Origin of the sequence: Litorihabitans aurantiacus, from assembly GCF_030161595.1 — a bacterium.
GTDB classification, from domain to species: Bacteria; Actinomycetota; Actinomycetes; order Actinomycetales; family Beutenbergiaceae; genus Litorihabitans; species Litorihabitans aurantiacus.
This window is the reverse complement of the sequence record NZ_BSUM01000001.1, coordinates 1721377-1778671: the sequence shown is the minus strand read 5'-3', so window position 1 is coordinate 1778671 and position 57295 is coordinate 1721377. Positions and strand designations below refer to the sequence as shown.

Annotated in this window: 50 protein-coding genes and 11 pseudogenes (2 of these 61 running past the window's edge); 47 read left to right on the top strand and 14 right to left on the bottom strand. The window is 74.2% G+C overall.

The window, feature by feature from the left end; translation table 11 throughout:
• Nucleotides 1-767, top strand: a pseudogene (gene dapF, locus QQK22_RS08390) (diaminopimelate epimerase) (its annotated part extends 166 nt beyond the left edge of the window); the annotation flags it as partial.
• 192 nt (nt 768-959) lie between these two features.
• Here the strand turns inward: dapF and QQK22_RS08385 are convergent.
• On the bottom strand, nt 960-1568 hold the full coding sequence (locus tag QQK22_RS08385; RefSeq protein WP_284250516.1) for a class I SAM-dependent methyltransferase: 609 nt from the start codon (nt 1566-1568) through the stop codon (nt 960-962).
• A 127-nt stretch (nt 1569-1695) separates the two neighbouring features.
• Between QQK22_RS08385 and hflX the strand changes: the two genes are divergently transcribed.
• From hflX to QQK22_RS08370, 4 genes are read left to right on the top strand one after another with little or no spacing between them, the layout of a single operon-like run.
• Nucleotides 1696-3201, top strand: coding sequence for a GTPase HflX (gene hflX / locus QQK22_RS08380; RefSeq protein ID WP_284250515.1), 1506 nt, complete (start codon nt 1696-1698; stop codon nt 3199-3201).
• A 3-nt stretch (nt 3202-3204) separates the two neighbouring features.
• On the top strand, nt 3205-4278 hold the full coding sequence (locus tag QQK22_RS18725) for an ATP-dependent DNA helicase (RefSeq protein ID WP_348525545.1): 1074 nt from the start codon (nt 3205-3207) through the stop codon (nt 4276-4278).
• Nucleotides 4260-5267: an ATP-dependent DNA helicase gene (locus QQK22_RS18720; protein WP_348525544.1), complete on the top strand. Its 1008-nt coding sequence runs from the start codon at nt 4260-4262 to the stop codon at nt 5265-5267. The genes QQK22_RS18725 and QQK22_RS18720 overlap by 19 nt, the downstream gene beginning before the upstream one ends.
• 10 nt (nt 5268-5277) lie before the next feature.
• Nucleotides 5278-6291 (top strand): L-lactate dehydrogenase, encoded by a 1014-nt coding sequence (locus tag QQK22_RS08370; protein WP_284250514.1) that lies wholly within the window; start codon nt 5278-5280, stop codon nt 6289-6291.
• Nucleotides 6292-6348: 57 nt separating this feature from the next.
• Here QQK22_RS08370 and lexA read toward each other — a convergent pair.
• Nucleotides 6349-7085: pseudogene (gene lexA / locus QQK22_RS08365) on the bottom strand (transcriptional repressor LexA); the annotation flags it as partial.
• Between the two features lie 315 nt (nt 7086-7400).
• Here lexA and QQK22_RS08360 point away from each other — a divergent pair.
• Both QQK22_RS08360 and nrdR read left to right on the top strand, forming a co-directional pair.
• The gene (locus tag QQK22_RS08360) at nt 7401-7769 is read left to right on the top strand and encodes a LysM peptidoglycan-binding domain-containing protein (RefSeq protein WP_284250513.1); all 369 of its coding nucleotides are present in this window, start codon (nt 7401-7403) and stop codon (nt 7767-7769) included.
• A 141-nt stretch (nt 7770-7910) separates the two neighbouring features.
• Nucleotides 7911-8432 (top strand): transcriptional regulator NrdR, encoded by a 522-nt coding sequence (gene nrdR / locus QQK22_RS08355; protein WP_284252629.1) that lies wholly within the window; start codon nt 7911-7913, stop codon nt 8430-8432.
• Between the two features lie 75 nt (nt 8433-8507).
• Here nrdR and serA read toward each other — a convergent pair whose 3' ends face one another.
• Complete coding sequence (gene serA / locus QQK22_RS08350; protein ID WP_284250512.1) at nt 8508-9707, bottom strand: phosphoglycerate dehydrogenase; 1200 nt, start codon at nt 9705-9707, stop codon at nt 8508-8510.
• 37 nt (nt 9708-9744) lie between these two features.
• Nucleotides 9745-11961, bottom strand: a complete 2217-nt coding sequence (locus tag QQK22_RS08345; RefSeq protein WP_284250511.1) for a HelD family protein — start codon at nt 11959-11961, stop codon at nt 9745-9747.
• Nucleotides 11962-12131: 170 nt separating this feature from the next.
• Between QQK22_RS08345 and QQK22_RS08340 the strand changes: the two genes are divergently transcribed.
• On the top strand, nt 12132-13289 hold the full coding sequence (locus QQK22_RS08340; RefSeq protein ID WP_284250510.1) for a proteasome assembly chaperone family protein: 1158 nt from the start codon (nt 12132-12134) through the stop codon (nt 13287-13289).
• Between the two features lie 169 nt (nt 13290-13458).
• Nucleotides 13459-13662 (top strand): cold-shock protein, encoded by a 204-nt coding sequence (locus QQK22_RS08335; RefSeq protein ID WP_284250509.1) that lies wholly within the window; start codon nt 13459-13461, stop codon nt 13660-13662.
• 16 nt (nt 13663-13678) lie between these two features.
• Here the strand turns inward: QQK22_RS08335 and QQK22_RS08330 are convergent, their stop codons facing one another.
• Complete coding sequence (locus tag QQK22_RS08330) at nt 13679-14536, bottom strand: spermidine synthase (protein ID WP_284250508.1); 858 nt, start codon at nt 14534-14536, stop codon at nt 13679-13681.
• Between the two features lie 119 nt (nt 14537-14655).
• On the opposite strand from QQK22_RS08330, the gene dinB reads away from it, so the two are divergent.
• The 26 genes and pseudogenes from dinB (at nt 14656) to QQK22_RS08200 (ending at nt 37076) form a co-directional block, all read left to right on the top strand.
• Nucleotides 14656-16011, top strand: a complete 1356-nt coding sequence (dinB, locus tag QQK22_RS08325; protein ID WP_284250507.1) for a DNA polymerase IV — start codon at nt 14656-14658, stop codon at nt 16009-16011.
• A 28-nt stretch (nt 16012-16039) separates the two neighbouring features.
• A pseudogene (locus QQK22_RS08320) lies at nt 16040-16413 on the top strand (DUF3040 domain-containing protein).
• A 356-nt stretch (nt 16414-16769) separates the two neighbouring features.
• A complete protein-coding gene (mraZ, locus tag QQK22_RS08315) occupies nt 16770-17198 on the top strand; it encodes a division/cell wall cluster transcriptional repressor MraZ (RefSeq protein ID WP_284250505.1) in 429 nt (142 codons plus the stop codon).
• Between the two features lie 177 nt (nt 17199-17375).
• Nucleotides 17376-18370, top strand: a pseudogene (gene rsmH / locus QQK22_RS08310) (16S rRNA (cytosine(1402)-N(4))-methyltransferase RsmH).
• Entirely contained in the window at nt 18367-18780 is a 414-nt protein-coding gene (gene ftsL / locus QQK22_RS08305; RefSeq protein WP_284250504.1) for a cell division protein FtsL, read from the top strand. Before rsmH ends, ftsL begins: the two are co-directional and overlap by 4 nt.
• 187 nt (nt 18781-18967) lie before the next feature.
• The gene (locus tag QQK22_RS08300) at nt 18968-20713 is read left to right on the top strand and encodes a peptidoglycan D,D-transpeptidase FtsI family protein (RefSeq protein ID WP_284250503.1); all 1746 of its coding nucleotides are present in this window, start codon (nt 18968-18970) and stop codon (nt 20711-20713) included.
• 11 nt (nt 20714-20724) lie between these two features.
• Nucleotides 20725-21498: pseudogene (locus tag QQK22_RS18715) on the top strand (Mur ligase family protein); the annotation flags it as partial.
• A 335-nt stretch (nt 21499-21833) separates the two neighbouring features.
• On the top strand, nt 21834-22328 hold the full coding sequence (locus QQK22_RS18710) for a glutamate ligase domain-containing protein (RefSeq protein WP_348525543.1): 495 nt from the start codon (nt 21834-21836) through the stop codon (nt 22326-22328).
• Nucleotides 22325-23230, top strand: a complete 906-nt coding sequence (locus QQK22_RS18705) for a UDP-N-acetylmuramoyl-tripeptide--D-alanyl-D-alanine ligase (protein WP_348525542.1) — start codon at nt 22325-22327, stop codon at nt 23228-23230. The genes QQK22_RS18710 and QQK22_RS18705 overlap by 4 nt, the downstream gene beginning before the upstream one ends.
• Nucleotides 23164-23778, top strand: a complete 615-nt coding sequence (locus QQK22_RS18700) for a glutamate ligase domain-containing protein (RefSeq protein ID WP_348525541.1) — start codon at nt 23164-23166, stop codon at nt 23776-23778. Before QQK22_RS18705 ends, QQK22_RS18700 begins: the two co-directional genes overlap by 67 nt.
• Nucleotides 23775-24869 (top strand): phospho-N-acetylmuramoyl-pentapeptide-transferase, encoded by a 1095-nt coding sequence (gene mraY, locus QQK22_RS08285; RefSeq protein ID WP_284250502.1) that lies wholly within the window; start codon nt 23775-23777, stop codon nt 24867-24869. Before QQK22_RS18700 ends, mraY begins: the two co-directional genes overlap by 4 nt.
• Nucleotides 24866-25138, top strand: a pseudogene (locus QQK22_RS19255) (NAD-binding protein); the annotation flags it as partial. The gene mraY and the pseudogene QQK22_RS19255, both read left to right, overlap by 4 nt.
• A 77-nt stretch (nt 25139-25215) precedes the next feature.
• Nucleotides 25216-26181 carry a Mur ligase family protein gene (locus QQK22_RS19250; RefSeq protein WP_431310187.1) on the top strand — a complete coding sequence of 322 codons (966 nt, stop codon included), beginning with the start codon at nt 25216-25218 and terminating at the stop codon, nt 26179-26181.
• Between the two features lie 29 nt (nt 26182-26210).
• A complete protein-coding gene (locus QQK22_RS08265; RefSeq protein WP_284250500.1) occupies nt 26211-26396 on the top strand; it encodes a hypothetical protein in 186 nt (61 codons plus the stop codon).
• Nucleotides 26393-27585 (top strand): annotated as a pseudogene (locus QQK22_RS08260) (FtsW/RodA/SpoVE family cell cycle protein); the annotation flags it as partial. The gene QQK22_RS08265 and the pseudogene QQK22_RS08260, both read left to right, overlap by 4 nt.
• A 148-nt stretch (nt 27586-27733) precedes the next feature.
• Nucleotides 27734-28957, top strand: coding sequence for a UDP-N-acetylglucosamine--N-acetylmuramyl-(pentapeptide) pyrophosphoryl-undecaprenol N-acetylglucosamine transferase (locus tag QQK22_RS08250; RefSeq protein ID WP_284250498.1), 1224 nt, complete (start codon nt 27734-27736; stop codon nt 28955-28957).
• 8 nt (nt 28958-28965) lie between these two features.
• On the top strand, nt 28966-29226 hold the full coding sequence (locus QQK22_RS08245; RefSeq protein WP_284250497.1) for a Mur ligase domain-containing protein: 261 nt from the start codon (nt 28966-28968) through the stop codon (nt 29224-29226).
• Entirely contained in the window at nt 29223-30464 is a 1242-nt protein-coding gene (locus QQK22_RS08240) for a glutamate ligase domain-containing protein (RefSeq protein WP_284250496.1), read from the top strand. Before QQK22_RS08245 ends, QQK22_RS08240 begins: the two co-directional genes overlap by 4 nt.
• Nucleotides 30461-31432, top strand: a complete 972-nt coding sequence (locus QQK22_RS08235; RefSeq protein ID WP_284250495.1) for a cell division protein FtsQ/DivIB — start codon at nt 30461-30463, stop codon at nt 31430-31432. The genes QQK22_RS08240 and QQK22_RS08235 overlap by 4 nt, the downstream gene beginning before the upstream one ends.
• 158 nt (nt 31433-31590) lie before the next feature.
• A pseudogene (gene ftsZ, locus QQK22_RS08230) lies at nt 31591-32822 on the top strand (cell division protein FtsZ).
• Nucleotides 32819-33673, top strand: coding sequence for a purine nucleoside phosphorylase YfiH/LACC1 family protein (locus tag QQK22_RS08225; protein ID WP_284250494.1), 855 nt, complete (start codon nt 32819-32821; stop codon nt 33671-33673). The pseudogene ftsZ and the gene QQK22_RS08225 overlap by 4 nt, the downstream one beginning before the upstream one ends.
• Nucleotides 33674-33726: 53 nt before the next feature.
• Nucleotides 33727-34188 carry a cell division protein SepF gene (locus QQK22_RS08220; RefSeq protein ID WP_284250493.1) on the top strand — a complete coding sequence of 154 codons (462 nt, stop codon included), beginning with the start codon at nt 33727-33729 and terminating at the stop codon, nt 34186-34188.
• 89 nt (nt 34189-34277) lie between these two features.
• Entirely contained in the window at nt 34278-34568 is a 291-nt protein-coding gene (locus tag QQK22_RS08215; RefSeq protein ID WP_284250492.1) for a YggT family protein, read from the top strand.
• A gap of 96 nt (nt 34569-34664) precedes the next feature.
• The gene (locus QQK22_RS08210) at nt 34665-35375 is read left to right on the top strand and encodes a DivIVA domain-containing protein (protein WP_284250491.1); all 711 of its coding nucleotides are present in this window, start codon (nt 34665-34667) and stop codon (nt 35373-35375) included.
• Nucleotides 35376-35505: 130 nt separating this feature from the next.
• Entirely contained in the window at nt 35506-36156 is a 651-nt protein-coding gene (locus QQK22_RS08205; RefSeq protein ID WP_284250490.1) for a signal peptidase II, read from the top strand.
• Nucleotides 36153-37076: an RluA family pseudouridine synthase gene (locus QQK22_RS08200; RefSeq protein WP_284250489.1), complete on the top strand. Its 924-nt coding sequence runs from the start codon at nt 36153-36155 to the stop codon at nt 37074-37076. The genes QQK22_RS08205 and QQK22_RS08200 overlap by 4 nt, the downstream gene beginning before the upstream one ends.
• 72 nt (nt 37077-37148) lie before the next feature.
• Here the strand turns inward: QQK22_RS08200 and QQK22_RS08195 are convergent, their stop codons facing one another.
• Nucleotides 37149-37976: a cryptochrome/photolyase family protein gene (locus tag QQK22_RS08195; protein WP_284250488.1), complete on the bottom strand. Its 828-nt coding sequence runs from the start codon at nt 37974-37976 to the stop codon at nt 37149-37151.
• On the bottom strand, nt 37973-38530 hold the full coding sequence (locus QQK22_RS08190) for a deoxyribodipyrimidine photo-lyase (RefSeq protein ID WP_284250487.1): 558 nt from the start codon (nt 38528-38530) through the stop codon (nt 37973-37975). Before QQK22_RS08190 ends, QQK22_RS08195 begins: the two co-directional genes overlap by 4 nt.
• A gap of 55 nt (nt 38531-38585) precedes the next feature.
• On the opposite strand from QQK22_RS08190, the gene dnaE reads away from it, so the two are divergent.
• Nucleotides 38586-42143 carry a DNA polymerase III subunit alpha gene (gene dnaE, locus QQK22_RS08185; protein WP_284250486.1) on the top strand — a complete coding sequence of 1186 codons (3558 nt, stop codon included), beginning with the start codon at nt 38586-38588 and terminating at the stop codon, nt 42141-42143.
• 98 nt (nt 42144-42241) lie between these two features.
• On the opposite strand, the gene QQK22_RS08180 is transcribed toward dnaE, so the two are convergent.
• The 4 genes and pseudogenes from QQK22_RS08180 to QQK22_RS08165 all read right to left on the bottom strand — a co-directional run bounded on the left by QQK22_RS08180 (nt 42242) and on the right by QQK22_RS08165 (nt 44050).
• Nucleotides 42242-42595, bottom strand: coding sequence for a DUF4166 domain-containing protein (locus QQK22_RS08180; RefSeq protein ID WP_284250485.1), 354 nt, complete (start codon nt 42593-42595; stop codon nt 42242-42244).
• Nucleotides 42596-42693: 98 nt separating this feature from the next.
• Nucleotides 42694-42918, bottom strand: a pseudogene (locus tag QQK22_RS08175) (DUF4166 domain-containing protein); the annotation flags it as partial.
• Complete coding sequence (locus QQK22_RS08170) at nt 42915-43799, bottom strand: hypothetical protein (protein ID WP_284250484.1); 885 nt, start codon at nt 43797-43799, stop codon at nt 42915-42917. The pseudogene QQK22_RS08175 and the gene QQK22_RS08170, both read right to left, overlap by 4 nt.
• A gap of 23 nt (nt 43800-43822) precedes the next feature.
• A complete protein-coding gene (locus QQK22_RS08165) occupies nt 43823-44050 on the bottom strand; it encodes an RNA-binding S4 domain-containing protein (RefSeq protein WP_284250483.1) in 228 nt (75 codons plus the stop codon).
• A gap of 89 nt (nt 44051-44139) precedes the next feature.
• Between QQK22_RS08165 and QQK22_RS08160 the strand changes: the two genes are divergently transcribed.
• From QQK22_RS08160 to QQK22_RS08150, 3 genes are all read left to right on the top strand, one after another.
• Nucleotides 44140-44748: a P-loop NTPase family protein gene (locus QQK22_RS08160; protein ID WP_284250482.1), complete on the top strand. Its 609-nt coding sequence runs from the start codon at nt 44140-44142 to the stop codon at nt 44746-44748.
• A gap of 9 nt (nt 44749-44757) precedes the next feature.
• Nucleotides 44758-46095, top strand: a complete 1338-nt coding sequence (gene hisD / locus QQK22_RS08155; RefSeq protein ID WP_284250481.1) for a histidinol dehydrogenase — start codon at nt 44758-44760, stop codon at nt 46093-46095.
• A 132-nt stretch (nt 46096-46227) separates the two neighbouring features.
• A complete protein-coding gene (locus tag QQK22_RS08150) occupies nt 46228-46518 on the top strand; it encodes a PspC domain-containing protein (RefSeq protein ID WP_284250479.1) in 291 nt (96 codons plus the stop codon).
• Nucleotides 46519-46610: 92 nt separating this feature from the next.
• Here the strand turns inward: QQK22_RS08150 and QQK22_RS08145 are convergent.
• Nucleotides 46611-48873: pseudogene (locus QQK22_RS08145) on the bottom strand (DEAD/DEAH box helicase).
• Between the two features lie 386 nt (nt 48874-49259).
• Between QQK22_RS08145 and QQK22_RS08140 the strand changes: the two are divergent.
• The 7 genes and pseudogenes from QQK22_RS08140 (at nt 49260) to QQK22_RS08110 (ending at nt 54793) form a co-directional block, all read left to right on the top strand.
• Nucleotides 49260-50465 carry a histidinol-phosphate transaminase gene (locus tag QQK22_RS08140; protein WP_284250478.1) on the top strand — a complete coding sequence of 402 codons (1206 nt, stop codon included), beginning with the start codon at nt 49260-49262 and terminating at the stop codon, nt 50463-50465.
• Nucleotides 50462-51103, top strand: a complete 642-nt coding sequence (gene hisB, locus QQK22_RS08135) for an imidazoleglycerol-phosphate dehydratase HisB (RefSeq protein WP_284250477.1) — start codon at nt 50462-50464, stop codon at nt 51101-51103. Before QQK22_RS08140 ends, hisB begins: the two co-directional genes overlap by 4 nt.
• Nucleotides 51100-51894, top strand: coding sequence for a hypothetical protein (locus QQK22_RS08130; protein ID WP_284250476.1), 795 nt, complete (start codon nt 51100-51102; stop codon nt 51892-51894). The genes hisB and QQK22_RS08130 overlap by 4 nt, the downstream gene beginning before the upstream one ends.
• Nucleotides 51891-52550: an imidazole glycerol phosphate synthase subunit HisH gene (hisH, locus tag QQK22_RS08125; protein ID WP_284250475.1), complete on the top strand. Its 660-nt coding sequence runs from the start codon at nt 51891-51893 to the stop codon at nt 52548-52550. The genes QQK22_RS08130 and hisH overlap by 4 nt, the downstream gene beginning before the upstream one ends.
• Before the next feature lie 42 nt (nt 52551-52592).
• Nucleotides 52593-53341: pseudogene (gene priA, locus QQK22_RS08120) on the top strand (bifunctional 1-(5-phosphoribosyl)-5-((5-phosphoribosylamino)methylideneamino)imidazole-4-carboxamide isomerase/phosphoribosylanthranilate isomerase PriA); the annotation flags it as partial.
• A gap of 76 nt (nt 53342-53417) precedes the next feature.
• The gene (locus tag QQK22_RS08115) at nt 53418-54344 is read left to right on the top strand and encodes an SseB family protein (RefSeq protein WP_284250474.1); all 927 of its coding nucleotides are present in this window, start codon (nt 53418-53420) and stop codon (nt 54342-54344) included.
• A 32-nt stretch (nt 54345-54376) separates the two neighbouring features.
• Nucleotides 54377-54793 (top strand): VOC family protein, encoded by a 417-nt coding sequence (locus QQK22_RS08110; protein WP_284250473.1) that lies wholly within the window; start codon nt 54377-54379, stop codon nt 54791-54793.
• A gap of 164 nt (nt 54794-54957) precedes the next feature.
• Here the strand turns inward: QQK22_RS08110 and QQK22_RS08105 are convergent, their stop codons facing one another.
• Nucleotides 54958-55374: an HNH endonuclease signature motif containing protein gene (locus QQK22_RS08105; protein WP_284250472.1), complete on the bottom strand. Its 417-nt coding sequence runs from the start codon at nt 55372-55374 to the stop codon at nt 54958-54960.
• Entirely contained in the window at nt 55371-56840 is a 1470-nt protein-coding gene (locus tag QQK22_RS08100) for a DUF222 domain-containing protein (RefSeq protein ID WP_284250471.1), read from the bottom strand. The genes QQK22_RS08105 and QQK22_RS08100 overlap by 4 nt, the downstream gene beginning before the upstream one ends.
• Nucleotides 56841-57045: 205 nt before the next feature.
• Here QQK22_RS08100 and QQK22_RS08095 point away from each other — a divergent pair, with 205 nt between their 5' ends.
• Nucleotides 57046-57295 carry the 5' portion of an alpha/beta hydrolase gene (locus tag QQK22_RS08095; protein ID WP_284250470.1) on the top strand. It continues 518 nt past the right edge of the window, so 250 of the gene's 768 nt are visible here — the first part of the coding sequence; it begins with the start codon at nt 57046-57048; its stop codon lies off the right edge, out of view.

Below are 57295 nucleotides of genomic sequence, written 5' to 3'. Positions count from 1 at the left end.
GCCACCACGGCGTCGGCGCCGACGGGCTGATCCGCGCGGTGCGCACGACCGTCGCGGCGCGCGACGAGGCCCTGCCGCACGGCTCGGACGCGGCGGAGTGGTTCATGGACTACCGCAACGCCGACGGTTCGGTGGCCGAGATGTGCGGCAACGGCATCCGGGTGTTCGTGGCGTTCCTCGCCGACGAGGGGCTAGTGGACCTGCCCGACGGCGGCCACGTCGACGTCGCCACGCGGGCCGGTGTGCTGCGCGTGCACCGCGTCGGTGCGGAGCTCGAGGCCGACATGGGCCGGTGGACCGTGCCCGGTGGCGAGGCGGCGCTCGCGGCGGGGAGCGACGTGCTCGTGACCGTGGCGGGCGTCGACGGGCAGCGCCCGGGGTTGAGCGTGGCGATGCCGAACCCTCACGTCGTGATCGCCGTGTCCGACGCCGCCGAGCTGGCGGCCGCCGACCTGACGCGGGCGCCGCTCGTGGACCCGGTGCCCGGCGCTGGCACCAACGTCGAGATCGTGTGGGCGCAGGGGGAGATCGAGCGCGACGGGACGCGCTGGGGCGTGATCAGCATGCGCGTGCACGAGCGCGGTGTCGGCGAGACCCTCTCGTGCGGCACCGGGGCCTGCGCCGCGGCGCTCGCGGCCAGCGTCTGGGCCGGTGCCGGTGCGCCGGCGGACTGGGTCGTGCACGTGCCGGGCGGCACGCTCGCGGTGCACCTCGACCCCGACGGCGGTGTGGCCCTGCGCGGCCCGGCGCAGCTCGTCGCGGACGTCACCCCCGCTGACCGCGAGAGTTCTTCCGACGCACCCCGAGAACTTTCCCGACCCTCCCCGAGAACTTTCCCGACCCTCCCCGAGAGCTTTTCTGACGTACCCCGAGAGCCTTCCCGACCCTCTGCGAGAGCATTTCTGACGCTCCGCGAGAGGATTTCTGGCGCACCCCGAGAGGATTCGCGTCGCCCCGGCTCAGCCGGCGTGCGCGACGCGAAGGACGCGGAAACCGCCCGCGCTGGTCACGCGGGAGGTCGGCAGCCCGAGGTCCTGCTCGATCCAGCGCGCGAGCGAGTCCGCGCCGAGGTTCTTGCCCACCACGAGGTGCGCCTCGCCGTCGGGCGTCAGGCGCGGCAGCCACCGGCTCAGCATCGCGTGCACCGCAGGCTTGCCGATGCGGATGGGCGGGTTCGACCAGATCGCCGCGAAGCGCACGTCGCCCGGCACCTCGTCCGGCAGGACGGCGCGCACGCCCGTCGCGCCGTCGGCCTCCGCGTTGCGGCGGGTGAGGTCCAGCGCGCGCTCGTTGACGTCGACCGCCCACACCCGTGCGTCGGGCGAGGCGTGCGCGAGCGTGAGCGTGACCGGCCCCCAGCCGCACCCCAGGTCGAGCAGGTCACCGGCGCTCGGGGGTGGCGGCACCTCCTCCAGCAGCAGGCGGGTGGCGTGGTCGAGGTGGTCGGCGGAGAAGACGCCCGGCGCCGTCGTCACCCTCACCTCGCGCCCTGCGAGGCGGACGTCGATCGTGCGCAGCAGCGCGGGGGTGGCGGGGGAGGCGGTGAAGTAGTGCTCGCCGTGACTCACGGGTCCAGCCTATCCAGGGCCGCCCGACTGTCCCCGGCCCGACCCGGTGCGACGGCGCCCACCACCGGTGCGCCCACAGCGCAAAAGCCTTCGCCGCTGCGCGCCCGCGTGGGACGATGACTCACCTATGACGACGCACGAGAACCCCACCCCGACTGACCGCACGGACCGGGCGGCGCGCGACGAGGCGAGCCGCATCGTGGAGCGCATCCTGGCCCGCGCCGGCACCGCCGTGATGTCCGGCGGCGACGGTCACACGGAGCACGACGGCGACCAGCTCGACCTCGTCGAGCGCTCGGCGCTGCGCCGCGTCGCCGGCCTGTCCACCGAGCTCCAGGACGTCACCGAGGTCGAGTACCGCCAGCTCCGCCTCGAGCGCGTCGTGCTGGTCGGACTCTTCGCGGGGGACGCCGAGCAGGCCGAGATCTCGCTGCGCGAGCTCGCCGCCCTCGCCGAGACCGCCGGCTCGCAGGTGCTGGACGGGCTGCTGCAGAAGCGGCGCACGCCCGACCCCGGTACCTACCTCGGATCGGGCAAGGCGGCCGAGCTCGCCGACATCGTCGCCGCGAGCGGCGCCGACACGGTCGTGGTCGACGGCGACCTCGCCCCCTCGCAGCGCCGTGCGCTCGAGGACGTCATCAAGGTCAAGGTGGTCGACCGGACCGCGTTGATCCTCGACATCTTCGCGCAGCACGCCAAGTCGCGGGAGGGCAAGGCGCAGGTCGAGCTCGCCCAGCTCGAGTACCTCCTCCCGCGCCTGCGCGGCTGGGGCGAGTCGATGTCCCGCCAGGCCGGCGGCCAGGTGGGCGGCGCGGGCGCCGGGATGGGGTCGCGCGGACCCGGTGAGACGAAGATCGAGCTGGACCGGCGTCGCATCCGGAACCGGATGGCCAAGCTGCGCCGCGAGATCGCCGCGATGGCGCCGTCGCGCGCCACGAAGCGGGCCGTGCGGAACGCCTCGAGCGTGCCCGCCGTCGCGATCGCGGGCTACACCAACGCCGGCAAGTCCTCGCTGCTCAACCGCCTCACCGGCGCCGGGGTGCTGGTGGAGAACGCGCTGTTCGCGACGCTCGACCCCACCGTGCGCCGCGCCGAGACCCCGGACGGCCGCGCCTACACGCTCGCCGACACGGTCGGGTTCGTCCGCGCGCTGCCGCACCAGCTGGTGGAGGCCTTCCGCTCCACGCTCGAGGAGGTGGGCGACGCCGACCTGCTCCTGCACGTCGTCGACGCCTCCCACCCGGACCCGGAGAGCCAGATCGCCGCGGTGCGCGAGGTCCTGGCGGACATCGACGGCGTGGACGAGCTGACCGAGGTCCTCGTCCTGAACAAGGCCGACATCGCCGAACCCGAGACGCTCGCGCGGCTGCGCGTGTCCGCCGAGCACACCGCGGCCGTCTCGGCGCGGACGGGTGCGGGGGTGGAGGAGCTGCGCGAGCTGATCGCGACGCTGCTGCCGCGCCCGGCGGAGGCGATCGACGTCGTCGTCCCCTACACGCGGGGCGACCTCGTCCACCAGGCCCACACGACGGGCGAGGTCCTGGACGAGGAGCACCTGGAAGACGGCACGCGCCTGCGTGCCCGGGTGGACTCGGCGCTCGCCGCCGCGCTGCGCGCCAGCGCGTCCGACTGACCCGTGGCGGACTCGGGGGTCGCGCTGGATCTCGACGACGCGCTCGACCTGGTCGTCGCCGCGCGCGGCGGTCAGCGGCGCAAGGGGCAGCACGCGATGGCGAACGCCGTCGAGGAGGCGCTGGCCGGGCGGACGCCGCTCCTGGTCGAGGCCGGAACTGGTACGGGCAAGTCCTACGCCTACCTCGTCCCGGCGGTGCTGCGGGCCGTGACGCACGGCGAGCGCGTCATCGTCTCGACGGCGACGCTCGCCCTCCAGCGGCAGATCCTCAGCACCGACCTGCCGGCCGTGGCCGACGCGCTCGCTCCGCGTCTGCCGCGCGAGCCCGACGTCGCGCTCCTCAAGGGGTGGCACAACTACGCCTGCCGCCACAAGGTCTCCGGCGGCTACCCCGAGGAGGCGGGGGCGCTCTTCGACCTGGAGCCGCCGGCGGAGCACCCCGCGACCGACGCCGACGAGGGTCTGGGGGCCCAGGTCCTGCGCGTGCGGGAGTGGGTGGCGGACACGGAGTCCGGTGACCGCGACGAGCTCGTCCCCGGCGTGAGCGACCGCGCGTGGCGCCAGGTCTCGGTCACGAAGATGGACTGCCTGGGCACGCGGTGCCCACTGCTGTCGGAGTGCTTCCCCGAACGGGCCCGGACGGCGGCGAAGGAGGCCGACGTCGTCGTCACCAACCACGCGATGCTGGGCATCGCCGCGACGGGCTCGCCCGGCGTCCTGCCGGAGCACCACGCGCTGGTCGTGGACGAGGCGCACGAGCTGACGTCGCGCTCGCGCTCGGCGGCGACGGCGGAGCTGTCCGGTCCGAGCATCGACCGGATCGCGCGGATGGTGCGGCGCAACGCCGGGGTGGTCGTCGAATCGCTCGAGCAGTGCGCCTCGCAGCTCGCCGCCGCGATCATCGCCGTCCCGCCCGGTCGGCTCCCGCACGGCCCGACCGAGCAGCTCACCCAGGTCGTCACGATGCTCGCGGCGGCCTGCCGGGAGGCGCTGACGGCCACCAAGCCGTCGGGTGGCAGCGGCGGGCCGGCGAGCTCCCGGGCGACGGCGGTGTCCAGATGGTGCGCTCGGCGCTGACGGTCGCGCTCGAGATCGCGGACCGGCTGCTGTCGGACAACGTGGCCCAGCGGCGCGACGTGCTCTGGTGCGAGGAGCGCGGCGACGGTTCCAAGCGGCTGCTCGTAGCGCCTCTCGAGGTGGCGAACCTCGTCGCGGACCACCTCCTGGCCGACCACGCCGCCGTGCTGACCTCGGCGACGCTCCGCATCGGCGGCGAGTTCGCCCCGGCCGCGCACGAGGTGGGGCTGCACGACGCGAAGGACTACCGCGCGCTCGAGGTCCCCGCGCCCTTCGACTACGGCCGGCAGGCCATCCGCTACGTCGCCCGCGCGCTCCCGCCGCCCGCGGCTGGGGGAGGGGGACCGGAGGCGCTCGCCGAGATCACCGGACTCCTCCAGGCGTCCGACGGCGGCGCCCTGGGGCTGTTCTCGTCCCGCCGAGCCGCGGAGCGCGCGGCCGAGCACGTGCGCGGCGCGACCGACCTGCCGGTGCTGTGCCAGGGCGAGGACACCCTGCCCGAGCTCGTGCGGCAGTTCCGGGCCGATCCGCGTACCAGCCTGTTCGGCACGCTCTCGCTCTGGCAGGGCGTCGACGTCGCCGGCCTCACCAACCGCCTGGTGATCATCGACCGCATCCCGTTCCCGCGCCCGGACGACCCGGTCGTGCAGGCCCGGTCGGAGGTGGCCGCGAGCCGGGGCGCGAACGCGTTCCTGTCCGTCTCGGCCGCGCACGCCGCGCTGCTGCTGGCCCAGGGGGCCGGCCGGCTGATCCGCTCGACGACGGACCGCGGCGTCGTCGCCGTCCTGGACTCCCGCATCGCGACCGCACGGTACGGCGGCTTCCTGCTGCGCTCGCTGCCGCCGATGTGGCCCACGACCGACCCCGAGGTCGCGCGCGCGGCGCTGCGGCGGCTCGCGCAGGAGGCGCTCGCAACGGGGGCGGGTGATCGCGACGGCGGCGGCGCGGTGGGGAGAAGGTCCCGGGCGGACGCGACGGCCCCCGCCTAGAGTTGACGGCATGAGCGCCGCCCCCGCCACCCAGCCCAGCAGCCCGTCCGCCGGCCAGCCCGTGAGCCTGCCCCGCCCGGTCTCGACCGTCGCGATCGTCGGCGCGGGATCGGTCGGTGCCACGCTCGCCTACGCGACCCTCGTGCGCGGCGCCGCCCGCCGCGTGGTGCTGTACGACATCAACCGGGCGAAGGTCACCGCGGAGGCCGCCGACATCGGCCACGGGATCGAGTTCATCTCGCAGGCCACGATCGAGGGCAGCGACGACATCGAGATCTGCCGCGACGCCGACCTCGTGGTCTTCACGGCAGGCGCCAAGCAGCACCCGGGCCAGAGCCGGATGGACCTGGCCGCCACGACGGTCGGTCTCGTGAAGAAGGTGCTCCCCACCCTGGTGGACATCGCGCCGCACGCGATCCACATGATGGTGACCAACCCGGTCGACGTCGTGACCTACGCGGCCCAGAAGATCACCGGGCTGCCCCCGAACCAGGTGTTCGGCTCGGGCACCGTCCTGGACTCCTCACGCCTGCGCTTCCTCATCTCGCGCGAGTGCGGCGTGGCCGTGCAGAACGTCCACGCCTACGTGCTGGGCGAGCACGGCGACTCCGAGGTGCCGATGTGGAGCTCGGCCAGCATCGGCGGCGTACCGCTGCTGGAGTGGCTCGGGCGCGACGGCTCCCCGATGTTCACCGACGCGGTGCGCGAGCGGCTGGGGCACGACGTCGTGCACGCCGCGTACTCGATCATCGAGGGCAAGGGCGCCACGAACTACGCCGTCGGGCTGGCTGTCACGCGCATCATCGAGGCGGTCCTGCGCAACGAGCACCGGGTGCTGCCGGTCTCCACGCGGATCGACGACGAGTTCCTCGGCATCTCCGACGTCTGCCTGTCCATGCCGACGATCGTGGACGCGCACGGCGCACGCGAGCGGCTCGGGCTGCCGATGAGCACGCGGGAGATGGAGCAGCTGCGCGGCAGCGCCGACCACATCCGCGCCGCGGCGCGCTCGCTGGGGTTCTAGCCCTGATCTGCCGACCGACCGGCGCGCCCGCGCGGGCTCCGGTCGGTCGGTACCGGCTCAGACCCGACGCAGCACGGCGACGACGCGCCCCAGGATCTGCGCGTCGGAACCGTCGATCGGGGTGAAGGCAGGGTTGGCGGGCATGAGCCAGACGGCGTCCGGCGTCCGGCGGAACGTCTTGACGGTGGCCTCCCCGTCCAGCATCGCGGCGACGATCTCGCCGTTCTCCGCGACGTTCTGGGAGCGGACGACGACCCAGTCGCCGTCGCAGATCGCGGCGTCGATCATCGACTCGCCGACGACCTGGAGCAGGAACAGCTCGCCGTCGCCCACGAGGCGGCGCGGCAGCGGGAAGACGTCCTCGACCGACTGCTCGGCGAGGATCGGACCGCCGGCGGCGATGCGCCCGACCAGCGGGACGAACGACGTGTCGGCGTCGGCCGGCTCGGGCAGCACGACGACGGGCGGGACGGTCGGGGGAGCACCGGTCGGTCCGCCGGCCTGCCGACCGATCTCGCCGTCGGCCTCCCCCGCCCGACGGCGGTCCGGGCGGCGAGCGCGGCGGCGTCGGCCCGCGGGGTGAGCCCGGGAGCGGCGGAGACGACGGGAGGCTCGCCGACGACCTCCATGGCGCGCGGCCGGTTCGGGTCGCGCCGCAGGTAGCCCTTCTCCTCGAGCTGCTGCAGCTGGTGCTTCACGCTCGAGGGGGAGTTCAGGCCGACCGACTCGCCGATCTCGCGCATGCTCGGCGGGTAGCCGCGCTCCGCCACCGACGTGCGGATCACCTCCAGCACCGCCCGCTGTCGAACCGTGAGGACCCTCGGGTCTCGCGTGGCCATCGTCGTCTCCCTCGTCGCGCGTCGTCGTCCTGCCCCTGCCAGCCCCGTGCGGACCGACGTGGACCGCCACCTCCGTGTCGTTCCCGGGGCTCCGGACGCTGCCCGGAATCCCGATGTCGGTGGTCGGTGGTGTGCTCCTCGTAGGACAAGCGTACGACCGAACCGCCGAGTTCGTGCGACACGTGTTCGAACGGAGTGTCGACAACTCGCGTTCGATGTCCTACGGTATCGAACAGGCGTACGACGAACACAGGTTCGAAGGAGCAGATCATGACGACGACCACCGCGACCACGACGATCGTGACCGACCGGGCACGGTGCACCTCGCAGGCGCGCCGCCCTGCGCCGATGCGCCTGACGCGTCGCGGCCGGGCCGTCCTCGTGGGCCTCGGGCTCGCAGTGGCGGCCGGGGTCGGCTCGGTCGCGGGGCAGGCGGTGGCGGGACAGGAGGTCGCCACCCCGACGGCAGCGACCACCACCGTCGTGGTCGCGCCGGGGGAGAGCCTCTGGACCATCGCCGACACCATCGCCGCCCCGGACCAGGACGTGCGTGACGTCGTCTCAGCCATCGCCGACCTCAACGACCTGGACGGCCTCGGTGTGCAGGCCGGCGCGGAGCTCCTGCTCCCGGCGTCCTGACGACGTCGACGGCGTCGCGACCGGGGGCGCGGCGTCGGACGCCGTGTCCCCGGGGTGTGGAGCGTCGCGCAGCACGAGCGTGGAACAATGGGCGGCCCGAGTCACCCCGAGGGTGACGCGCCACCACGGTTCGGAGACGACGTGCACTGCCCGTACTGCCGCCACACGGATTCACGCGTGGTCGACTCGCGCACGAGCGACGACGGCGCGTCGATCCGGCGTCGCCGGCTCTGCCCCGCCTGCGGTCGACGGTTCTCGACGGTCGAGACCACGAGCCTCTCGGTCGTGAAGCGCTCCGGCGTGGTGGAACCCTTCAGCCGGGACAAGGTGGTCTCGGGTGTCCGCAAGGCGTGCCAGGGTCGCCCCGTCACCGACGACAGCCTCGCGCTCCTCGCCCAGGCGGTGGAGGAGGCCGTCCGAGCGAGCGGCGCGGCCGAGATCGAGGCGCACGACGTCGGCCTCGCGATCCTCGGCCCGCTGCGCGAGCTCGACGAGGTGGCCTACCTCCGGTTCGCCTCCGTCTACCAGGACTTCGCGTCGCTGGTCGACTTCGAGGACGCCATCGCCGCGCTGCGCATCGATCACGCCGACCGACCCGAGCGCGCGAGCGACGCCCGCGCCGGCGAGGCCGCGGACACCGCGACTGACCAGCCCCGCGACTGACCAGCCCCGCGACCAGTCAGCCCAGCGGCTGACCAGCCCGACGACCGACCCCCGGCCGGGCCACGGACCGGTCGCTCAGCGCAGGCGCGAGACGCGGATCGTCGTCGGCAGCGCGGCGATCCGCGCGACGACGTCGTCCGACACCGTCCCGACGACGTCGGTCACGGCGTACCCCAGCTGGCCCCACGTGCCGAGCACCTGGTACTCGACGTTCCCGCCGGCGTCGGCCATCGCGTCGTTGAGCTGGGCCATCACGCCCGGCACGTTGCGGTGCAGCAGGGCGATCCGCTCGGACCCCTCGCGGGGCGCGTCGAGGACGAGGCCGGGCACGTTGACCGACAGGTTCGTGGCGCCCGAGCGCGCGTACTCGCGCAGCTTGTTCGCGACGAACAGGCCGATGTCGTGCTGCGCCTCCTCGGTCGACCCGCCGATGTGCGGCGTGAGGATGACGTTGGGCAGTCCGCGCAGGTCGCTCTCGAACGCGTCGCCCTTCGCCTTGGGCTCGTGCGGGAAGACGTCGACGGCGGCGCCGGCGAGCGAACCGTCGAGGATCCGCTCGCGCAGAGTCCCGTAGTCCACGAGGAACCCGCGCGAGAGGTTGAGGAAGATCGCGCCCTCGCGCATCGCGTCGAACTGCGCGGCACCGAACATCCCGGCGTTGCCCGGGCGGCCGTCCACGTGGAGCGTGACGACGTCGGCCTGCTCCAGCAGGTCGTCGAGGCTCGCGAGGCGCTGCGCGTTGCCGAGGGCGAGCTTCTCGGCGGTGTCGTAGAAGACCACCCGCATCCCGAGGGCCTCGGCGACGACCGAGAGCTGGGTGCCGATGTTCCCGTAGCCGACGATCCCCAGGGTGCGTCCGCGCACCTCGTGCGCACCGTCGGCCGACTTGTTCCACACCCCCTGGTGGAGGGAGGAGTTCTGGACCGTGAGCCGCCGCGTGAGCGCGATGATCTCACCGACGGCCAGCTCCACCACGGAGCGCGTGTTGGAGAACGGCGCGTTGAACACCGCGACCCCGTGCTCGGCGGCGGCCGTCAGGTCGATCTGGTTCGTCCCGATGCAGAAGGCGCCCACGGCGTCGAGCGCGGAGGACTCGAGCACCTCGCGGGTCACCTGCGTCTTGGAGCGGATGCCGAGCAGCGACACCCCGTCCAGCGCGGCGATCAGCTCGCTCTCGTCGAGCGCGCCGCGCGCGGTCTCGACGTCGTAGCCGGCGTCCGTGAGCATGTCGACGGCGAGCGGGTGGATGTTCTCGAGGAGGAGGGCGCGAGGCACGGGCCCCATTGTGGCCGTGGCGGACCCTGCCCTCAAATCACTCGACGGGTAGTCCCGCGGGTTGGTCACCCATCAGGGTGAGCCGCCGCGTGGCGCGCGTCATGGTCACGTACGCGTCACCGCGCGCCATCCGCCCGACGTCGATCGCCACGACCGCGTCGAACTCGAGGCCCTTGGACTCGACCGGGTCGAGCACCACGAGCGGTGCGGTGAGGTCGACGCCCGGGGCGTTGAGCCGCTCGCGCAGCCGCGGGACGGCCTCGACCGGTGCCACGACGGCGACCGTCCCGCCGAGCTCGCGCGCCAGCGCGACCTCCTGCTCGAGCGAACCCGCCGCCACGCGCAGCGCGCCGGGCAGGTCGCGCGCCGACACGATCGCGTGCTCCGGCGGCGTCACGCCGTCGCGCCGGCACGCCGCCGCCAGCACCGCGCTCGCGGCGTCCATCACGCTGCGCGGCGTGCGGTAGTTGACGGTGAGCTCCGCGAGGCGCCAGCTGCCGCGCACGAGCGGGTCGAACACGTCGCCCCACCGGTGCGCGCCCGCGCCCGAGGAGGTCTGACCGGTGTCACCGACCACCGTGAAGGACCGGGAGGGGCAGCGCCGCAGCAGCACCCGCCACGCCATGGGGGAGAGCTCCTGGGCCTCGTCGACCACCACGTGCCCGTAGGTCCACGACCGGTCCGCGGCGGCGCGCTCCGCCGTCGTCAGCGAGGGTCCGGTGTCGGCGAAGCGCGCGGCGAGCGTCTCGGCCGAGACCATCCCGCCGCCCGCGCCGGAGGCCTGCATCGACTCGCGCGCGTAGGCGATCTCGGCCTTGCGCTGCGCCTCCGCCTGCGCCTGCGCGCGGTCGCGCTCGGGGTCGATGCGCTCGCCGATGAGCTCGGCCGCCTCGTCGAGCAGCGGGACGTCCGCCTCGGTCCAGGGGGCACCGGGATCGCGGGCGAGGAGCGCCCGGTCGCGCGCGGACATCCCGGGGGCGGCCTCGGCGAGCCGGTGCGGTTTGGACCAGAGGTCGCGCAGCAGCCCCTCGGGGCTGAGCGGCATCCACAGGAGGTTGAGCGCGACGCGCACGTCGCGCTCCACCCGCACGTCCTCGACGATCCCGGCCATGTCCTCGCCCGAGACCTCCGACGAGAGCGCCTGCGCGTACTGCCGGGCCAGCACCTGCAGCATCTGGCGCACGAAGACCGTGCGGGCGGCGTTGTGCGGCTGGTGCGCGCGTCGGGCGCGGGAGCGGGCGGCCGCGACGTCGTCGGGCCGGATCTCGAGCTCGTGCGAGCCGACCCGCACGGTCTGTGTGCGCTCCGGCACGCGCTGGCGGGCGGCGACGGCGCGGGCGATCACGCCCGCCATGCTCGCGCGACCCTTGACCCGTGCGACGGCGGGCTGCTCGTGGGCGCCTGCGACGACGTCGGGCAGCAGGGTCGCCATCGTGGTCGAGACCACGCCGGTCTCGCCGAGGGCGGGCAGCACCCGTTCGATGTAGCGCAGGAACGCGTGCGAGGGCCCGACGAGGAGCACCCCGGAGCGCGCCAGGCGCTCGCGGTGGGCGTAGAGGAGGAACGCGGCGCGGTGCAGCGCGACGGCGGTCTTGCCGGTGCCGGGTCCGCCCTGCACGACCAGCACGCCGTCGAGCGCGGAGCGGATGATCTCGTCCTGCTCCGACTGGATCGTCGCCACGATGTCGTGCATGCGGCCCGTCCGGTGCTCCCCGAGCGCCGCGAGCAGGGCGCCCTCGCCCGACAGGCCGGCGCGCGTCTCGTCGTCGAGGCGGTCGACGTCGAGCACGTCGTCCTCGACGCCGGTGACCACGCGGTCGCGCGTCGCGACGTGCCGGCGCCGGACAACACCCGCGGGGTTGGCCGCGGTGGCCTGGTAGAACGGCCGCGCGGCGGGGGCGCGCCAGTCGGTGAGGACGGGGGTGTGCTCGGCGTCGGACATCCCGATCCGACCGACGTAGCGCTGCACGAGGCGCCCGCCCTCGTGCACGTCGATGCGGCCGAACAGCAGGCGCTGCTCGACGGCGTCGTAGGTCGCCAGCCGGTCGGCGTACAGCGTCGCGAAGGAGTCGCGCTCGGAGCGGGCCTGGTGCGTCCCGCCGGTCGGCGTCGAGCGCACCTGCTCGAGCTGGGCCCGGGCCTCGGTGCGGAGCGCGTCCAGACGCGCGTAGACGTCGTCGACGACGAGCTGCTCCGCACGCAGCTGCTGCGCCGCGACGTCGTCGCCCTCGAGCGTGTCTGGTCCGCCGTCCACGCCGCCTCCTCGCACCTCTGCCTCCTCGACCGGCCGTCCATTATCACGCACCTCGCGCCGTGCCGCTCGTGGCCGGACCGGCCGTGCGCGCGGGGAATGCGGGTGCGGGCGGGGGCGTTGTCCCGCTCAGGAACGGCGCGCGGCCGGTGGCCGCGGGGAAGGACGACACCATGCAGCCAGGAGAGCTCTACCGCTGGGACCTCGAGGGCCCGGGGGCCCGACGCGGCCGGCACGCGGCCGGTGCCGCGCCCGAGGTCGACGGTGTCGACGGCACGGCCGGGAGCGTCGCGCCGCCCGCCGCGACCGACGCGACCGCCGCTGCGGACCGCGTCCCCGCGGACGCCGCCCCCGACCGCGCGGGCACGACGGCACCCGACCCGACCCCTGCCGCCCGCGCGTCCCTGACGCCCGACGCCGTCGCCGATCCGCAGCGCACCCCGCGCACGATCGACGACGCGCGCGCCGGTGTGCTGGTGCACGCGATGCGCGGCGGCATGGACGCCGGCAGCGCGGGTTCGCTGCTCGCCGCCCACCTGCTGGCCAGCCACCCGACCACGCGCGTGGCGACCTTCGACGTCGACGAGCTGATGGACTACCGCTCGCGCCGCCCGACCATGACCTTCACGTCGCCGAGCTACACCGGCTACGACGACCCGGTCCTGGCGCTCGACCACGTCGCCACGCCGGACGGCGGCCTGCTCCTCCTGCACGGACCGGAGCCCGACCTGCGCTGGGAGACCTTCACCGACGCCGTCGAGGAGATCGTCGAGCGGCTCGGGGTGAGCACGACGGTCGGGGTGCACGGCATCCCGATGGGCGTGCCGCACACGCGACCCATCGGGGTGACGGCGCACGCCACGCGCGAGGACCTCGTCGACCCGCAGGCGGACATCTTCGGGACGGTGCAGATCCCCGGCAGCGCCAGCGCCCTGCTGGAGTACCGCCTGGGTCAGCGCGGCCGCGACGCCATGGGCTACGCCGTGCACGTCCCGCACTACCTGTCGCAGGCGTCCTACCCCGCGGCCGCGAGCGAGCTCCTGCGCACCGTGGCCCGGGTGACCGGGTACGACCTGGACCCCTCGGCGCTCGACGAGGCGGCCGCAGGCGTCGCCGTCGAGGTGGAGCGTCAGATCGAGGAGTCGCCCGACGTGTCGGCGCTCGTCAGCGCCCTCGAGACCCAGTACGACGCCTACCAGGAGGCCTCCGGCCGGAGCCTCCTCGCGTCGGCGGACGTCCCGTCGGCCGACGAGCTGGGTGCCGAGTTCGAGGCCTTCCTCGCCCGGCAGGTGGAGTCGGACCGCGGCGACGAGGATCGGCCCGGGCGCTAGGAAACGCCCCTCTCAGCGGTGGCGGCCCCGAACCCGGTTCTGGCACGATGAGACGCGTTGCACACTGCTTCTCTCTCTGTCGGACGCACCTCGAGCACGGCGTTGGGGATCGATGCAGCACGACGGGCGCGGCACAGGGCCGCACCCACGAGTCCCCGGAAGGACACAGATGGCACAGGGAACCGTGAAGTGGTTCAACGCGGAGAAGGGCTACGGCTTCATCGCCCAGGACGGCGGGGGCGCCGACGTCTTCGTGCACTACTCGGCGATCGAGAGCGACGGCTACCGCTCGCTCGAGGAGGCGCAGCGCGTCGAGTTCGAGATCACGCAGGGCCCCAAGGGCCCGCAGGCCGAGAGCGTGCGCGCGGTCTGACACCAGCCTCGCAGCGTCAGGTGCGGCCCGTCCCCCCGGGGGCGGGCCGCACCTGTGCGTCCACGTCTGCCGGGGTGTCGTCGCCCTCACCCTCGCTCTCGGGCCGTGCCTCGTTGTCGGGCGCGGTCGGCGCGTCCCGCAGCGGCGCGGCCGTCCCGGTGAACGCGTCCAGCTCACGGTCGACGACGAGGCGCACCGGGGCCGGCAGGCTCAGCAGGCTTCGCGTCAGGCGCTGCAGCGGGAGGGGCCGGTCGGACGCCACGACGACGACGTTCCCGAACCGTCGCTGCTTGAGGATCGGGGGTTCGACGGCGAGCGCGACGTGCGCGAAGACCTCCCGGGCGCTCGCGACCTCACGCCGCGCCACGGTCAGGGGCGGCGCGTCGACGAGGTTGCCGAGGTAGAGGCCACCCGCCGCCAGCCGGGCACGGGCCGCGTGCAGGAACTCGACCGTCGTCAGGTGCTCGGGCACCCGTGCACCGGCGAAGGCGTCGCGGACGACCACGTCGAAGGTGCCCGCCATCACCTCGAGCTCGGACCGCGCCTCGCCGACCCGGATGCGCAGCGCGGGGGAGCGGGGCAGGTCGAACCACTCGCGCGCGCGCCGGGCGAGCTCGCCGTCGAGCTCGACGACGAGCTGGCGGGCTCGCGGGTGCAGGGCGTGGATGGTCCGGGCGAACGCGCACGCCGCCCCGCCCAGGTGCAGGATGCGGGGCGCCTCCGCCTCGAGGTGGTCGTGCATCGCCAGGAGCATCTGCTGCATGTACTCGAACTCGAGGTGCCGGGGGTCCTCCAGGTCGACGTAGGAGGACTCGACGCCGTTGACGAAGACCATGACGCCACCGGGCCGGTCCGGATCGCCCTCCAGCTCCACGGTGCCGGTGTCGATGGCGACCGCCTCGTGCGGCAGGTGCGGGGGAGCTGACGCCGACGGACCACCGGCCGATCGTAGTCGTCTTGACCGGGGTCGAACCCCTGTTCGACACTGGGGTGGTGGAGACGGGGCCGGTGGCGCGCGACGGACGGGCGGATCAGGACGACTCCGCGAGCCCGATCCTCCACGTCGACATGGACGCGTTCTTCGCCAGCGTGGAGCTCGCCGACCACCCGGGGCTGCGCGGGCGGCCGATGATCGTCGGCGGTCAGGAGCGCGGTGTCGTGCTCGCGGCGACCTACGAGGCCCGCGCCTTCGGCGTCACGTCGGGGATGCCGATGGCGCTGGCGCGCGTGCGGTGCCCCGCCGCCGTCGTGCTGCCCCCGCGCCAGGACGTCTACCGCCGGGTGTCGAGACGGGTCATGGCGATCCTCGCCGACGTGACGCCGGTGATGCAGCAGATCTCCGTGGACGAGGCCTTCCTCGACGTGTCGGGTGCGCGACGGCGGCTCGGCCCGCCCCGCGAGATCGGTGCCGCCGTCCGCGCCCGGATCCGCGACGAGCTCGGGCTCGCGGCCTCCGTCGGCGTCGCGCCGACGATGTTCGTCGCCAAGATCGCCTCGACCCGGGCCAAGCCGGACGGGATGCTGGTCGTGCCCGCGGACCACGCCGTCGACTTCCTGCACGGGCTCGACGTCTCGGCCCTGTGGGGCGTGGGGGAGAGCACGCGGGGCAGGCTGGCGGAGGTCGGCATCCGCACGGTGGCGGAGCTGGCCCACACCCCGGTCGCGAGCCTGCGCGCGCGTCTCGGCGTGGCGGCCGCCGCGCGGCTGCACGACCTCTCGTGGGGTCGCGACCCGCGCCGGGTGACGCCCACCAGGACCGAGCGCTCGATCTCGTCGGAGCACACGTTCGCCCGCGACACCGCCGACGCCGCCGAGCTCACCCGCGTGATGCTCGGCCAGGCCCACACGTGCGCGCGGCGGCTGCGGGAGGCCGGGCTGCTGGCGCGGGGCGTCTCGATCAAGGTCCGCATGTCCGACTTCACGACGCTGACGCGCTCGCGCCGGCTGGACGCCCCGAGCGACCTCGCGCGGGAGGTGTACCGCGCCGCCGTGGCGCTGCTGTCGGGGGTGGCGATTCCGGCGGGCGGCGTCCGGCTCGTGGGGGTGCGCGCGGACGACCTGGTGCCCGCGGCGGGGACCGCGCTGCAGGGCCACCTGGGCGAGGACGACAGTGCGCAGCGCGCGCTCGAGAACGTCCTCGACGACGTCGGGCGGCGGTTCCCGGGCGCCGCCACCGTGGCGGCGTCGCTGCTGGGCGGAGGGTCGGGCGGCAGGTCGGGCGGCAGGTCGGGTGGCACGGTCGGCGCCCCGGGCCCTGCGCCCGGCGGCGCCGCGGAGGCAGGCTCGCCGTCGACGGCGACGCCCGACACTCCCGCGACTACCACCAGCGCCCGCAGGCGCTTACGCTAGGGGTACACGGCCAGCCGAGGAGGTCGACATGCCACTGTCGGAGTACGAGCAGCGTGTGCTCGCGCAGATGGAACGTCAGCTGAGCTCTGACGACCCCAAGCTGGCCCAGTCGTTCTCGGGGGGAAGCGCCGTACCTCCCGTGTGGTCCTCGGCGCCCTCGTCGTCGTGGCCGGCCTCGGTCTCCTGGTCGGCGGCGTCTCGCAGCAGATGACCTGGCTCGGCGTGCTCGGCTTCCTGGCCATGTTCGGCGGCGTCCTCGTGGCGATGTCGCGCGGTCGTTCGACGCAGGAGCAGGGTGGCGGTGCGGCGCCCGCACCGCGTCCGACGACCGCCGCCTCGCGCTCGTCCTTCATGACCCGCCTGGACGAGCGCTGGGACCGCCGCCGCGAGAACGGGCGCTGACCCCCTCAGCCCCGCGACCGCTCGGTCCGTCGGTACGCTCCACCGTCCTCCACGGCCGGTCACCAGCCTCCTGACCGCTCCGCTCCACCTCGCTCCACCCGGTCGGCACCGCGCCGATCGAGAACCCCGAACCGCGACGGTTCGGGGTTTTTTCGTGCCCGCAGCGGGGGCGGGCGACGTCACGCGCCTCCTGGACGATCGCGCACACGAAATCTCCTCCACTCTCATCGTGGTGCCCTGACCTGCGCAGACACTTCCGTTTCTGTCCGTCAACGGCACTGGATCCCTCAGTTGTGGAGTGAAGTGGAGTAGGGTGGAGCCACGCGGAGCCAACGGGTGAGGGAGGTGCGGTTCGCATGCTGATCGGGACCTTCACGCCCAAGCTCGACGACAAGGGCCGCCTGATCCTCCCCGCCAAGTTCCGCGAGGAGCTCGCCCCCGGTCTGGTGATGACGCGGGGGCACGAGAAGTGCCTCTTCGTCTTCCCGATGGCCGAGTTCGTGGAGCTGCACAAGTCCCTGCGTGCGGCTCCGCTGACCTCGAAGCAGGCGCGGGACTTCAACCGCGTCCTGCTCTCGGGGGCGCACGACGAGATCCCCGACAAGCAGGGCCGCGTCACGGTGCCGTCCGTCCTGCGGGAGTGGGCGGCGCTCCAGCGCGACCTCGCCGTCGTCGGGACCGGGAACAAGCTGGAGATCTGGGACGCCGCGGCGTGGGACGACTACCTCACCGGGGCCTCGGCCGCGTTCGAGGACGCGGCGGGGGAGGTGGTGCCGGACTTCTGACCATCCGACCTCGACGTCGCTCGAGGTCTCCCGCCGAACGATCTGGCGCACTTCCCCGGTGCCAGCTCAGCCGGAGGGAGTCCTGGGGCGACGACGACGCCCTCACTCGGCACCACCACCCCACCCGCACCAGCCGCACACCCGACGACCCCACCCCACCAGTCACGAGGAGGACCGATGACGCAGGACCGCGACCGCCGCGCCGGGGACCTCCACGTCCCCGTGCTGCTGCAGCGCTGCGTCGACCTCCTCGCACCGGCCCTGGTCGAGCCCGGGAGCGTCCTCGTGGACGGCACGCTCGGCATGGGCGGCCACACCGAGGCCGTGCTCGAGCAGTGCCCGAACGCCCGCGTCATCGGCATCGACCGCGATCCGGCGGCCCTCGCGCTCGCCGGCGAGCGGCTCGCGCGCTTCGGGGAGCGGTTCACCCCCGTGCACACCACCTACGACCGGATCGACGCCGTCGCCGCCACCCACGCGGGTGGCGCCGTGCAGGGGTGCTCCTCGACCTGGGGGTCTCCTCGCTGCAGCTGGACGACGCCGAGCGAGGCTTCTCCTACGCGCGGCCGGCGCCGCTGGACATGCGGATGGACACGACGACCGGGGAGACCGCCGCCGAGCTCCTGGCCGGCGCGAGCGAGGCCGAGCTGCGCCGGATCCTGTGGACCTACGGCGAGGAGCGGTTCGCGCCGCGCATCGCGTCCGCCATCGTGCGGGCCCGGGCGGAGCAGGAGCTGACCACGTCGGTCCAGCTCGCCGACATCGTCCGCCGAGCGGTCCCGATGGCGAAGCAGAAGACCGGCGGCCACCCCGCCAAGCGCACGTTCCAGGCCATCCGCATCGCGGTCAACGCCGAGCTCGAGGTCCTCGAGGACGCGTTGCCGCGCGCGGTCGAGGCGCTCGCCGTCGGTGGCCGGATCGTCGTGGAGTCCTACCACTCGCTCGAGGACCGGATGGTCAAGCGCGAGCTCGCGCGCGGCGCCACCTCGAGCGCCCCGCGCGACTGGCCCGTCGAACCCGAGACGCACCGTCCCTACCTCGAGCTGCTCGTGCGCGGGGCTGAGAAGGCCGACGACGGCGAGATCGAGCGCAACCCGCGATCCACCTCCGTCCGACTCCGCGCCGCCCGGCGCACCCGAGACACCCCCGAGCACCTGAGGAGAACGGCATGAGCGCCGCACCGGCACGGATCACGCCCGTCGCCCGCCCGGGCTCGGCCGCCACGGGCTCCGCCGCGCGCGGGGCGCGCGGCACGGCGCTGCCGCGCCTGCGTCTCGTGCGCCAGACCCGGGCCGAGGCCGCACGCGTCCCGTTCTTCGCGGTGTGCGCGGGGGTGCTCCTGGCATCGCTGCTGGCGGCGCTCGGGCTGAACACCTCGATGGCCGCCACGTCGTACGCGATCCGCGACAAGCAGGCTGAGCTCGCGACGGCGCGGCAGGACGTCGAGTCGCTCTCGGGCCGCGTGGAGGCGGCGAGCTCACCCGCGCAGGTGATGGCGCAGGCGGCCGAGCTCGGCCTCGTGCCCAACCCCGGCCTCGTCTACATCCGGCTCTCGGACGGCACTCTGGTGGGCGGGCAGTGACGCGCGAGCGTCCGGGCTCGTCGCCGCGCCCCGGCGTGTCCCCCCGCCCCGGGGCACGATCCGGGGGAGCATCGACCTCCATGGCACCCGCGCGCAGCACCACCCGGACCCCGGGCGCAGGTGCGCGCCCCCGCAGGCGCCCGCCGCCGTCGGGCCCCGGCTCGGCACCCCGAGCGGGCGCCAGCGCGTGCTGCTGTGGATCGTCCTGGTGGTGCTGGCGCTCTTCGCCGTCCGCCTCGTGCAGGTCCAGGTCGTGCAGGCCTCCGAGCTCGCCGAGCAGGGCCGCGAGACCCGGTCGCGCACGATCCCGATCAACGCCCAGCGCGGGGAGATCCTCGACGCCGACGGCATGGTGATGGCCACGTCCGTGGTGCGGTACGACGTCCAGGTCGACCTGCGTCAGGTGCCGGCCTACGTGCGCTACGGCGAGGACACCACCGACGTCCTCGGACGGGGCGCCGTCGAGGCGGCCAGGCAGCTGGCGCCGCTCCTCGGCGTCCCCGAGCACGAGCTCGGTGCGCAGCTCACCGGCACCGCCGGCGGGCTCGTCATCGCCCGCGAGGTCACCCCCGAGGTCCGCGAGCAGGTCGAGGAGCTGGGCATCAACGGGCTCACGACCCACGCGACCACCACGCGCGTGTACCCCAACGGCACGACTGCGGGCGACCTCATCGGCTGGCTCAAGGACGACAGCAGCGGTGCGTCGGGTCTCGAGTACAGCCTCGACGACCGGCTGCAGGGGACCGACGGCACGCGCAGCTACGAGACCGGGATCGGTGGCACGGTCATCCCGTTCGCGGCGCAGTCGACCGTCGCGGCCCAGGACGGCGCCACGGTGCACACCAGCCTCGACCTCGATCTGCAGTACGCGTGCCAGTCCTCCGTGGACGGCCAGGTGGAGCAGTCCCGGGCCGAGTTCGGCGCCGCCGTCGTGCTCGAGGTCAAGACGGGTCGCGTCCTGGCGCTGTGCGACTCCGGCTCGATCGACCCCAACTCGCCGACGGGCAGCGGCACGGTGCGTTCGGTGACGAGCCCGTACGAGCCAGGGTCGACGGGCAAGATCCTCACCGTCGCCGCCGCGCTGAACGAGGGCCTCATCGAGCCCACCTCGACCTTCACGGTGCCCGACCAGCTGACGATGCCGAACGGTCAGACGTTCAAGGACGCCACCGAGCACCCCGAGTACGAGCTGACGACCGCCGGCGTCCTGGCGTTCTCCTCGAACACGGGCACGGTCCAGATCGGCGACCTGATGAGCGACAGCGAGCGCCTGGACTACATGAACGCCTTCGGCTGGGGCGGGCGCACGGGCATCGAGCTCGCGGGGGAGCGCGCGGGGACCAACATGGACCCCGCGGCGTGGGACGGCCGCACGCGCTACGTGACCATGTTCGGCCAGGCCAACCAGGTCAACCTGCTCCAGATCACGAACGTCATGGCGACGCTGGGCAACGGCGGTGTCCGCCTCCCGCTGCACATGGTCGACGGCTACTCCGACGCGAGCGGCTCCTTCACGCCCGCCGAGGTCGGCGAGAGCGTCGAGGTCGTCTCGGAGCAGACCGCCGACGAGATGCTCCTCATGCTCGAGGGCGTCATGGCGGACCAGCTCGGCACGACCGGCAAGAAGGCCGCGATCGACGGGTACCGCGTCGCCGGCAAGACCGGCACGGCGCAGATCCCCAACACCGTCGACGGTCGGCTCACCGACACGGCGGCGTCGTTCGTCGGCGTCGTTCCCGCCGAGGACCCCGAGATCGCCGTCGGCGTCATCGTGTTCCGCCCCGCCGGTGCCGGAACGGGCGGCGCCCTGGCCGCTCCCGTCTTCCACGACGTCGCCTCCGCCGCGCTGCAGATGAAGGGCATCCCCCCGAGCGGCACCACCGACACCCTGTACGAGCTCTACGGCCCGGGCTCCGGTCCCGACGCCGAGTAGATTGGTCCGACGTGACTTCTCCGCTGACGCGGTTCCGACCGGAACCGCTCCCCGCGACCGCGCTGGGCGACCTCGCCGCGCGGTTCGACCTCGTCGCCGCCGAGCCGACCCACGCTGACGGCCCGGCCGACCGTCCCGACGCGGTCCCCGTGACCGGCGTCAGCGTCGCGAGCGACGCCGTCCTGCCGGGCGACCTGTTCGTCGCGATCCCGGGCTTCACCGCCCACGGCGCGCGCTACGCGGCCGCCGCCGTCGCCGCGGGCGCCGTCGCCGTCGTGACCGACGCGAGCGGCGCCGCGCTGGTCGCCGAGCTGCACGCCGACCTCGGCGCGCCCGTCCTGGTGCACCCGGACCCGCGCGCCGTCGCGGGACTGCTGGCCGACGTGGTCTACGGCGCACCGTCGGACGACCTCGTCACGGTCGGCGTCACGGGCACGAACGGCAAGACCACCACGACCTACTTCGTCGAGGCCGCGCTGCGCGCCGGTCTGGGGACCTCGGCCCTCATGGGCACGGTGGAGCTCCGGATCGGGGACGAGGGCGTGGAGTCCCCGCGCACCACGGTCGAGGCGCCCGCGCTGCACCGGCTGCTCGCCGTCGCCCGCGACCGCGGGGTCACGAACCTCACGACCGAGGTCTCCTCGCACGCGATCGCGCTGCACCGGCTCGCCGGGGTGCGCTTCGACGTCGTCGCCTTCACCAACCTGCAGCGCGACCACCTCGACTTCCACGGCGACATGGAGAGCTACTTCGCGACGAAGGCGAGCCTGTTCGCGCCCGAGCGTGCGGCGCGCGGGGTCGTGGTCGTCGACGACGACTGGGGCCGCCGACTCGCGGCATCGGCGCCGATCCCGGTCGCGACGCTCGCGACGCACCTCGACACCGAGGGGGCGCCGACGCCGACTGGCAGGTCGTCGCGGCCGACATCGGGCTCGACGGCGTGGGGTCCACCTTCGAGCTGCGGGGGCCCGACGGCGTGCGCCACACCGCGCACAGCCCCCTGCCCGGCCTCGTCAACGTCTCCAACGCGGCGACGGCGATCGTGGTCGCCGTCAGCGCGGGTGTGCCGATCGACGTCGCGGTCGACGCGGTCGCGTCCGTCACCGCGATCCCGGGCCGCATGGAGCGGGTGGTCGAGCGCGGCCAGGGGCTGCCGCTGTGCATCGTCGACTACGCCCACACGCCCGACGCGCTCGTGTACGCGCTCGAGGCGGTGCGCCCGATCACGCCCGGCCGGCTCGTGCTCGTCCTCGGCTCGGACGGCGACCGCGACCAGGGCAAGCGCCCGCTGCTCGGTGAGATCGCGGCGCGGCTGGCCGACGTCGTCGTCGTGACCGACGAGAACCCGCGCTCGGAGGTGCCCGGCACGATCCGCGCCGCCATCCTCGAGGGCGCGGCGCGCGTGCGCCCCGACCTGATCGACGTCGTCGAGATCCCCGAGGGTCGCGCGGCCGCGCTGCGGCACGCGATGAGCGCCACGGGTGAGGGCGACACGGTGATCGTCACCGGCAAGGGGCACGAACCGACCCAGGAGATCGCCGGAGTGTTCCACCGCTACAACGACCGCGACGTCTACCTCGCGCACGCCCGCACGCTGCTGCAGGAGCGCGCGTGATCGCGCTGCGCGCCCGCGAGGTGGCCGACCTCGTCGGCGGGACGCTGCGCGGTGTTCCTGACGACGCCGTGGTCGACGGCGCCGTCGTCACCGACTCGCGCGAGGTCGAGCCGGGCTCGCTGTTCGTCGCGATCCGCGGTGAGCAGGTCGACGGGCACGCGTTCGCGGCCCGCGCCGTCGCGGCGGGCGCGGCCCTCGTGCTGGCCGAGCACCCGCTCACCGACGACGACGGGCGGGAGCTGCCCGTCGTCGTCGTGCCGGATCCGACCGCCGCGCTCGGGGCTCTCGCCCGGGGTGTGCTGCGCCGGCTGCGCGAGCGCGCGGGCTCGCCGCTGCGCGTCGTCGCGATGACGGGGTCGGTCGGCAAGACCACCACCAAGGACCTGCTCGCGAGCATCTTCGCCGCGGACGGCCCGACCGTGGCCCCGGTGCGCTCGTTCAACAACGAGGTCGGGCTGCCGGTCACGGTGCTGCGGTGCACCCAGGAGACGACGACCCTCGTGCTGGAGATGGGGGCCAGCGGTCCGGGCCACATCGACTACCTCACCGACATCGCCCCGCCCGACGTCGCGGCCGTCCTCGTGGTCGGCACCGCCCACCTCGGTGGTTTCGGCGGCGTGGACGGAGTGGCGCGCGCCAAGAGCGAGATCGTCACCGGCCTGGCTCCGGGCGGCACGGCGGTGCTGAACGCGGACGACCCGCGCGTCGCGGCGATGGCCGCGCTCGCCCCGCGCACCGTCACCTTCGGGCGCGAGGGGAGGCCGACGTCGTCGCGCGCGACGTGCGGACGACGGACGGCGCGCGCGCCGCGTTCCGCCTCGTCGACCGGCGTCGCGTGCCCGACGGCGGGGCCGAGCTGGCGGCCGACGTCACGCTCGCCCTCGTGGGCGAGCACCACGTGACCAACGCCCTCGCGGCGGCGACGATCGCGCTCGAGAGCGGCATCGCCGTCGCCGACGTCGCCGCGCGCCTCGCGGGCGCCGGCGCGGCGAGCCCGCACCGCATGGCGGTCACGGAGCTGCCCGGCGGCGTCACCGTGATCGACGACTCCTACAACGCCAACCCGGAGTCGATGCGTGCGGCGCTCAAGGCGCTCGTCGCCCTCGCCGCCGGGGGCCGCCGTAGCATTGCGGTGCTCGGCGAGATGCGCGAGCTGGGTGAGGACGCGCTGCGCCAGCACGACGCGCTCGGTCGCCTCGCCGTCCGGCTCGACGTCTCGCGCCTGGTCGTCGTCGGCGACGGCGCGCGGGCCATGTACACCGGGGCCCTGCTCGAGGGGTCCTTCGGCGAGGAGGCGACGTTCGTGTCGGACATCGACGAGGCCCAGGCCTGGCTCCGGGAGCACGGTGAGCCGGGCGACGTCGTCCTGCTGAAGTCCTCCCACGGCAGCGGCCTGCACCTGCTCGCCGACCGCGTGCTCGCCACCCGTGACCTCGGAGCCGCCCGGTGATCCCCGTCCTCGTGTCCGGGGGCGTGGCCCTCGCGATCTCCCTCTTCGGCACGCCGTGGTTCATCCGGTTGCTCGTGCGCAAGCAGTACGGCCAGTTCATCCGGCAGGACGGCCCGACCTCGCACCACACGAAGCGCGGCACGCCCACGATGGGCGGCGTCGTCATCATCGGCGCGACCGTCCTGGGCTACCTCGTGGCGAACCTGGTCTCCTGGATGCGCACCGGGTCCACCCCGAGCGCGTCGGGGCTGCTCCTGCTCTTCCTCATGGTCGGGCTCGGGGCCGTCGGGTTCGCCGACGACTTCACGAAGATCTCCAAGCAGCGCTCGCTCGGCCTCTCGCCGATCGCCAAGATCATCGGACAGGGCGGCGTCGGCATCGCGTTCAGCCTCCTGGTGCTGCAGTTCCCGAACGCCGAGGGGGAGACGCCGGCGTCCATGGGCATCTCCTTCATCCGCGACACCGGCCTCTCGCTCGCGTTCGCCGGATCGGTCGTCGGGCTGCTGCTGTTCGTGGTGTGGGCCAACTTCCTCGTGACGGCGTGGTCCAACGCGGTGAATCTCACCGACGGCCTGGACGGGCTCGCGACCGGGGTGAGCGTCTTCGCGTTCGGCGCGTACGTGCTGGTGACGATGTGGCAGTTCAACCAGTCGTGCAACGACCTGCTGGCCGGACCCCGCTGCTACACCACGCGCGATCCGCTCGACCTCGCGATCGTGACGGCGGCGATCGTCGGTGCGTGCATCGGGTTCCTGTGGTGGAACGGCTCACCCGCCAAGATCTTCATGGGTGACACCGGCTCGCTCGCCCTCGGTGGCGCGCTGGCCGGGCTCTCGATCCTCACGCGCACCGAGCTGCTCGCACCGATCATCGCCGGGATGTTCGTCGTGATCGTCGCCTCCAGCGTGATCCAGATCGGCTTCTTCAAGATCTCCGGCGGCAGGCGCGTGTTCCGTATGGCACCGCTGCACCACCACTTCGAGCTCGCGGGCTGGGAGGAGGTCACGATCGTGATCCGGTTCTGGCTCATCTCGGCGGTCTTCGCGGCCGTGGGTCTGGCCGTGTTCTACGGCGAGTGGATCACCGGATGAGCGACCCGCTCGCGCTGCGCGGCACGGCCGCGCGCGAGGCGCTGCGCGGCGCCCGCGTGGCCGTGGTCGGGCTGGGGCTGACGGGTGCGGCGGCCGCGCGCACGCTGCACGCGCTGGGCGCCGACGTCGTGGCGCTCGACTCCCGCCCGGAGGTCGCCGCGCGCACGGCGGCGCAGCTCCCGGGCGTGCGCGTCCTGGCGGGCGACGGCGAGTCTGCCCTCGCCCGTGCGCTGCTGGACTCCGGCGCCCGTCTCGCGGTCGTCTCGCCCGGTATCCCGCTGGCCTCACCGCTCCTCGCGCTGCCCCGCGCGGCCGGGGTGCGGCTCATCACCGAGTTCGACCTCGCCTGGATGATCCGGCTCGACGACGCGCCCTGGTTCTTCGTCACGGGCACCAACGGCAAGACCACGACGGCGCAGATGACCAGCGCGCTGCTGCGCGCCGGCGGGCTGCACGCGCCGCCGCTCGGGAACATGGGGGTGGCGGTCTCGACCGTCGCGCTCGAGGGGGTCGCCGACGACGCGGGTGTGGTGCGCGCCCCCAGGCGTGGCCGATCGAGATCGCGGCGCTGCAGCTGCACGACACCTCGCTCCCGCGCCCGCTCGCGAGCATCTGCCTCAACGTCGCCGAGGACCACCTCGACCACTTCGGCACCATGGAGCGCTACCGCGCCGCCAAGGCCGCGGTCTACCGCGGGACCACGGGGGCGTGCGTCTACCCCACCTGGGAGCCAGGCGCGCGGGAGATGGTCGAGGAGGCCGAGGTGACCGAGGGCGCCCGCGCCGTCGGGCTCTCGCTGGCCGTCCCGGGCCTCGCACAGGTCGGTCTGGTCGAGGACGCGGTGATCGACCGCGCGTTCCACCCGCGCCGCCGCACCGAGGGCGTCGAGCTGTTCACGACCGACGACGTCGCGCACCTCGGCATGGGGGAGGCGGGGCTGCCGCTCCACATCGTCACGAACGCGATGGCGGCGGCCGCGCTGGTGCGCGAGGGCGGCGTCGACCCCGACGCGATCGCGGCCGGGCTGCGCGCCTTCCGGGTGGAGGATCACCGCATCGCGCGCGTCGCGGTGATCGACGGCGTCACCTGGGTCAACGACTCCAAGGCCACCAACGCGCACGCGGCCGCGGCGTCGCTGCGCGCGCTGGCCGACGGGAGCGCGGTCTGGCTCGCCGGCGGCGACGCCAAGGGGGCCGACCTCGACGACCTCGTGCGCGACTTCGCGGTCAAGATGCGGGGGTCGTGCTCATCGGGCGCGACCCGCGCGCGTGGCTCGAGCCGCTCGCGCGACACGCGAGCCACCTCCCGGTGATCGTGGTCCCCGACGGTGACACTGAGGCGGTGATGCGTGCTGCGGTCACGGCCGCGAGCGACCTGGCGCGGCCGGGCGACACGGTGCTGATGGCCCCGGCCGGGGCGTCGTGGGACCAGTTCCGCAGCTACGGTCACCGCGGCGACGCCTTCGTGACCGCCGTGGGGGAGCTCGGGAGCAGCGCCCGGGCAGGAGGAGAACAGGAGCAGGCATGACCGTCACCGACTCCCGACCGCGCGCCGGTCGAGGGCGTCTCGGCAGCAGCTCCGCCCGGTCGACGGGTGCCCGTCGACCTGCCGCGGCCGCGCGCACCGGCCGCTCCGCCCGTGCCACCCGAACGGCACCCGAGTCCGCCACGCGGACCGCGATCCGCACGGCGTGGGACTCCCCGGTCACCTCCTACTACCTCATCGGCTCGGTCTCGCTCGTGCTGGTCACGCTCGGGCTGGTGTTCGTGCTCTCGAGCTCGACGATCACGTCGCTCGCGAGCCAGGCCGGTCCGCTCTCGGGCGTCCAGAGCCAGGCGCTCTACGCCGCGCTCTTCCTCCCGTTCGCCTTCGGACTGTCCCACCTGCCGCTCCGGGTGCTGCGCGTGCTCGCGTGGCCGGCGTACCTGGCCGCGCTGGGGCTGCAGCTGCTCCCGATCCTCGCGCCCGGCATCGCGACGACGTCGGGCGGCAACATCACCGGCATCGACCTGGGTGTCATCTACTTCCAGCCGGCCGAGTTCGCCAAGCCCGCCCTCGCGCTCTGGCTCGGCGCCGTGCTGGCCGCGAAGCGGCACCAGCTCGGACAGATCCGCCACATCATCCTCCCCGCGGCGGGCGCCGGCGGCATGATCGCGGCGCAGCTCTACACCCACGACCTCGGTACGGCCCTCGTGCTGGGCGCGCTGGTGGCGGGGGCGCTGTGGGTCGCCGGGCTGCCGACGCGCTACTTCGGTGCGCTGGGCCTCGCCGGCGTCGCCGTCGTCGCCTTCATGGCCACCCAGGGCGAGACCCGGATGGCCCGGATCATGGCGCTGTTCAGCCCGGACTCGCTCGACGACGACGGTCTCGCCTACCAGACCGGCCACGCGCTGCAGGCGCTGGGGACCGGGGGACTGTCGGGTGTCGGTCTCGGGGGTCGCGCACCAAGTGGCTCTACCTCCCGGAGGCCAACAACGACTTCATCCTCGCCATCATCGGCGAGGAGCTCGGGCTGCTCGGCACGCTGCTGATCCTGGTGCTGTTCGGGCTCCTGATGGTGGGGCTGACGCGGGTCGTGCTGCGACACCCCGACCCGGTCGCGAAGATCACGACGGCGGCGATCGCGGCGTGGATCCTGGCGCAGGCCCTGGTCAACATCGGCGTCGTCATCGGTGTCCTCCCGGTCATCGGCATCCCGCTCCCGTTCATCTCCTCCGGCGGCTCGGCGCTCATCGCGACCGTCCTGGCGATGGGTGTCGTCCTCGCGTTCGCCCGCGACGAGCCGGGCGCCCGCGCGGCGCTGATGGCGCGCCGCGGCGCGGTCCGCCGCTCGTTCGGCGTCCTCGCCCGCCGCGGGGGCGCGCATGAGCGCCCCGCGCGGTGCCGGCCCGCTGCGCGTCCTGCTCGCCGGTGGCGGCACCGCCGGCCACGTCAACCCTCTGCTCGCTCTCGCCGACGAGCTCCGCTCGCGCGACGCTGCCACCGAGATAGTCGTGCTGGGCACGGCCGAGGGGCTCGAGCAGCGCCTGGTGCCCCAGCGCGGCTACGAGCTCGCGACCATCCCGCGCGTGCCCTTCCCGCGCCGGCCCGACGCGGCCGCGCTGCGCTTCCCGCGCGCCTTCACCCGCGCCGTCGGCCTCACGGGCGAGGCGATCGCGCGCGTGGACGCCGACGTCGTGGTGGGTTTCGGCGGCTACGTCGCCACCCCCGCCTACCGGGCCGCGGCGCGGGCCGGGCTGCCGGTGGTGATCCACGAGCAGAACGTCCGCGCGGGGCTCGCCAACCGGCTGGGTGCGCGGCGCGCCGCCGTCGTCGCCCTCACGTTCGCCGAGACCTCGCTCACCGCGCGACGTGGGCGCACGGTCCACACCGGGCTGCCGCTGCGGCCCGCGCTCGCCGACCTGGCGCGGCGGCGGGTGGACGCGCAGCAGTCCGCCGCGGCGCGCCGCGAGGCCGCCGCGCGCCTCGGGCTCGACGCGGACCGCCCCGTGCTCCTGGTCACGGGCGGCTCGCTCGGTGCCCAGCGCATCAACGAGGCCCTCGCCGGCACCGCCGCCGACCTCACCAAGGCCGGTGTGCAGGTGCTGCACGCGGCCGGCCGGGGCAAGGACGACGCCGTGCGCCCGGCGGCGGAGGCGGCGGGGAGCGACTACCACCTCGTGCCCTACCTCGACGCGATCGAGGACGCGTACGCGTGTGCCGACCTCGTCGTGGGCCGCTCGGGCGCCGGGACGGTGGGGGAGCAGGCCGCGCTCGGCCTCCCCGGCGTGTACGTCCCGCTCCCGATCGGCAACGGCGAGCAGCGGCTCAACGTCCGCGGGCTCGAGCGAGCGGGCGGTGCGCTCGTCGTCGACGACGCCGCGCTCACCCCCGCCTGGCTGCGCGAGCACGTGCTCCCGCTCGTGGCGGACACCGACCGGCTCGCCGCGATGGGGGCGGCCGCCCGCACGACCGGCATCGCCGACGGCGCGGCCCGCCTCGCGGACCTCGTCCGCGACGCCGCGGGGCGAGCCACCACCACCACCGCCACCAGTGACGACGCCGCCGGTACCACCGACAGCACCACCGACACCGATCCGCAGGAGTGACGCCGCACGTGAGCCACTGGCACTTCATCGCGATCGGCGGGCACGGCATGAGCGTGCTCGCCGAGATCGCCCTCGAGCTCGGGCACCGGGTGACCGGGTCCGACCAGGTCGCGGGTGAGGAGGTCGTCCGCCTGCGCGGGCGCGGGGCGCACGTCGACATCGGCCACGCCCCGGACCAGGTGGCGGGTGCCGACGTCGTGGTGGTCTCCACGGCGATCCCGCCCACGAACGTCGAGGTCGTGGCCGCCCGGGAGCGGGGGTCGAGGTGATCCACCGCTCCGAGGCGATGACGCGCCTCACGGCGGGGCGCCCGTTCTACGCCGTGGCCGGGACGCACGGCAAGACGACGACGTCGGCGATGCTCGCCGTCGCGCTCGAGGGGGCGGGCTGCGACCCGGGCGCCGCGATCGGTGGCACCGTGACCTCGTGGTCGGCGGGGTCGCGCGTGGGGACGGGGCCGTTCGTCGCCGAGGCCGACGAGTCCGACGGCTCGTTCCTGCGGTACGCGCCGCGCGTCGCGATCGTCACGAACGTCGAGGAGGACCACCTCGCGCACTACAGCGGACTGGCCGAGATCCTCGACGCGTTCGAGGCGTTCGCCCGCCGCCTGACGCCCGACGGCGTGCTGATCGCCTGCAGCGACGACGCCGGGTCGCTCGAGATCGCCCGCCGCGCGCACGCCGCCGGGCTGCGCGTGCGCACCTACGGCCGCACCGATCCGCGGGGTACGGACGGGGCGCGGCTCGCCGTCGAGCACGTCGGCCTGACCGACGTCGAGCTGACGGCCGGCCACTCGGCCGCGACCCTCGCGCTCGTGGGCGCCGACGGCGTCGCGCTCGCACCTGCGGTCGCGCTGCGCGTGGCCGCACCCGGTCTCCACACCGTGCTGGACGCCGCCGCGGCGTGGGCCGCCGCGCTCGAGGCCACCGGTCTCGCGGGGGCGCGCGCCGTCGCCGACGCGCTGGAGGGTTTCGCGGGGGCCGGACGGCGCTTCGAGACCGTCGGGACCGCCGACGACGTGCGCGTGGTCGACGACTACGCGCACAACCCCACCAAGGTCGCCAGCGCGCTGGCGGCGGGTCGGCTCGCCGCGGGCGAGGGACGCGTCGTGGCGCTGTTCCAGCCGGCGCTGTTCACCCGCACGCGCGACTTCGCGGCGGAGTTCGCCGACGCGCTGGACGCCGCCGACGCCGTGGTGGTGTGCGACGTCTTCGGTTCGCGCGAGGCGCCGATCGACGGCGTGACCTCGGCCCTCATCACCGACGCCGAGCCCGAGGAGCGCGCCGAGCGCGGCGCCATGCCGTTCCAGCTCGTGCCGGACCGCGTCGCCGCCGCCGAGCGGGTCGCCGCGCTCGCGGGGCCCGGCGACCTCGTCATGACCATCGGGTCCGGTGACGTGACGCTGCTGGCGCCCCTGGTGCTCGAGCACCTGCGACGCCGTGCGGAGGACTCGTCCGGCCCGTCCGACTCGTCGGATCCGTCCGGCACGGTCGCCGAGGACGCGTGAGGCCGCCCGCCGCGCCCCGCCGGCCCGCGACGGCGACCCCGCGTCGGCCGTCGGCGTCGCGTGGGGCGGGCGCGACCGGGGTCCGCGGCGGTACCGCGCCCGCGCGCCGGGACGCGTCCGGTCCCGACCGCGGCCAGGACCTCATCATCCTGGACGACGACGGGCCGGAGGACGAGCACGAGGGCGGGTCGGACGGCGTCGAGCGCGCCGCGCAGGCTCGGGTCCTCCCCGCACCGCGCTCCCTCGAGCCCGCCTGGGCCGCGCGCGATGCCGCACGTCGCCGTGCGACGTGGGTCCGGGTGGGCGTGGTCACCGCTGCGGCAGCCGCCCTCGGCGGCCTCGGGTGGCTGACCCTGGCCTCCCCGGTGTTCGCGCTCGAGGCGGAGGAGGTCGTCGTGGTCGGCGGCGGACCGTACGTGGACCCCACGGCCGTGGTGGGCGCCGCAGCCCAGGACGAGGGGACGCCGCTGCTCCGCCTGGACACCGCGGCGCTGCGCGACCGGATCGAGCAGCTGCCCGCCGTCGCGGAGGTCGAGGTGGCTCGCGACCTGCCGCGCGGTCTGACGCTGACCGTCGTGGCGCGCGAGCCCGTGGCGCTCGTGGCGCAGCCGGACGGCGCGGTCCAGGTCGTGGGCAGCGACGGCGTCGTCATCACGACCGTCCCGGGCGACGCCGCGCCCGCCGGTCTGCCCGTGCTCGCGGTGGACACCGCGGCCCCCGAGGCGGGGCGGATGGTGGAGGACGTGCTCGCGGTGCTCGCGGTGCTGCCCCCCGACCTGCTCGGCCAGGTCGCCAGCGCGGGGGCGAGCGCGCCGGGCAGCATCCGGTTCGAGCTCGTCGACGGCGCCCAGGTCACCTGGGGAGGGGTGGCCCGCAGCGAGCTCAAGGCCGCCGTGCTCAGCACCCTGCTCCAGGTCGGCGCGCGCACCTACGACGTCAGCGAACCCGAGTCGCCGGTCACGAGCTGATCCGATGGCTCGACACGCCCCGGCGGTCGTTGTCGCAGGCCCGAGGTCGGCCTACCGTCGACCCATCGCAATCTGACATAAGTCTCACTCTCAACCTGAGGGTGAAAGTTCGAGCAGGAGAGTCCCCCGAGCGGGTGGGCCGGACGAGAGGGACGCACGTGACGACACCGCAGAACTACCTGGCGGTCATCAAGGTCGTCGGCATCGGCGGCGGCGGCGTGAACGCCGTCAACCGCATGATCGACGCCGGACTGAGGGGCGTCGAGTTCGTCGCGGTGAACACCGACGCCCAGGCGCTGCTGATGTGCGACGCCGACGTGAAGCTCGAGGTCGGGCGGGACCTGACCCGCGGCCTCGGTGCCGGCGCCGACCCCGAGGTCGGCAAGAAGGCCGCCGAGGACCACGCCGAGGAGATCGAGGACGTCCTGCGCGGCGCCGACATGGTCTTCGTCACGGCGGGCGAGGGCGGCGGCACGGGCACCGGCGGTGCCCCGGTGGTCGCCCGCATCGCCCGCAAGCTCGGCGCCCTGACGATCGGCGTCGTCACCCGCCCGTTCACCTTCGAGGGCGCCGCCGCTCGACGCAGGCCGAGTCGGGCATCGAGGCGCTGCGCGCCGAGGTCGACACCCTCATCGTGATCCCGAACGACCGACTGCTCTCGATCAGCGACCAGAACATCTCGGTGCTGGACGCCTTCAAGTCGGCCGATCAGGTCCTGCTCTCCGGTGTCCAGGGCATCACCGACCTCATCACCACGCCGGGTCTGATCAACCTCGACTTCGCCGACGTGAAGTCCGTCATGCAGGGCGCCGGCAGCGCGCTCATGGGGATCGGCTCCGCCGTCGGCGAGGACCGGGCGCTCCAGGCCGCCGAGAACGCCATCTCCTCCCCGCTGCTCGAGGCGAGCATCGACGGCGCGCACGGCGTGCTGCTCTCGATCCAGGGCGGCAGCGACCTGGGGATGTTCGAGGTCACCGAGGCCGCGCGTCTGGTCCAGGAGGCCGCGCACCCCGAGGCCAACATCATCTTCGGCACGGTCATCGACGACACGCTCGGCGACGAGGTCCGCGTGACCGTCATCGCCGCCGGGTTCGACAGCGGCACGCCCGCCAAGGCGCCGGCGGCCCCGCCCGCCCGCAGCGAGCGCGCCCCCGGCCAGGCCGCCCGACCGCAGACGCCGATCGCCGTCCCGGCGCAGCTGACCGACGCCGACCTCGACCGCGGCGGTCGCGCGGCCGAGCCGCAGGCCCAGGCCCCCGCCGCACCCGTGACGAGCGACGCCGCACCCGTGGTCTCGGCCCCCGAGCCCCAGCGCCCCGTGGCCGTCGAGGAGCGCCCCCTGCGGCCGCGCCGCGACGAGGAGCTGGACGTGCCCGACTTCCTGAAGTGACCCTTCCGGACACCGCCGACGGCGAGGTCGACCCGCAGGTGCTGCGGGCCGACCTCGCCGTCGGCGTCTCGGCGTTCTTCACCACGCGCGCGGGCGGGGTCAGCGCACCGCCCCGGGACGGGCTCAACCTCGGTGCGGGGGTCGGCGACGACCCGCGCGCGGTCGCGACCAACCGCGCCCGTGTCGCCGCGGTGCTGGGCGCCCCGGTCACGTGGTCGCGGCCGGTGCACGGTCGCGACGTCGCGCGCATCGGTCCGGACGGTCGCGCCGTCGGTGCCGTCGGCGGTGACGCGCTCGCCGTCGACGCGCTCGTCACGACCGCGCCGGGACGCGGCGTCGCCGCCCTCGCGGCCGACTGCGTCCCCGTACTGCTGGCGGCCGTCGTCGGGGAGGGTGACGCCCGCGCCGGCCGACCGCTCGCCGTCGCCGCGGTGCACTCGGGCCGTCGCGGCCTCCTCGCGGGCGTCCTGCCCGCCGCGGTCGAGGCGCTGCGCGCGGCGGCCGGTGAGACGTCCGCGACCGCCCCGTCCGGCGTCGAGCTGCGCGCCGTCGTCGGCCCGGCCATCTGCGGCCGCTGCTACGAGGTGCCGCAGGAGATGCGGGGCGAGGTGGGCGCCGTCGAGCCCGCCGCCGTCGCGACGACCTCGTGGGGCACACCCGCGCTCGACCTCCCGGCGGGCGTCCTCGCGCAGCTGGGGCGCGCCGGGGTGATGGCGACGTCGGTGGGCGTGTGCACGCACGAGGACGAGCGCTTCTACTCCTACCGGCGCGACGGCGTGACAGGCCGGTTCGCCGGAGTCGTCGCGACACGCCGGGGCGGGATGCCGGGCGGCGCCGCGACGGGCGGCTAGCGTCGCTGGCGGACGAGGCTCGCCGGGAGTCGTGACCGAGGGAGAGGACGCTCATGGGAGCGCTGCGCAAGACGATGGAGTACCTCGGGCTCTCCGAGCCCGACCGCGACCAGGAGCTGGAGTACGGCGTGAACGACGAGGAGTACGCGATGGACGAGGTCGAGGCGCCCGCGGCGCCCGCGCGCACCGCCCCCGTCACGCCGATCAGCGCGGCCCGCTCGGCCGTCCCCAGCGGCGACCTGCGCCGGATCACGACCGTCCACCCGCGCACCTACAACGACGCGAAGGTCATCGGTGAGTCCTTCCGCTCGGGCACGCCGGTCATCATGAACCTGACCGAGATGTCCGACGCCGACGCCAAGCGTCTCGTCGACTTCTCCGCGGGCCTGGCCTTCGGCCTGCACGGCGCCATCGAGCGCGTGACGAACAAGGTCTTCCTGCTCTCGCCCGCCTCGGTCGAGGTCGCGACCGACCCCGGCGCCACCGAGCAGAGCAACCTGTTCAACCAGAGCTGAACCTCCGTGCCGGCGGTCGATCCCGTCCCGAGCCGCCCGAGCCGGGTCACCGGCTCGGCGGCCGGGTCCCTCGCCCGTAGAGTGGTCCCGTGAGTGCGATCGCGACCGTCCTGTACGTCCTGGTGCTGCTGTTCGTCGTCGCCCTCCTGGTCCGCATCGTCTACGACGTCGTGCAGATGGTGGCCCGCGAGTGGCGACCGCAGGGCCTGGCCCTCATCGCGGCCGACGTCGTCTACACGACGACCGACCCGCCGCTCAAGGCCGTGCGACGGGTGGTGCCGCCGCTCCGGCTCGGCGGCATCGCGCTGGACCTGGCCTTCATCCTGGTGATGTTCGGGGCGTGGATCCTGATGTGGATCCTCGGGTCGCTCGCTGCATGACCTGCGGGGTGAACGTCCCCGGCCCCGATGGGCTACCGTTGACCGCGATCGACGCATGTGAGCATGCGTGCGTCTCTAGAAGACTGAGGTGACGACATGACTCTGCTGACGGCAGACGACGTTCTCAAGAAGACTTTCCAGACCACGAAGTTCCGCGAGGGCTACGACCAGGACGAGGTCGACGACTTCCTGGACGAGATCGTCAACACCCTCCGCGTGCTCCAGGGCGAGAACGCCGAGCTCAAGGCGAAGATCGCCGAGCAGGAGCAGGCCGGTGGCGAGGCCACGCGCGCCGCTGCTGCGGACCAGACCAGCCAGATCACCCCGGTGGTCGACGAGCCGGTCGCGGAGCCCGAGGCCGAGGTCACCCCCGAACCCGAGCCGGAGCCCGTCGTCGAGGCGGCCCCCGTGGAAGAGACGCCCGTCACCGCGTCCGCCCCCGCGGTGCAGCAGACCTCCGTCGTCCCCGCCGGCCAGACCGAGCCGGAGTCGGCCACGGGCATGCTGCAGCTCGCCCAGCGCGTCCACGACGAGTACGTGCGCAACGGCCGCGACGAGGGCGACCGCATCGTCGGCGCCGCTCGCCAGGAGGCCGCGACGCTCGTCTCGGACGCCGAGGCCCAGCGTGCCCGCACGCTCCAGCAGCTCGAGACCGAGCGCGCGACGCTCGAGCACAAGATCGAGGGTCTGAAGGAGTACGAGCGCGACTACCGCGGTCGTCTCAAGACCTACATCGGCAGCCTCCTGGAGACGCTCGACGCGCAGGCCGACCAGGTCAGCCTCGACGGGCCGCCCGCGCGCCTCTGATACAGGCGGCGCGCCAGCGCCCCGTGCACCGCGTGCTCCCCGAGGGCCCGGACCACCTCACGGTGGTCCGGGCCCTCGGCGTCTCGGGCCCGGCGCACCTGGGCCTCGCGGTGGGGGAGGATGGGAGGCGATGACTGAGCAGACCGCAGACGAGACGGCCCCCTCCGGCGACGCCGCCGTCGACCCAGCCGTGGCCGCCGGGCGATCCGGGGCCGGGGCGACCTCGACGCCGACCCCACCGCGGGCGCGACGCGTGGGCCTGCTCGCCGCCCTCGCCGTCGGCGTCCTCGCGCTGGACCAGGCGACCAAGACCGTGGCGCTGCAGCAGCTCGAGCCGGGGGAACGAATCCCGTTCATCGGCGACCTGCTCGGGTGGCGGCTCGTCTTCAACCCGGGCGCCGCGCTCTCGTTCGGGACCGGACACACCTGGATCTTCACGATCGCCATGGTGGTGTGCGCCGTCGTCGTGATCTCGCTCGCGACCCGGATCCGCTCGCGCGGGTGGGCCGCGGCGGCCGGCGCGCTCCTGGGCGGTGCCCTCGGCAACCTCGTGGACAGGCTCGCGCGGGACCCCGGCTTCGCCGTCGGCCACGTCGTCGACTTCATCGACTACGGCGTCTTCATCGGCAACGTCGCCGACATCGGGATCGTCGCGGCCGCGGCGTCGTTCGTCCTCCTGACCCTCCTCGGCATCTCCTGGGACGGGACGCGCGAGCGCGGGAAGGCCTCGCGCGAGGATCGCGTCGAGGCCGCGCCCGAGCGCGACGGCGGCGCCTCGTGAGCGACCTGACCCTCCCGGTCCCGGACGGTCTCGCGGGGGAGCGGGTCGACGTCGCGCTCGCGCGGCTGATGGGCCTGTCCCGCTCGCGCGCCGCAGCGCTGGCGGACGACGGCGGGGTGCGCCTCGACGGCCGCGTCCTGGCGAAGTCGGACCGCCTGACCGCGGGCGGCTGGCTCGAGGTGGAGCGGCCCGAGCCCGAGCGCGAGGCGGAGGGCGTCGTGGCGACGGTCGTGGACGGGATGCGCCTGGCGTATGAGGACGACGACGTCGTCGTGGTCGACAAGCCGATCGGCGTCGCCGCGCACCCGTCACCCGGCTGGACCGGGCCGACCGTGATCGGCGGCCTCGCGGCGGCGGGCGTGCGGGTGGCGACGTCGGGCGCGAGCGAGCGGCAGGGCGTCGTGCACCGGCTCGACGTCGGCACGTCCGGCCTCATGGTGGTCGCCAAGAGCGAGCACGCGTACACGGTGCTCAAGCGCGCGTTCAAGGAGCGCACGGTCGAGAAGGTCTACCACGCGCTGGTCCAGGGGCACCCCGATCCCTCCTCCGGCACGATCGACGCGCCGCTGGCACGCCACCCGAAGCACGACTGGAAGTTCGCCGTCGTGGCCGACGGCCGGCCCAGCGTCACGCACTACGAGACGCTCGAGGCGATGCCGCGCGCGAGTCTGCTGGAGATCCACCTCGAGACGGGCCGCACGCACCAGATCCGGGTGCACACCTCGGCGCTGCGACACCCGTGCGTCGGTGACCTCACCTACGGTGCGGACCCGGTCCTGGCGGCGCGCGTCGGGCTCGGGCGGCAGTGGCTGCACGCGATGCGGCTGGGGTTCGCCCACCCCGCGACGGGTGAGCCGCTCGTGGTCACCTCCACCTACCCCGACGACCTGGCGCACGCGCTGGAGGTGCTGCGGGGCTGAGGTGATGGGGGGCTGAGGTGCTGCAGGGCTGAGCGGCGGGATCGCCCGCGCGACGGCGGGCGACCCTTCGCCTCAGCGCCGCCCGTAGGCCTCGAGCGTGACCTCGCGGGCGCGCTTGTGGTCCACCATCCGCTCGGGGTAGCCCGCGGGCTGCTCGTCCAACTTCCACGGCTCGTGCACCGCCTTCCCGGGGATCTCGCCGAGCTCCGGCACCCACCGGCGCACGTAGTCGCCGTGCGGGTCGAACTTCAGCCCCTGCGTGACAGGGTTGAAGATCCGGAAGAAGGGCGCCGCGTCCGTTCCGGTACCCGCCACCCACTGCCAGTTGTGCTGGTTGGAGGCGAGGTCGCCGTCGATCAGCGTGCGCATGAAGTGCCGCGCACCCGCCTGCCACCGCACGCGCAGGTCCTTGACGAGGAACGAGGCGACCACCATCCGCACCCGGTTGTGCATCCACCCGGTCTCGGCGAGCTGCCGCATACCGGCGTCGACGAACGGGTAGCCCGTCCGTCCCGCCGTCCACGCCTCGAGCGCGTCGGACTCCTCGGCGCCGGCGATCCACGCGTCGTCCGGCACGACGTCGCGCAGCGACTCGCGCGCGCTTTCGGGGTCGTGGAACAGCACGTCGGCGTAGAACTCCCGCCACGCGAGCTCGCCGCGGAACGTAGCGGCGCCCTCGTTCCGCTTGCGCGCCAGGTCCGCCAGGAGCGTGCGCGGGTGCAGCTCGCCCCACTTGAGCGAGGCCGACAGCGCGGACGTGCCCTCGTGGTCGGGGCGGTCGCGCTCGCTCGCGTAGTCGGCCAGGGCACCGGTGTGGAACTCCTCCCAGCGCTCCCGTGCGCGCTCCTCGCCGGCGTCGGGGTGGCCGTCGGCGGGGTCGGGCAGCTCGCGCCGCGTCATGCGACCGAGGTCCACCTCGGCCGGGTCGACCCAGCGGACGCGCTCGGCGCGGGGGCGGGTGCGCGCCAGCCGTGCTTCTCCCAGGAGCGCGAGAAGGGTGTGTAGACCTTGTAGGGCTCGCCGTCGTCCTTGGTCACGCGGCCGGGCGCGACGGCGTAAGGCGATCCCGTGCGCACCAGCGCGGCGTCGTCGCCCAGGGCCTGGGCCACCGCCTCGTCGCGGCGCGCACCGTAGGGCCCGTAGTCGGCCGCGACGTGGACCTCGTCGGCCCCGACGGACCGGGCGAGCGCGGGGATCGCGTGCTCGGGCGTGCCGTGCACCAGGAGCACGTGGCCCGACGTCGCGGCGTCCAGGCGTGCCAGCGACGTCATGAGGTAGTCGCGGCGCGGGGTGCCGGCCGGGTCCCAGAGCGTGTCGTCGAGCACGAAGACCGCCAGCACCGGGTGGGACCCGGTGTGGCCGTCCTCACCCCCGCTGGCCGCCAGCAGCGCGGGGTTGTCGTGCAGGCGCAGGTCGCGGCGGATCCACCACAGGCGGGGTGCGAGATCGGTCATCCCTCGAGCCTGCCACCCGCTCCCCGGGGGCGTCACGAGGTTCTACGATCGTCAGATGCCGGCGGCCCAGGAAGACTTCGTCCACCTGCACGTGCACACGGACTACTCGATGCTCGACGGCGCCGCGCGCGTGCCCGACCTCATCGCGGAGGTGAAGGCGCAGGGGCAGAGCGCCGTGGCGATCACCGACCACGGCTACCTCTTCGGCGCGTACGACTTCTGGGGGAAGGCGCGCAGGGCGGGCGTCAAGCCGATCATCGGGCTCGAGGCGTACGTGACGCCGGGCACGGCGCGCCAGGACCGCACCCGGGTGCGGTGGGGCGAACCGCACCAGAAGGGCGACGACGTCTCGGGCGGCGGTGCGTACACGCACATGACGCTGTGGTCGCAGACGACCGCGGGGATGCACAACCTCTTCCGCCTGGGGTCGCTCGCCAGCCTGGAGGGGTACTACTTCAAGCCCCGCATGGACCGCGACCTGCTGACGCGGTACAGCGACGGTCTGATCGCGACCTCGGGCTGCCCCTCGGGCGAGGTGCAGACGCGCATCAAGCTCGGGCAGTGGGACGAGGCCGTGCGCGCCGCCGGGGAGATGCAGGACATCTTCGGGAAGGACAACTATTTCATCGAGCTGATGGACCACGAGCTCGAGATCGAGCGCCGCGTGTTCCGCGACCTCGTCGAGCTCGGCAAGCAGATCGGTGCGCCGCTCGTGGCGACCAACGACCTGCACTACGTGCGCCAGGAGGACCACACCGCGCACGAGACGCTGCTGGCGGTGCAGTCCAACTCGCTGCTCTCGGACCCCACCTACGACCAGGGCGGCAACCGGTTCGCGTTCACGGGCGACTCCTACTACGTGCGCTCGGCGGCGCAGATGCGCAGCATCTTCGCGGAGCTGCCCGAGGCGTGCGACAACACGCTGCTCATCGCGGAGCGGTGCGAGGTGGAGTTCACCGAGCAGGTCGGCAAGTACATGCCGCACTTCCCGGTGCCCGAGGGCGAGGACGAGATCTCGCTGTTCGTGAAGGAGGTCGAGCGCGGCCTCGTGCACCGGTTCGGCGAGGTCGTGCCGGCCGAGGTCGACAAGCAGGCCCGGTACGAGATCGAGATCATCACCTCCAAGGGGTACGCGGGCTACTACCTGGTGGTGGCCGACTTCATCAACTGGGCCAAGCGCAACTCGATCCGCGTGGGTCCGGGTCGCGGTTCCGGTGCCGGGTCCATGGCGGCGTACGCGATGGGGATCACCGAGCTCGACCCGCTCGCGAACGGCCTCATCTTCGAGCGCTTCCTCAACCCCGAGCGCATGAGCCTGCCCGACTTCGACATCGACTTCGACGAGCGCCGGCGCGGTGAGGTCATCCGGTACGTGACGGAGAAGTACGGCGACGACAAGGTCGCCTCGATCGTCACCTACGGAACGATCAAGGCCAAGCAGGCGCTCAAGGACGCCGGCCGGGTGCTCGACTACCCGTTCGCGATGGGTGACAAGCTCACCAAGGCGATGCCCGCCGACGTCATGGGCAAGGGCATGTCCCTGTCCGGCGTCTTCGACCCGAGCGACAAGCGCTACGCCGAGGCGGCCGAGTTCCGCACGCTCTACGAGGTCGACCCGGACGCGCGCAAGATCACCGACCACGCCAAGGGGATCGAGGGCCTCAAGCGGCAGTGGGGCGTGCACGCGGCGGGCATCATCATCTCCTCCGAGCCGCTGCTCGACGTGATCCCGATCATGCGCCGCGAGCAGGACGGCGCGATCATCACGCAGATCGACTTCCCGGCCGGGGAGGAGCTCGGCCTGGTCAAGATGGACTTCCTGGGCCTGCGCAACCTCACGATCCTCGACGACGCGCTCGAGAACATCACGGTCAACGGCAAGGACGACGTCGTGATCGAGGACGTCCCGCTGACCGATGCGGAGACCTACGCGCTCCTGGGGCGCGGCGACACCCTGGGCGTCTTCCAGCTCGACGGCGGCGGGATGCGATCGCTGCTGCGCACCATGCGGCCGGACAACTTCGAGGACATCTCGGCCGTCGGTGCGCTCTACCGCCCCGGCCCGATGGGCGCCAACTCGCACACGAACTACGCGCTGCGCAAGAACGGCCTGCAGGAGATCGAGCCGATCCACCCCGAGCTCGCCGACGCGCTCGAGGACATCCTCGGCAAGACGTTCGGGCTGATCGTCTACCAGGAGCAGGTGATGGAGATCGCCCAGCACCTGGCCGGCTACACGCTCGGCGAGGCCGATCTCCTCCGGCGTGCGATGGGCAAGAAGAAGAAGGAGATCCTCGACAAGGAGTACGTGCCGTTCTCGGGCGGCATGCGCAAGAACGGCTTCTCCGAGAAGGCCATCAAGGCGCTGTGGGACGTGCTGGTCCCGTTCTCCGACTACGCGTTCAACAAGGCGCACTCGGCCGCCTACGGACTCGTCTCCTACTGGACCGCGTTCCTCAAGGCGAACTACACCACCGAGTACATGGCCGCGCTCCTGACGTCCACGCGGGACGACAAGGACAAGTCGGCGATCTACCTCAACGAGTGCCGCCGGCTGAAGATCACGGTGCTCCCGCCGGACGTGAACGCCTCGGCGGGGACGTTCACCCCGGTCGGGGGCGACATCCGGTTCGGGATGGCGGCCGTGCGCAACGTCGGCCAGAACGTCGTGGACGCGATCGTCGCGGCGCGCGAGGAGAAGGGCGCGTTCACCTCCTTCACGGACTTCCTCGACAAGGTGCCGGCGGTCGTGTGCAACAAGCGCACGATCGAGTCGCTGATCAAGTCGGGCGGCTTCGACTCGCTCGGCCACACGCGCCGCTCGCTGCTGCTGATCCACGAGCAGGCCGTGGACGCCGTCATCGACGTCAAGCGCAAGGAGGCCGTGGGTCAGTTCGACCTGTTCGCCGAGCTCGGGGCGAGCGACGACGGCGCGGGCACCTTCTCCGTCCAGGTCCCGGACCTGCCGGAGTGGGACAAGAAGCAGAAGCTCACCTTCGAGCGCCAGATGCTCGGCCTGTACGTCTCCGACCACCCGCTCGCCGGCGTCGAGCACGTGCTGAGCGCCGCCAGCGACGTCTCGATCGCGACGCTCCTGACCGACGAGGCGCGGCCGGACGGCAGCGTCATCACGATCGCCGGTCTCATCACGAACGTCGCGGTGAAGATCTCCAAGAAGAGCGGCAACCCCTGGGCCGCAGTGACGATCGAGGACCTCGAGGGCAGCGTCGAGGTGCTGTTCTTCGGCGAGACCTACCTGGCCTACTCCACGGTGCTGGCCGAGGACGCCGTCGTCGTGCTCAAGGGCCGGATGCGCCGGCGCGACGACGCTCTCTCGGTGCAGGCGATGGAGCTCTCGCTGCCCGACGTCGTCTCCACCGCCGACGGTGCACCGGTCGCCATCACGATCCCCGAGTCGCGGTGCACGCAGCCGCTGCTGGAGCGGTTGGTGGAGGTGCTCCAGAGCCACCCGGGCAGCAACGAGCTGCACGTGCACGTGCGCACCCGCACGGGGCGCACGGTGGTGCGCGCGGGTGACGCGTTGCGGATCGACCGGACGTCGTCGCTGTACGGGGATCTCAAGGCGTTGCTCGGGCCGAGCTGCCTCGTCTGAACTCGGACACCCCGCCGAGAACGTCCTGAGCCGCGTCGCCGGGCCCGTTCTCGCGGCCTCGGACGTTCTCGGCGTGAGGTCGGCCGGTGTCGAGATCCTCAGCGGCGGCGCTCCTCACGCAGGGTGCGGGCCGACGTCGGGACCGCGTCGCCGACGACCTCCGGGTAGGTGCAGGTGAAGCTGCCCTCGTAGCCCGCCAGCGGGCCGAACCGCTCGTTGCTCACGGCGACCTCGATCGTGAAGCGCCCCGCGGCGTCGTCGAACCCCTCGCGCAGCACCGCCGTGCCCGAGAGGGCGAGCGGGAAGCGGAACGACACCGGTCCCTCGTGGAAGCGCTGACCCCGCGAGAGGATCTGCAGCGAGCCGTCGGGCAGGACGCTCGGGGTGAGGTCGACGGCGAGGTGCTGGTGCGTGCCGAGGTAGTCGAGGACGCGGCCGGGCCCGTCGGCCACGAGGGTGGCGTCGAAGCGCCGGCGCCGACCGGGGAGACCTCGAACGTCCGCACCACCGACAGGCTCTCGCGGCCGTGCGCGTCGGTGTAGGCGTAGTTCTCGATCGTGAACGGGATGTCCCGACCCGACTCCGGCACGAGGATGTTGCGCCACGCGCCGAGGTGCAGGAACGGCAGCGTCCAGACCGGGCCGTGCCACATCCGATCCATGACGCCGCGCCCGATGCAGGAGTAGCCCGCCGTCGTGCTCGCCCCGAAGCGTCGCCGCAGCTGCGGGTGGAGGCGCTCGGCGTCGCTGCCGAGGGCGTCGAGGACGATGCTCATGCGGGCTCCTGACGGGGGTGGGGGTCGGCGGCGAGCGTGTCCAGGCTCCGCGGGGCGCGCGCGGCGCTCGGATCCGGCGGGCGGCGCAGCGTCCGGCGCGCGGACGGGACGCCGGCGGGGGTGGGCACCACGACCGCCGCCGCGAGGAGTGCGAGCCCCGTGCCGACGGCGAGCACTCCGGAGCGCCCCCGACGCCGGGACGTGCGCACCACCAGGTGCGCCCCGGTCGCGACGGCCAGGGCGCGCAGGGCGGCGACGGCGATCGCGGCGTCCCGCGCCCGGGCGGGGTCGGTCCCGCGCTCGACCCACAGCCGCAGACGGTCGAAGCTCCACGCCGTCGCCCAGCCCACGAGCGGACGCACGAGCGGATCGAGGTGCGGACCGAGCGGTCCCCACCCGGGGGTGTAGTCGTAACCGGTGACGAATCGCACACCGCCCGGGGTGGGGACGTAGCGCCAGTACCCCTGGCCGGGGCCGAGCGGTGAGAGCACGTCGTCCGGTGCGAAGCGGAGCGCGGAGGTGCCGTGGCCGTCCTCGCCGCGCCGGTGCCCGACGGAGGTGCCCCACCCGCGCAGCGCCAGCCGGTCCCCGAGGCGTCCCGGGGCCCGGATCTCGTAGCGGAAGCGGTGGGCGCGCGAGGGTGCGGGGGCGCACTCCTGCGGCGTGATGTGGGTGAAGCGCAGGTCCCACCGCGGATGCTGCAGCGGATCCTGCGTCGGGTGCCACACGCGGTCCACGAGCGCGGCGGTGCGCGCCTCGGACGCGGCGCTGCGGGGAGGGTCGGAGGTGGCGACGTCGGGGCTCGCCGCGGAGATGACCGTCTCGACGTAGATCTGACGGCCCGCGCGGGGAGCACCCCGGGGGCGGCGGGTCGGTGGCACCGGTGGCTCCCCGTGGTCCGCGGTCAGCGCGTCCGGCGGACGACGTGCAGCGTCTGCGGACCCTGGGGGAGGTCGATCTCGACGACGGCGCCCGGCACGACCTGACGCCCGCGCCGGTTCTCGGGCTCGCCGTCGATCGTGACGGCGTCGTCGGCCAGGAGCTCCTTGACGTCGGCGCCGTCCTCGACCAGGCCCGCGAGCTTGAGCAGCTGGCCGAGGCGGATCATGTCGTCGCGGATCTCGATCTCCATGGGGACATCCTGCCGGGTGGCGCTCGTAGGCGCCCGGGTCCGAGGTCCCGGGTCGATGGTCCTGGGTCCGCCGCCGCTAGCATCGGCCGGTGCCCGAGGATCCCGCCCCCGCCCCCGGACCACCCCGCCGCCTCCGGATCGTCGGTGTCTCCGGTGCCGGCAAGACACGGCTGGCCCGCGACGTCGCAGAGCGGCTGCGCGTGCCCCACCTCGAGCTCGACGCGGTGTTCTGGGACGCGGGCTGGGCCTACCGCGATCTCGGCGAGGCGCACGCGATGATCGACGCTTTCGTGGCGGACCACCCGGACGGCTGGGTGGCCGAGGGGAACTGGTCCTCGCGCCTGGAGGGTCGGCTCGACCCCGGCACGCCCGACGGGGCCGACGTGCTCGTGTGGCTGGACCTCCCGCGGTGGCTCGTGATGGTCCGCGTCGTGCGCCGGACGATCGCCCGTGGTGTGCTGCGTACCTCGCTGTGGCACGGGAACCGGGAGCGGCCCCGGGACTGGCTGCGGTGGGACCCCGAACGCAACATCGTGCGCTGGGCCTGGGTGCAGCACCCGGTGGTCCGGTCCCGCATGCTGGCGCGCATGGGTGACACCCGGACCACGAGCCGCGGCGCCGCTCCCGCGATCGTCCAGCTCGGCAGCCCGCGAGCCGTCCGAGCCTTCGTCGACGGGCTCGGCGCGTCCCGCTCGTAGGATCGAGCCATGCCCGTCATCTCTCGCATCGACCTGCGCGGCCGCACGCTCACCACCGCCGAGCTGCGCCGGGCGATCCCGCGCGCCCCGCTCGACGTCGAGGCCGCCACCGGCGCCGTCGAGCCGATCCTGGCCGACGTCCGCGCGCGCGGCGCCGCCGCTCTGCGCGACCTCGCCGAGCGGTTCGACGGCGTGCGTCCGACGCACGTCCGGGTGCCGGCGCACGAGCTCGCCGCCGCGCTGGAGCGGCTCGACCCGACGCTGCGCTCGGCCCTCGAGCTCGCCGCGTCCCGGGTCCGCGCCGGTCACAACGCGCAGCTGCCGCGCGCCACGAGCACGGAGCTCGCCCCCGGGGCCCAGGTGCGTCAGCGCTGGGTGCCGGTGCGCCGCGTGGGTCTGTACGTGCCGGGCGGGCTCGCGCTCTACCCCTCCAGCGTCGTCATGAACGTCGTGGCCGCGCAGGTGGCGGGCGTCGAGGGTCTCGCCGTGGCCAGCCCGCCGCAGCGCGACAACGGCGGTCTGCCCGACCCGACCGTCCTCGCGGCCTGCGCGCTGCTGGGGGTCGAGGAGGTCTACGCCGTCGGGGGAGCGCAGGCGGTGGGGATGTTCGCCTACGGCGTGGTCGGCTCCGAGGACGCCGACGGCGGTGCGGGCGCGGAGCTGTGCGCCCCGGTCGACGTCGTCACCGGACCCGGGAACGTCTACGTGGCGGCGGCCAAACGAGCGGTACGCGGCGTCGTGGGCATCGACTCCGAGGCGGGGCCCACCGAGATCGGCATCTTCGCGGACGAGACCGCCGACCCCGACCACGTCGCGGCCGATCTCGTCTCGCAGGCCGAGCACGACCCGCACGCCTCGAGCGTGCTGGTGACGGACTCGCTCGCGCTCGCGGCCGCCGTCGAGGACCGCCTCGAGGTGCGTGCGGCGGCGACGAAGCACACCGAGCGGGTGCGCACCGCGCTGGGCGGACCGCAGTCCGCGATCGTCCTGGTCGACGACGTCGAGCAGGGGCTCGCCGTCGTGGACGCCTACGCGGCCGAGCACCTGGAGATCCAGACCGCCGACGCCGCCGCGCTCGCCGAGCGGGTGCGGTCGGCCGGGGCGATCTTCGTCGGCGCGTACTCGCCGGTCTCGCTGGGCGACTACGTCGCGGGCAGCAACCACGTCCTGCCGACGGGCGGCTGCGCGCACTTCTCCTCCGGGCTCGGGGTGATGAGCTTCATGAAGTCGGTGCAGGTGATCGAGTACACGCGCGAGGCGCTCGCGGCCGTGACCGAACCGCTGGTGGCGCTCGCGAATGTTGAGGACCTGCCCGCCCACGGCGAGGCGGCCCAGGCCCGGCTCTGAGCGGGGTGGGGCGCGGCGTCGCCACGTCGTCACGACGTCACGTCGCAGTCCACCCGCAGGGGGACACCTCGGGGTCAGGATCGGTGCATCCCCCGATGGTGCCCGGGCACGCCGGCGCCTAGCGTCGAGGGCATGAACTCCTTCTACGACATGATCCGCAACACCGGTTTCCGCCGTGGCCCCGGGCGCCTCCTCGGTGGGGTGTGCGCCGGGATGGCCCGCCAGTGGGGCTGGGACGTCAACGTCGTCCGCCTCGTCGTGGTGATCCTCATGATCCTGCCGGTGCTCAGCTGGGTCGTCTACGCGATCGCGTGGATCCTGCTGCCGTGGCAGGACGGCTCGATCCCGCTCCAGAAGGCCTTCAGCAACGGGAACGGCGGAGGTGGCGCCACGGGCGGGAGCCCGCGGCCCTACGACCTCTGACCGGCACGCCTCACCGGCACGCCTCACCGGCACGCCTCACCGGCACCCCGACGGGCGCCCCCACTGCGGGCGCCCGTCGGGGTGGGCCACGCTCAGCGCATTCCGATGGTGAACGGGTGCACGGCGCCGGCCCCGGCACGGCGCAGCAGTCGCGCCGCGAGCGTCAGAGTCCAGCCGGAGTCGGTGTAGTCGTCCACCAGAAGGACGCTGCGACCGTTCAGCCCGGCGGCGGCGCCGTCGCTCAGGTCCAGCTGCAGCCGTCGCTCGACGACCGCGAGACGCTGCGCCGAGTTGAGGTCGTGCCGACCCGGGGGCATCCCGTCGCGGGGGACCACCGAGCCGACGACCGGCACCCCGAGCACCGCGGCGGCGCCGCGCGCCAGGTGGTCCACCAGCTGGGGGCGCGTGCTCGAACGCACGGCCACGACACCGTCGACCCGCACCCCGTCCGACCGCAGGCGCTCGAGCACGCTCCTGGTCGCGGCGCGCAGGTCGGGGCCGACGACGCCGTCGCCCGCCGTCGTCCCGACCGCCTCGCGCACGCTGGCCGCCAGGCCGATCCCGTCCATGCGCGCGAGCGCGACGCCGGGTTCGGCGCGGTCCTCGACGGCGATGCGCCCGGCGAGGTCGACGCCCAGTCCGGGCATCCCGGTCGGCCACTGCCGGCGCGGCACGATCTCGACCCCGGCCCGGGCGAGAGCGACCCGGACGTTTTCGGCGGACTCGCCGTCGGGCAGCTCGGGCGCCCACGGGCCGGCGCACAGGTCGCACCGACCGCACCGCCAGGCGGGGCCGCCGGCGGTTCGCGTCCCGTCCTCGGTGCCGGTGCCGGTGCCGGTGCCGGTGTCGGTGCCGTCGGCGCCGGACCCCGCCGGTCCCACGCCCACGAGCTCGGGGTCGTCGAGCTGCCGACGCAGATAGGCCACGCGGCAGTCGTCGGGCCCGAGCCGCTCGTACTCGATCATCGCGGCCTGCTCGGCGAGCCGCGCGCGCTCCACGCGGGCGTACCGCTCGGCGTCGTAGTCCCACTCCTGGCCGGTGCGGCGCCAACCGCCGCGGACCTTGCTGACCGCACCGTCGACGTCGAGCACCGAGAGCATCATCTCCAGGCGCGAGCGGCGCAGGTCGACCGCGGTCTCGAGCCGCGCGGTCGAGGCGGTCGAGTCGGGCGAGTCGGCCAGGGCCGCCAGCACCTGGCGGACGGTCTCGGCCGGGGGAAGGCGAGCGACCCGAAGTAGTCCCAGATCGCGCGGTCCTCGGGGCCGGGGGCCAGCACGACGTCGGCGCTCGCGACTCCGCGCCCCGCACGTCCGATCTGCTGGTAGTAGGCGATGGGGGAGCTCGGGGCCCCGAGGTGCACCACGAAGGCGAGATCGGGCTTGTCGAAGCCCATGCCGAGCGCCGAGGTCGCGATCAGCGCCGTGACCCGGTTGGCGAGCAGGTCTGCCTCGAGCTGCTCCCGCTCGGACGGTTCGGTCCGACCGGTGTAGGAGGCGACGTCGAGGCCGGCGGACCGCAGCTGCGTGGCCACCTCCTCGGCCATCGCGACGGTCAGGCAGTAGACGATCCCGGACCCCGTCGCGCTCCGCAGGTAGTCCACGAGCCACGCCACGCGTACGGCGGCGTCGGCCCGGGGGAGGACCGCCAGTCGCAGCGAGTCGCGTGCGAGCGTCCCGCGCAGCACCAGCACCTCCCGGCGGGGCGTGTCCGAGCCTCCGCCGCCGCTCACGCCCGTCCCCGGGGTCGGGGGAGCCCGGCGCCCAGCTGCTCGGCGACATCGGCGCTGACGCGGGCGTTCGCTGTCGCCGTCGTCGCGAGCACCGGGGTCCCGGCCGGCAGCGTCTCGAGCAGCGTCCGGATGCGGCGGTAGTCGGGCCGGAAGTCGTGGCCCCAGTCCGAGACGCAGTGGGCCTCGTCGACCACCACGAGACCCGCCGTCGCGGCCAGCCGGGGGAGCACCTCGGACCGGAACGCCGGGTTGTTGAGGCGTTCGGGGGAGCACAGGAGGACGTCCACCTCGCCGGCGGCGACGGCGGCGTGGATGTCGTCCCACTCGGTGGTGTTGGCGGAGTTGATGGTGACGGCGCGGATGTCCGCGCGGGAGGCGGCCGCCACCTGGTCGCGCATGAGGGCGAGCAGGGGCGAGACGATCACGGTCGGCCCCGCGCCGCGGGCGCGCAGCAGGCTCGTGGCCACGAAGTACACGGCCGACTTCCCCCAGCCGGTCCGCTGGACCACGAGGGCGCGGGCGCGGTCGGCCACGAGCGCGCTGATCGCCCGCCACTGGTCCTCGCGCAGCACGGCGTCCTCCCGCCCCACCAGCGCGCGCAGCGCGGTCTCGGCCTCGGCGCGCAGCTCGGCGGTCGCGGCGACGTCGGCACGTGGGGGCCGCGCGAAGCGGGCCTCGGGGGCGAGGCGTCGCGCCTGCGGACGGTCGTCGCCGCCCGCGCCCGCTCGGGGACGCGGCGCCGGCGCGGCGGTCGCTCGCGAGCCGGCACCTGGGCCCCGGTACGTCTCCGCGCCACCGTCGTCCGGGGGTGCGGCGTCGTACTCGGGGTCGTAGGGGGTTCCTCGAGCGGGGGCAGGTCCGTCATGAGAATCACCGTACGCGCGGGGTCCGACAGGCCCGGACCCCGACGGTCAGCCTTGTGGACACGGCCGGTGGACACACCGCGCGACCCCCGTCCCGCCGTGCGGGCACCGCGGGATCGCGGCGCCGCTCCCACCTAGACTGGGGCACCGTGACCGCCACGTCCGACGCGCCCGACGCGTCAGCCGCCGAGCCCCGCGACGCCCGTGAGGCCCCCGAGCCCCGAGCGCCCCGGCTCCCGATCCGACCGGAGCTCGCGCACGAGGAGCCGTACGGCGCGCCCCAGCTCGACGTCCCGGTGCTGCTGAACGTCAACGAGAACCCCTACCCGCCCAGCGAGGCGGTGGTCGCCAGCATCGCCGCCGCCGTCGCCCGCGCCGCCCACGGCCTGAACCGCTACCCCGACCGCGAGTTCCGCGCCCTGCGCACGGCGCTCGCGGCCTACCTCGAGCGCGAGTCCGGCGTCACGGGCCTCGACGCCGACCACCTGTGGGCCGCCAACGGCTCCAACGAGGTCATGCTGCACCTGCTGCAGGCCTTCGGCGGCCCGGGTCGCACCGCGCTCTCCTTCGCGCCGACCTACTCGATGTACCCCGAGTACGCGCGCGACACCCACACCGCCTGGGTCGCCGGACGGCGCGAGGACGACTTCACCCTCGACCCGGACGTCGCGATCGCGCTGATCCGCGAGGTGCGCCCCGCCGTCGTGCTCCTGCCGAGCCCGAACAACCCGACCGGCACGGCGCTGCCGCTGCCGGTGGTGGAGCGCATCCTCGACGTCGCACGCACGAGCGGTCCCGACGGGGCCGCGACCGTGGTGGTCCTCGACGAGGCCTACGCGGAGTTCCGGCGGGCGGGCGTGCCGAGCGCCCTCTCGATCCTGGCCGACCACCCCCACCTCGCCGTCACCCGCACGATGTCGAAGGCCTTCGGGATGGCGGGTGCGCGCGTCGGCTACCTGGCCGCGGCCCCCGCGCTCGTGGACGCGCTGCGGATCGTGCGGCTGCCGTACCACCTCTCGGCGGTGACGCAGGCCGTGGCGCTCGCGGCGCTCGGGCACACCGACGAGCTCATGGCTCAGGTCGCGTCGCTCCGGCAGGAGCGGGACGCCCTCGCGGTCTGGCTGCAGGAGCGGGGCCTGGACGCCGTCGCGAGCGACGCGAACTTCATCCTGTTCGGTAGGTTCTCCGACAGGCACGCCGTGTGGCGCCGCCTCCTGGACGCGGGGATCCTCGTGCGCGAGGTGGGCCCGGACGGGTGGCTCCGCGTCACCGTCGGCACCCCGGAGGAGACGGCCGCCTTCCGCGCGGCACTCACGCAGGCGATCGAGCAGGAATCGGTGGAGGGACGGGCATGAGCGCGACCAACGAGCAGACCCCGACGACGGCGGGGCGCGCCCCGCGCCGCGCGCGGATCGAGCGGACCACGCGCGAGTCGAGCGTCGTGGTCGAGCTCGATCTGGACGGCACCGGTGTCGTCGACGTCGACACCACGGTCGGGTTCTGGGACCACATGCTCACCGCGCTGGGCACGCACGCGAGGTTCGACCTCACGGTGCGGGCGACGGGCGACACCCACATCGACGTGCACCACACGGTCGAGGACACGGCCATCGTGCTCGGTGAGGCGCTGCGCGAGGCGCTCGGCGACAAGGTCGGCATCGCCCGCTTCGCCGACGCCACGGTGCCGCTGGACGAGGCGCTGGCGCTCGCCGTCGTCGACGTCTCCGGGCGCCCCTACTGCGTGCACGAGGGCGAGCCGGAGGGGCAGGCCTACCACCTCATCGGCGGCCACTTCACGGGCTCGCTGACGCGGCACGTGCTGGAGTCGCTCGCGCTGCACGCCGGGATCTGCCTGCACGTGCGCGTGCTCGCCGGGCGCGACCCCCACCACATCGTCGAGGCGCAGTTCAAGGCGCTCGCCCGGGCGCTGCGCGCGGCCGTCGCGTTCGACGACCGCGTCGTCGGCGTGCCCTCGACCAAGGGCGCGCTGTGACGTCCGATCGCGATCAGGGCGGCGCGGACGACCCGGACGACCTCTCCCACGACCTGCCCGACGGCGTCGTCGTCCCGGACGACCTCTCCAGCCTCTTCGGCGACGACGGCGGAGCCTCCTCGGCGCCCGGCCTCCCCGACACGGCCGACGCCTCCGACACCGCCGCTGACACCTCCGCCGCCGGCACGGCCGGTGGCGCCACGCCGTCGACCTCCGCACCGGCCTCCGGCACGGCTGAGGAGGATGCCGCCGACGACGACGTCGAGCCCGCCGTCATCCGCACCACCGCCGTCGTGCTGACGCAGGTCAGGCAGGCGAAGGTGCTCGCCTCGATCCTCGCACTCGCCGGGATCGAGGCGGCGGTGGTGCCGTCGGGGCGCGGCGCGATCGCGGTGCGCTACGTCGAGCAGCTCGAGGCCGACGCCGACCCCGGTGAGCTCCTCAGCGGCATCCCGCGGGAGGCCGAGGCCCTCGGGGCCGCGCTGTCCGTGGCCGCGCGCAGCGAGGTGGTGCTGCTGGCGGCGCGCGTGGAGGAGGTCAGCGGCGAGATCTCCGGGCAGGTCAAGGCGCGGCGCTACCGCGGGGGCCAGATCGCGCAGGAGCCGCCGCCGGGCCTCGTGCTGGCGCAGGCCGACGCCGTCGCCGAACGCCTGCTCATCGGTCTGGTCCAGGCGCCCCAGGTGCCGGGCTACATCAGCTCCTCCGACCTCGGTGGCGCCGGGGGTGCCGGCGGTGGTGGGGTGCGCGGTCTCTTCGGGCGCCGACGCCGCGACGAGGGGGAGACGTCGTGACCGACGCGCGCCCCGCCGTCGTGGTCCTCGACTACGGCTCCGGCAACACCCACTCCGCCGTGCGGGCGCTGGAGCGCGCCGGAGCGGATGTGACGCTGACCGCCGATCCGGCGGCCGTCGCGGCTGCGGACGGACTCGTGGTCCCCGGCGTCGGGGCGTTCGCCGCGGTGATGGAGCAGCTGCTCGCGGTCGGGGGCGACCGGATGATCGACCGGCGCCTGGCGGGCGGGCGGCCGGTGCTGGGGATCTGCGTCGGCCTCCAGGTGCTGTTCACCGCCGGGACCGAGCACGGCACCCGTACCGCCGGCCTCGACCAGTGGCCCGGGGAGGTCGTCCCGCTCGAGGCCGAGATCGTGCCGCACATGGGCTGGTCGGCCGTCCGTCCGCCCGCCGACACCGTGCTGTTCCGCGGTGTGGAGGACGAACGTTTCTACTTCGTGCACTCCTACGGGGTGGGGGTCGACCCGGCGGAGATCCTCGCCGAGGCCGGTGACACGCCGCTCGTGCCACCGCGCGTGACGTGGGCCGAGCACGGCCGCCCGTTCGTGGCCGCCGTGGAGAACGGCCCGCTGAGCGCCACCCAGTTCCACCCCGAGAAGTCCGGCGACGCCGGTGCGCGCCTCCTGCGCAACTGGGTCGACTCGCTGACCGCCTGAGATCTCGAACGACCCGCGATCCCGAACCACCTGAGGACAACGATGAACGCCGCCACCGACCTGCCCGTGCTCGAGCTCCTGCCCGCCGTCGACGTCACGGGTGGTCAGGCCGTCCAGCTCGTCCAGGGCGTGGCCGGGTCGGGGGCCAGTACGGCGACCCTTTCGACCAGGCGAGGCGCTGGGTCGACGCCGGCGCGCCGTGGCTGCACCTCGTGGACCTCGACGCCGCGTTCGGCCGCGGGTCGAACCACGAGCTGCTGGCCTCGATCGTCGAGCGGGTCTCGGGGCGCATCCAGGTCGAGCTGTCCGGCGGCATCCGCGACGACGCGTCGCTGCGCCGCGCGCTCGCGACCGGGGTGCGCCGGGTCAACATCGGCACCGCCGCGCTCGAGGACCCGGCGTGGACGGCGACGGCGATCGCGGAGCACGGCGATCGCATCGCGATCGGTCTCGACGTGCGCGGGACGCGCCTGGCGGCGCGCGGCTGGACGCAGGAGGGCGGTGAGCTCGACGAGGTGCTCGACCAGCTCGAGGCGGCCGGCTGCGCCCGCTACGTGGTGACGGACGTGACCAAGGACGGCACGCTGCGCGGGCCCAACATCGACCTGCTCCGCCACGTCTGCTCGCGGACCGATGCCCCGGTGATCGCCTCGGGCGGCATCTCCACGCTGGAGGACCTGCGCGTGCTGCGCGAGCTCGTGCCCACCGGTGTCGAGGGCGCGATCGTCGGCACGGCGCTGTACTCGGGTGCGTTCACGATCGAGCAGGCGCTCGACGTCGCGGGCCGGCCCGGCGACGGCGTCGGCGAGGTCGACGGCGGCGTTCGCTCCGAGGGTGGCTCCGACGACGGCGGGCACGGCGCCTGACGTGCCCATCGGCGACTTCCTCCCGCGCACGGGCGAGCAGCGCGCCCCGCGCGAGCTGCCCCCGACGTCGGCCTTCGCGGGCGACGACGGCACGTGCCCCCCGCTCCTGGCCGCAGCCCTCGCCCTGCCCGTCGGGGCGAGTCGGACGACGGCGGTCGTCCGGGCGCTCGCGAGCGAGCGCGTGCTGGTGCCGGTGGTGGCCCACGAGGAGACCGAGCACGACGCCGACGTGCGAGAGCGGCTCACGGGTCACCGCGAGCCCGCGTCCGGGACACGTGTCTCGGGTGCGACGGCGCACGCCGGTGCCGAGGCGCGCGGTCACACCGGCGGGACGGGTAGGGGCGAGACCGCTCCCGGTGCCGAGGCGCGCGATCACGTCCACGGCGGGGGCTGCGACCACGGTGGCGACGACGACGCGTTCCGCGAGGCGCGCCAGGCCTCCGCGGCGCTCGTGACGGTGCGGACCCCGGACGGGCGCGAGGCGCTGCCGATCTTCTCCAGCGTGCGGGCGATGGCTGCGTGGCGCCGCGACGCCCGACCCGTGCCGCACGAGGGTGCGCGCACGGCGCTGGCCGCGGTCGAGGAGGCCGCCGGTGTACTGGTGCTGGACCCGGGGGCCGACGAACCGGTCCTGGTGCCGCGCCCCGCGGTGTGGGCGATCGCGCGTGGCGAGGAGTGGGTCCCGGCCCTGGAGGATCCCGCGGTGGCCGCCGCGGTGGCGGAGGCGGTCGGAGGGGTCGACGGCGTGCGCCGGACGGCGGTGCTCGCCGGGGGCCGCGCGGAGGTCAAGGTCGAGCTCGCGGTCGTGCCCGGGCTCACGCGCGAGGAGGTCCAGGTCGTGGCGCAGCGGGCGGCGCAGGCGCTCGCTGAGAGCGTCGTGGTGGCGGAGCGGGTGGACTCGCTGGAGCTGGCGCTCACGACGGCGTAGCGTGCGTGGACCCGGACTGCTTGACTCGGTCGATGGCGACCGGCGAGCACCCCGTACTCCTGCACACGGTCCTCGACACGACGGACGTGCGAGGCCTGGCCGAGTTCTACCGCGAGCTCCTCGGCCTGCGGTACCGGCCGGGGGACGAGGCCCCCGCCGACGGAGCGGACGAGGCGGACTGGCTCGTGCTGACGGAGGCGGACGGGACCCGGCGGCTGGCCTTCCAGCTGGCCGAGAGGCTGCGTGCCTCGACCTGGCCGGACCCCAGCGTCCCGCAGCAGCTCCACCTCGACATGACGGTCCCCGACCGGTCGGCGCTGGAGCGTCAGCACGAGCGGGCGCTCGCCCTCGGGGCTCGTCTCATCAGCGATCGCACGGACGATCCGGATGAGCCCCTGTACGTCTACGCCGACCCGGCCGGTCACCCGTTCTGCATCTTCGTGGGGTGAGGACGCGCCGGTACCGAAACAGCATCCCCGACCGGCCGCTGCGACTCGCCGCCTCGGCGTCTGTAGCCGGCCGTCGCGTCCGCCTGCCCCAGCGTTCGTGACCGGCCGTCACGTCCGCCCTCCCCGTTGGGTACCGCCCCGGGTGTCGGATCACCCGTCACGCCTCACGCCCCGAGCGGGTAGGCGTTCCAGCGCTGCTCCGGTCGACGTCGCCACGGGGACGTGATCTGGAACGGGGAGGTCGCGAGCGGATCGCGAGCGATCCCGGGTGTCGGTGGTCGCCCCGGTGCTGCGGTCACCGACCAGCGACCGGTGTGGACGGCGTGGTGGTGGCTCGAGCAGAGCAGCACGCAGTTGTCGGCGTCGGTCCGCCCACCCTGCGACCACGGGACGACGTGGTGAGCCTCGCACCAGGTCGACGGGATCGTGCAGCCGGGGAAGAGACAGCCGCCGTCGCGTGCCACGAGGGCGCGCCGCAGCGTCGCGGGGACGAGACGGTGACGTCGGCCGAGGTCGACGATCTCCGAGCGCCCGCCGAGCACGACGGGGATGACGTCGGCGTCGCAGGCGAGCCGCCTCACGGCGCTCGCCGGGACGGGGCCGGCGTGGGGGAGCAGCGCAGCTCCGCGCGCGGCGGCACCCACCCCCGCGACGGCGTGGCCCGACCGGGTAGAGCGGTCCCACCCGGCGCACAGGTCAAATCCGGCGACGCCACCCGGTCCGGTGGTGCTACCCGGTCCGGTGGTGCTACCCGGTCCGGTGGTGCTGCCCGGTCCGGTGGTGCTACCCGGTCCAGTGGTGCCACCGGATCTGGCGGTGGTTCCGGATCCTGCGCCGCACCTGCACCCGGAGGGTTCTCGTCGTCGGGCCAACCTGGGTAGGCGCCGCCGGTCGCGAGCCCCGCCCGGAGGTCGTCCAGCTGCATCGTCACCAGTAGCTGAGGTGGCTGCCCGCCGAGCCGTGGGAGCCCGCCGGTGCGGAGGGCGGTCTCGCACGCGGAGACGAGCGCGTCCAGCATGACCTGGGGACGCGTGCGGTCGTCGATCACGTCGTCGTCTGTGGCGCCCGGAGCGGCGGGCGCCGGGGGAGTCGTGGACGAGGCCGAGGGCTCGCTCACCACGTCCGCGCCGGTCGTCGGAGCAACCGCCGTGCTGCCCACGACCTCGGTGCCGACGATCTCAGGGCGTGCGCCCGCCGCGGCACGCGGATTCGTGCCGGCGTCGAAGACGGTCAGCAGCACCTCGGTCTGCACGGTGTCGGCCCAGATGTCGAGGTGGGTCAGGCCACCACGGGTGGCACCCACCCGCACACCCTGACGCGCCCGTCGGTCCTTCTCGCCTGGTTCGAGACCGTCGGGGTCGAGGTGCGCGAGCAGCCGCTGTCCGACGCGCTCGAGGGTGCCCGGGTCGAAGGTGGCGGCGTATGTGGTCATCGTGCGCTCGGCCGCACGCCGGACGTCCGGCGGCGCGATCTCGGTCACCCGGTCCATCACCCGCAGGATCACCGCGATCGCCTCGGCGCCCGGGGTGTGGTCCTCGCCGTCACCCGTGCTGCGGCCGTCACCTACGGTGTCGTCGGCACCGCCGCCGGCGTCCGGGTCCTCGACGCCCGGTCCCGAGGTCTCTGCGGCAGTCCCCACCGCGCCTGCCAGAGCGGCGCGCCGCGGCGCGAGCGGCTGACCGGTCAGGCTCGTACCGGGGAGCAGCGCCGCCGCCGCACGGATCCGTCGCCTCGCCTCGCTCCCGCTGATCCGCACCCGGCTGCGCAGGATGTCGCACCCACGGCGGTACGGCGCAGGCTCCCGCTCCGGGTCGTGACCGACCCGGGCCGGCGACGTCGCCTCCACCGCGCCCGCGGCACGCAGCTGCAGCCGGTGCACGGCACGCGCGATGCGCTCGACCTGCTCGGCCGCCTCGGCGGCCTGCGCCCACGTCGCCCCCTCGAGCTCGCGGACCAGCGCCGCGTCGAACCGGGCCAGGTCGTCGTGCAGCATCGACAGGGCGTCGTCCATCGCGCTCCTGCCCTCGCCGATCGCCCCCGCGTCCATGCACCGATTCTATCGAACAGACGTACGACGGGCCAGGCCTCGGGGTGAACTCGTATCCACAGATTTCGCTGTCATCGCAACGTTTCTCGGCCCTGGGGACAGTGCTCGACCGCACGCCAGTGCCGTCCCGAAACACCACTCGGCCGTCACGGAACCAGGCGCCGCTCCGGCGACCACCTGCAGCTCCGGTGCGCGAGACTGGACCATGGCCTACGCCCACGTCTCCCTCGCCTCGGACGTGCTGCGCATGAGCACCTCCGTCGCGCTCGTCCTGCCGCAGCGGGCCACCACCCAGATCGGCACGACCGGTCGCGAGCCCGCCGGCGACCCGCCCGTCCTGTACCTGCTGCACGGACTGTCCGACGACGAGACCGCCTGGACCCGCCGCACCTCGATCGAGAGGTACGCGGAGGAGGCGGGGATCGCCGTCGTGATGCCCCGGGTGGAGCGGAGCT

Bases quoted from the DNA above. Each gene is read 5' to 3' on its own strand.
- hflX (WP_284250515.1), top strand. From the start codon at position 1,696: ATGACGACGCACGAGAACCCCACCCCGACTGACCGCACGGACCGGGCG.
- QQK22_RS18720 (WP_348525544.1), top strand. From the start codon at position 4,260: ATGGTGCGCTCGGCGCTGACGGTCGCGCTCGAGATCGCGGACCGGCTG.
- QQK22_RS08370 (WP_284250514.1), top strand. From the start codon at position 5,278: ATGAGCGCCGCCCCCGCCACCCAGCCCAGCAGCCCGTCCGCCGGCCAG.
- QQK22_RS08360 (WP_284250513.1), top strand. From the start codon at position 7,401: ATGACGACGACCACCGCGACCACGACGATCGTGACCGACCGGGCACGG.
- QQK22_RS08340 (WP_284250510.1), top strand. From the start codon at position 12,132: ATGCAGCCAGGAGAGCTCTACCGCTGGGACCTCGAGGGCCCGGGGGCC.
- QQK22_RS08335 (WP_284250509.1), top strand. From the start codon at position 13,459: ATGGCACAGGGAACCGTGAAGTGGTTCAACGCGGAGAAGGGCTACGGC.
- mraZ (WP_284250505.1), top strand. From the start codon at position 16,770: ATGCTGATCGGGACCTTCACGCCCAAGCTCGACGACAAGGGCCGCCTG.
- ftsL (WP_284250504.1), top strand. From the start codon at position 18,367: ATGAGCGCCGCACCGGCACGGATCACGCCCGTCGCCCGCCCGGGCTCG.
- QQK22_RS18710 (WP_348525543.1), top strand. From the start codon at position 21,834: ATGGAGCGGGTGGTCGAGCGCGGCCAGGGGCTGCCGCTGTGCATCGTC.
- QQK22_RS08250 (WP_284250498.1), top strand. From the start codon at position 27,734: ATGAGCGCCCCGCGCGGTGCCGGCCCGCTGCGCGTCCTGCTCGCCGGT.
- QQK22_RS08220 (WP_284250493.1), top strand. From the start codon at position 33,727: ATGGGAGCGCTGCGCAAGACGATGGAGTACCTCGGGCTCTCCGAGCCC.
- QQK22_RS08210 (WP_284250491.1), top strand. From the start codon at position 34,665: ATGACTCTGCTGACGGCAGACGACGTTCTCAAGAAGACTTTCCAGACC.
- QQK22_RS08205 (WP_284250490.1), top strand. From the start codon at position 35,506: ATGACTGAGCAGACCGCAGACGAGACGGCCCCCTCCGGCGACGCCGCC.
- QQK22_RS08195 (WP_284250488.1), bottom strand. From the start codon at position 37,976: ATGACGCGGCGCGAGCTGCCCGACCCCGCCGACGGCCACCCCGACGCC.
- QQK22_RS08190 (WP_284250487.1), bottom strand. From the start codon at position 38,530: ATGACCGATCTCGCACCCCGCCTGTGGTGGATCCGCCGCGACCTGCGC.
- dnaE (WP_284250486.1), top strand. From the start codon at position 38,586: ATGCCGGCGGCCCAGGAAGACTTCGTCCACCTGCACGTGCACACGGAC.
- QQK22_RS08165 (WP_284250483.1), bottom strand. From the start codon at position 44,050: ATGGAGATCGAGATCCGCGACGACATGATCCGCCTCGGCCAGCTGCTC.
- hisD (WP_284250481.1), top strand. From the start codon at position 44,758: ATGCCCGTCATCTCTCGCATCGACCTGCGCGGCCGCACGCTCACCACC.
- QQK22_RS08150 (WP_284250479.1), top strand. From the start codon at position 46,228: ATGAACTCCTTCTACGACATGATCCGCAACACCGGTTTCCGCCGTGGC.
- hisB (WP_284250477.1), top strand. From the start codon at position 50,462: ATGAGCGCGACCAACGAGCAGACCCCGACGACGGCGGGGCGCGCCCCG.
- QQK22_RS08110 (WP_284250473.1), top strand. From the start codon at position 54,377: ATGGCGACCGGCGAGCACCCCGTACTCCTGCACACGGTCCTCGACACG.
- QQK22_RS08100 (WP_284250471.1), bottom strand. From the start codon at position 56,840: ATGGACGCGGGGGCGATCGGCGAGGGCAGGAGCGCGATGGACGACGCC.